The sequence below is a fragment of the Mycobacterium hackensackense genome, from assembly GCF_025822555.1.
GTDB classification, from domain to species: Bacteria; Actinomycetota; Actinomycetes; order Mycobacteriales; family Mycobacteriaceae; genus Mycobacterium; species Mycobacterium fluoranthenivorans.
Genome location: NZ_JACKUC010000031.1, coordinates 801181 through 850857 on the forward strand (window position 1 = coordinate 801181; position 49677 = coordinate 850857).

General features: G+C 66.3%; 38 protein-coding genes, 1 tRNA gene, 3 rRNA genes and 2 pseudogenes (1 of these 44 only partly in view). 14 read left to right on the forward strand and 30 right to left on the reverse strand.

Annotation, left to right across the window (positions count from 1 at the left end; all coding sequences use genetic code 11):
* The 5 genes and pseudogenes from H7J86_RS23905 to H7J86_RS23925 form a co-directional block, all read right to left on the reverse strand.
* Positions 1-727: the 5' portion of an ammonium transporter gene (locus tag H7J86_RS23905; protein ID WP_267293841.1), read on the reverse strand. 533 nt of this gene lie to the left of the window's left edge; the window shows 727 of its 1260 coding nt (coding positions 1-727); its start codon is at positions 725-727; its stop codon lies beyond the left edge, outside the window.
* A 52-nt stretch (positions 728-779) separates the two neighbouring features.
* Complete coding sequence (locus H7J86_RS23910) at positions 780-2000, reverse strand: sensor histidine kinase (RefSeq protein ID WP_267293843.1); 1221 nt, start codon at positions 1998-2000, stop codon at positions 780-782.
* A 377-nt stretch (positions 2001-2377) separates the two neighbouring features.
* Positions 2378-3619: pseudogene (locus H7J86_RS23915) on the reverse strand (hypothetical protein); the annotation flags it as partial.
* Between the two features lie 1486 nt (positions 3620-5105).
* Positions 5106-5909, reverse strand: a complete 804-nt coding sequence (locus H7J86_RS23920) for a GAF and ANTAR domain-containing protein (protein WP_267293847.1) — start codon at positions 5907-5909, stop codon at positions 5106-5108.
* 140 nt (positions 5910-6049) lie between these two features.
* Positions 6050-6136, reverse strand: a tRNA-Leu gene (locus H7J86_RS23925).
* A 174-nt stretch (positions 6137-6310) separates the two neighbouring features.
* Between H7J86_RS23925 and H7J86_RS23930 the strand changes: the two genes are divergently transcribed.
* Entirely contained in the window at positions 6311-6673 is a 363-nt protein-coding gene (locus H7J86_RS23930; protein ID WP_090352896.1) for a hypothetical protein, read from the forward strand.
* Positions 6670-7014 (forward strand): DUF3817 domain-containing protein, encoded by a 345-nt coding sequence (locus tag H7J86_RS23935; protein WP_187096483.1) that lies wholly within the window; start codon positions 6670-6672, stop codon positions 7012-7014. Before H7J86_RS23930 ends, H7J86_RS23935 begins: the two co-directional genes overlap by 4 nt.
* Here the strand turns inward: H7J86_RS23935 and H7J86_RS23940 are convergent.
* The 11 genes from H7J86_RS23940 to clpS all read right to left on the reverse strand — a co-directional run bounded on the left by H7J86_RS23940 (position 6962) and on the right by clpS (position 15106).
* Positions 6962-8413, reverse strand: coding sequence for an MFS transporter (locus tag H7J86_RS23940; RefSeq protein ID WP_372517321.1), 1452 nt, complete (start codon positions 8411-8413; stop codon positions 6962-6964). The two genes, H7J86_RS23935 and H7J86_RS23940, sit on opposite strands and share 53 nt — an antisense overlap.
* A gap of 27 nt (positions 8414-8440) precedes the next feature.
* A complete protein-coding gene (gene rdgB, locus H7J86_RS23945) occupies positions 8441-9055 on the reverse strand; it encodes an RdgB/HAM1 family non-canonical purine NTP pyrophosphatase (RefSeq protein ID WP_090353893.1) in 615 nt (204 codons plus the stop codon).
* On the reverse strand, positions 9052-9834 hold the full coding sequence (rph, locus tag H7J86_RS23950; protein WP_090352891.1) for a ribonuclease PH: 783 nt from the start codon (positions 9832-9834) through the stop codon (positions 9052-9054). The genes rdgB and rph overlap by 4 nt, the downstream gene beginning before the upstream one ends.
* 22 nt (positions 9835-9856) lie before the next feature.
* Positions 9857-10624: a cyclic nucleotide-degrading phosphodiesterase gene (locus H7J86_RS23955; RefSeq protein ID WP_090352888.1), complete on the reverse strand. Its 768-nt coding sequence runs from the start codon at positions 10622-10624 to the stop codon at positions 9857-9859.
* 124 nt (positions 10625-10748) lie between these two features.
* Positions 10749-11408 (reverse strand): rhomboid family intramembrane serine protease, encoded by a 660-nt coding sequence (locus H7J86_RS23960; RefSeq protein WP_187096485.1) that lies wholly within the window; start codon positions 11406-11408, stop codon positions 10749-10751.
* A gap of 70 nt (positions 11409-11478) precedes the next feature.
* Positions 11479-12447, reverse strand: coding sequence for a cysteine synthase (locus H7J86_RS23965; RefSeq protein WP_187096486.1), 969 nt, complete (start codon positions 12445-12447; stop codon positions 11479-11481).
* Between the two features lie 3 nt (positions 12448-12450).
* Positions 12451-12723: a MoaD/ThiS family protein gene (locus H7J86_RS23970; protein WP_090352884.1), complete on the reverse strand. Its 273-nt coding sequence runs from the start codon at positions 12721-12723 to the stop codon at positions 12451-12453.
* 9 nt (positions 12724-12732) lie between these two features.
* Entirely contained in the window at positions 12733-13149 is a 417-nt protein-coding gene (locus H7J86_RS23975) for a M67 family metallopeptidase (protein WP_090352882.1), read from the reverse strand.
* Between the two features lies 1 nt (position 13150).
* On the reverse strand, positions 13151-14212 hold the full coding sequence (locus H7J86_RS23980) for a P1 family peptidase (RefSeq protein WP_267293851.1): 1062 nt from the start codon (positions 14210-14212) through the stop codon (positions 13151-13153).
* Complete coding sequence (gene aosR / locus H7J86_RS23985; RefSeq protein ID WP_267293853.1) at positions 14209-14787, reverse strand: oxidative stress transcriptional regulator AosR; 579 nt, start codon at positions 14785-14787, stop codon at positions 14209-14211. Before aosR ends, H7J86_RS23980 begins: the two co-directional genes overlap by 4 nt.
* A gap of 4 nt (positions 14788-14791) precedes the next feature.
* Positions 14792-15106, reverse strand: a complete 315-nt coding sequence (gene clpS, locus H7J86_RS23990; RefSeq protein WP_090353891.1) for an ATP-dependent Clp protease adapter ClpS — start codon at positions 15104-15106, stop codon at positions 14792-14794.
* Positions 15107-15163: 57 nt separating this feature from the next.
* Here clpS and H7J86_RS23995 point away from each other — a divergent pair.
* From H7J86_RS23995 to H7J86_RS24005, 3 genes and pseudogenes are all read left to right on the forward strand, one after another.
* Positions 15164-16495: pseudogene (locus H7J86_RS23995) on the forward strand (nicotinate phosphoribosyltransferase); the annotation flags it as partial.
* The gene (locus tag H7J86_RS24000; protein ID WP_187096490.1) at positions 16492-18474 is read left to right on the forward strand and encodes an ATP-dependent DNA helicase; all 1983 of its coding nucleotides are present in this window, start codon (positions 16492-16494) and stop codon (positions 18472-18474) included. The pseudogene H7J86_RS23995 and the gene H7J86_RS24000, both read left to right, overlap by 4 nt.
* Before the next feature lie 43 nt (positions 18475-18517).
* Positions 18518-19954, forward strand: coding sequence for a neutral zinc metallopeptidase (locus H7J86_RS24005; protein WP_090352874.1), 1437 nt, complete (start codon positions 18518-18520; stop codon positions 19952-19954).
* Here the strand turns inward: H7J86_RS24005 and H7J86_RS24010 are convergent.
* From H7J86_RS24010 to glgP, 3 genes are read right to left on the reverse strand one after another with little or no spacing between them, the layout of a single operon-like run.
* Positions 19951-20682 carry an MspA family porin gene (locus tag H7J86_RS24010; protein WP_090352871.1) on the reverse strand — a complete coding sequence of 244 codons (732 nt, stop codon included), beginning with the start codon at positions 20680-20682 and terminating at the stop codon, positions 19951-19953. The genes H7J86_RS24005 and H7J86_RS24010 overlap by 4 nt on opposite strands.
* Positions 20683-20740: 58 nt before the next feature.
* Positions 20741-21592: a virginiamycin B lyase family protein gene (locus H7J86_RS24015; protein ID WP_267293855.1), complete on the reverse strand. Its 852-nt coding sequence runs from the start codon at positions 21590-21592 to the stop codon at positions 20741-20743.
* A complete protein-coding gene (glgP, locus tag H7J86_RS24020; protein ID WP_267293857.1) occupies positions 21589-24207 on the reverse strand; it encodes an alpha-glucan family phosphorylase in 2619 nt (872 codons plus the stop codon). The genes H7J86_RS24015 and glgP overlap by 4 nt, the downstream gene beginning before the upstream one ends.
* A 151-nt stretch (positions 24208-24358) precedes the next feature.
* Here glgP and H7J86_RS24025 point away from each other — a divergent pair, with 151 nt between their 5' ends.
* Positions 24359-26428, forward strand: coding sequence for an alpha-1,4-glucan--maltose-1-phosphate maltosyltransferase (locus H7J86_RS24025; protein WP_267293859.1), 2070 nt, complete (start codon positions 24359-24361; stop codon positions 26426-26428).
* Positions 26429-26432: 4 nt separating this feature from the next.
* Positions 26433-28628, forward strand: a complete 2196-nt coding sequence (gene glgB, locus H7J86_RS24030; protein ID WP_267293861.1) for a 1,4-alpha-glucan branching protein GlgB — start codon at positions 26433-26435, stop codon at positions 28626-28628.
* A gap of 10 nt (positions 28629-28638) precedes the next feature.
* Here the strand turns inward: glgB and H7J86_RS24035 are convergent, their stop codons facing one another.
* From H7J86_RS24035 to H7J86_RS24045, 3 genes are read right to left on the reverse strand one after another with little or no spacing between them, the layout of a single operon-like run.
* Positions 28639-29520, reverse strand: a complete 882-nt coding sequence (locus H7J86_RS24035) for a tetratricopeptide repeat protein (protein WP_267293863.1) — start codon at positions 29518-29520, stop codon at positions 28639-28641.
* A gap of 13 nt (positions 29521-29533) precedes the next feature.
* The gene (locus H7J86_RS24040) at positions 29534-29920 is read right to left on the reverse strand and encodes a DUF3817 domain-containing protein (protein ID WP_372517322.1); all 387 of its coding nucleotides are present in this window, start codon (positions 29918-29920) and stop codon (positions 29534-29536) included.
* Between the two features lie 56 nt (positions 29921-29976).
* On the reverse strand, positions 29977-31170 hold the full coding sequence (locus tag H7J86_RS24045) for an acetyl-CoA C-acetyltransferase (RefSeq protein ID WP_090352858.1): 1194 nt from the start codon (positions 31168-31170) through the stop codon (positions 29977-29979).
* A 96-nt stretch (positions 31171-31266) separates the two neighbouring features.
* Between H7J86_RS24045 and mce the strand changes: the two genes are divergently transcribed.
* The gene (gene mce, locus H7J86_RS24050; RefSeq protein WP_090352857.1) at positions 31267-31743 is read left to right on the forward strand and encodes a methylmalonyl-CoA epimerase; all 477 of its coding nucleotides are present in this window, start codon (positions 31267-31269) and stop codon (positions 31741-31743) included.
* A gap of 7 nt (positions 31744-31750) precedes the next feature.
* Here the strand turns inward: mce and H7J86_RS24055 are convergent, their stop codons facing one another.
* Positions 31751-32047, reverse strand: coding sequence for an Rv1322 family protein (locus H7J86_RS24055; protein WP_090352855.1), 297 nt, complete (start codon positions 32045-32047; stop codon positions 31751-31753).
* A complete protein-coding gene (gene nucS, locus H7J86_RS24060) occupies positions 32047-32733 on the reverse strand; it encodes an endonuclease NucS (protein ID WP_267293867.1) in 687 nt (228 codons plus the stop codon). The genes H7J86_RS24055 and nucS overlap by 1 nt, the downstream gene beginning before the upstream one ends.
* Before the next feature lie 47 nt (positions 32734-32780).
* Here nucS and H7J86_RS24065 point away from each other — a divergent pair, with 47 nt between their 5' ends.
* Positions 32781-34385, forward strand: coding sequence for an adenylate/guanylate cyclase domain-containing protein (locus H7J86_RS24065; RefSeq protein WP_090352851.1), 1605 nt, complete (start codon positions 32781-32783; stop codon positions 34383-34385).
* Here the strand turns inward: H7J86_RS24065 and glsA are convergent.
* Together glsA and H7J86_RS24075 are read right to left on the reverse strand one after the other, a co-directional pair.
* Positions 34374-35666: a glutaminase A gene (gene glsA, locus H7J86_RS24070; RefSeq protein ID WP_267293869.1), complete on the reverse strand. Its 1293-nt coding sequence runs from the start codon at positions 35664-35666 to the stop codon at positions 34374-34376. The two genes, H7J86_RS24065 and glsA, sit on opposite strands and share 12 nt — an antisense overlap.
* Before the next feature lie 11 nt (positions 35667-35677).
* On the reverse strand, positions 35678-37606 hold the full coding sequence (locus H7J86_RS24075; protein ID WP_267293871.1) for a DUF1214 domain-containing protein: 1929 nt from the start codon (positions 37604-37606) through the stop codon (positions 35678-35680).
* Between the two features lie 376 nt (positions 37607-37982).
* On the opposite strand from H7J86_RS24075, the gene H7J86_RS24080 reads away from it, so the two are divergent.
* On the forward strand, positions 37983-38657 hold the full coding sequence (locus H7J86_RS24080; RefSeq protein WP_267293873.1) for a TetR/AcrR family transcriptional regulator: 675 nt from the start codon (positions 37983-37985) through the stop codon (positions 38655-38657).
* Positions 38654-39274 carry a TetR/AcrR family transcriptional regulator gene (locus tag H7J86_RS24085; RefSeq protein WP_267293875.1) on the forward strand — a complete coding sequence of 207 codons (621 nt, stop codon included), beginning with the start codon at positions 38654-38656 and terminating at the stop codon, positions 39272-39274. The genes H7J86_RS24080 and H7J86_RS24085 overlap by 4 nt, the downstream gene beginning before the upstream one ends.
* Here the strand turns inward: H7J86_RS24085 and H7J86_RS24090 are convergent.
* Complete coding sequence (locus tag H7J86_RS24090) at positions 39257-40525, reverse strand: ABC1 kinase family protein (RefSeq protein WP_267293877.1); 1269 nt, start codon at positions 40523-40525, stop codon at positions 39257-39259. The genes H7J86_RS24085 and H7J86_RS24090 overlap by 18 nt on opposite strands.
* A gap of 526 nt (positions 40526-41051) precedes the next feature.
* Between H7J86_RS24090 and H7J86_RS24095 the strand changes: the two genes are divergently transcribed.
* The 3 genes from H7J86_RS24095 to H7J86_RS24105 all read left to right on the forward strand — a co-directional run bounded on the left by H7J86_RS24095 (position 41052) and on the right by H7J86_RS24105 (position 43942).
* The gene (locus H7J86_RS24095; protein WP_267293879.1) at positions 41052-41876 is read left to right on the forward strand and encodes an alpha/beta hydrolase; all 825 of its coding nucleotides are present in this window, start codon (positions 41052-41054) and stop codon (positions 41874-41876) included.
* Positions 41877-41954: 78 nt separating this feature from the next.
* On the forward strand, positions 41955-43457 hold the full coding sequence (locus H7J86_RS24100) for a DNA-3-methyladenine glycosylase 2 family protein (RefSeq protein WP_267293881.1): 1503 nt from the start codon (positions 41955-41957) through the stop codon (positions 43455-43457).
* The gene (locus H7J86_RS24105; protein WP_090352841.1) at positions 43454-43942 is read left to right on the forward strand and encodes a methylated-DNA--[protein]-cysteine S-methyltransferase; all 489 of its coding nucleotides are present in this window, start codon (positions 43454-43456) and stop codon (positions 43940-43942) included. Before H7J86_RS24100 ends, H7J86_RS24105 begins: the two co-directional genes overlap by 4 nt.
* A 220-nt stretch (positions 43943-44162) precedes the next feature.
* Here H7J86_RS24105 and rrf read toward each other — a convergent pair.
* The 3 genes from rrf to H7J86_RS24120 all read right to left on the reverse strand — a co-directional run bounded on the left by rrf (position 44163) and on the right by H7J86_RS24120 (position 49483).
* Positions 44163-44275 (reverse strand): 5S ribosomal RNA (rrf, locus tag H7J86_RS24110).
* A 174-nt stretch (positions 44276-44449) separates the two neighbouring features.
* Positions 44450-47572 (reverse strand): 23S ribosomal RNA (locus tag H7J86_RS24115).
* A gap of 393 nt (positions 47573-47965) precedes the next feature.
* Positions 47966-49483: ribosomal RNA gene (locus tag H7J86_RS24120) — 16S ribosomal RNA — on the reverse strand.
* Together the 16S, 23S and 5S rRNA genes form the textbook arrangement of a ribosomal RNA operon.
* Positions 49484-49677: the final 194 nt, after the last annotated feature.

The following is a 49677-nucleotide window of genomic DNA, read 5'->3' on the forward strand; positions in this document are numbered from 1 at the left end:
GCATGCCCAGACAGCCGGCGACCAACGTGTTGAGGAAGATCACGGCGGCCTTGCCGTCCACGGCGAAGGCCGAACCGGCGTTGAAGCCGAACCAGCCGAACCACAGCAGGCCGACCCCGAGCAGCACGAACGGCAGGTTGTGCGGGCGCATGGGTTCGGACTTGAACCCGATACGAGGCCCGAGCACCAACGCCAGCGCCAACGCCGATGCCCCCGAGACGATTTCGACGACGAGTCCACCCGCGTAGTCCAGGGCACCGAAGGTCGTCAGCCACCCGTCCGGACCCCACACCCAGTGCGCCACCGGCGCGTACACCAGCAAGGTCCACAGCGGCAGGAACACGATCCACGCGGAGAACCTGGCCCGGTCGGCGATCGCACCGCTGACCAGTGCCGCGGTGAGGATCGCGAACGCCAACTGGAAGGTGACGAACAACAGCTCGGGAACGTTGGACCGGACGGCGGTGAGATCGATGTTCGCCAGGCCCAGATGATCCAGGTTGCCGATCAGGCCACCGCCGGCGTCGGCGCCGAAGGCCAGGCTGTACCCGGCCAGCAGCCACGTCACGGTGACCACCGGGATGGCGATGAAGCTCATCATGATCATGTTGAGCACGCCGGTCGAACGGACCATACCGCCGTAGAAGATGGCCAGGCCGGGGGTCATCAACAAGACCAACGCGGTACTGGCGAGCAGCCAGGCGGTCGCGGCCGGATCGATCTGCACACGGACTCCTTCGTCTGGGCAAACGCTCGGACGAGAGTACGACACGTGCCTATCAGTCCGTGCCGGGCACCGGCAGCGTGATCGAGATCGTGGTGCCCGGTGCGCCGGTGACATCGAAGTCGCCGCCGGCGGCGAGCACCTTGGCCCGGACCGAGGCGAACCCGATGTGGCCGTTCTCGACTGCCCTCACCAGCCGGTCCGGCGGGATGCCCACCCCGTCGTCGGCGATACGCAACAGCGCCCGGCCGTCGGCACGGCTGAGGGTGAACCGGAGGCTGTCGGCCTTGGCGTGTTTGATCACATTCGTGGAGAACTCCCGCGCCGCGCCGTAGAGCAGATGGTCGGCGTCGGTGCGCAGATCGTCCGGCCAGCCGCCGGCGTCCACGTCGACATCGAGTGCGGTCCGAGCGGCGATACCGTCGGCCAGGCTGGTCAGCGCGGACTTGAGCCCGGACCGGGCCAGCACCTCGGGATGCAGTTCGCGCACCACGTCGCGTAACAGCCGCGACGACTCCCCCAACGCCAGCTCGACGCGGTCCATCCCGTCGGTCGATCCCTCGCGGACTTCCTCCATATCGCGTTTGGCCGCGAGCACGTACTGCAGTGCGCCGTCGTGCAGGCGTTCCGAGAGCGACTGGCGTTCGCGCTTCTCGAGGCTGATCACCTCTTCGAGCAACCCGGCCCGTTCCCGGGCCAGGCCGGCGATGGTCCGGGTGTTGGACTGCTGAATCCAGGACAGCGCCACCGAGCCGGCTGCCAGCCCGGTCAGCACCCCCGTCGTCACCACGATCGATCCCCACGGCTCGTCACCGTTGACCGACCTGTTGACACAGTTGATGGCGAAGAAGGTGACGATCGCGGGAACGGCGACGATGGCGCTGATGACGGGATCGAGTTGGGCGGCGGCGATCAGCGGGATCAGGAACAGTCCGTACTGCAGCACATCCGAGGTCCAGGCTTGTGGTGAGCTGATCCCGGCCTCGACCGAAAGCACCGCCACCACAGTCAGATCCGCGCCCAGCATGAACAGCGGCACCGAGCGCGCGGGCTCAGTGGACGATCGGCCCGCGGACCGCAGACCCCGCACCGCCCACGCGGCGACCACCACGGCATAGGTGAGGGCCACACCCCAATGCAGCCACAGATGGGTGTCAGGCGGCTGCCACAACAGCGTGGCGGCGATGAAGGCGGCCAGCAGTATCCGCAACCCGAGCTGAAGCTGCAGGCCGCGGAATATTGCGCTCTCCGAACTCGGCACCCACCCCGTCGTCATGCTGTCCCCGTCCTGCGCCAAGTTGGCAGAAGTATAGGGCCGGAAAGGCCGAGAACGATGCGGGTGCGGCGATCACGAATCCGCAGATGCACCACCTCCCGACAGGTGAAAGATGGTGCGCTGAACGAAGGTTCCACCGGATTGTTCGGTCGAGCCGCAGCCGGCCCACGACATCAGGGGCGCCGGCACAGCCGACGCCCCTGATGTCCTCACAGCGCTCGTTTACCGCAGCGTTGCGCTATCGACTACGACGACGCGCCATTCGCTCCGGGAGAGCCGGCGTTGCCACCGGCGCCGCTGCTGCCGGCATTGCCGGTCGCACCGGATGAACCGGTGCTACCCGTCGCCCCGGTGGCGCCGGTCGACCCGGTGTTACCGGTCGCACCGTTGGCGCCCGTGGTGCCGGTATGGCCGTTGCTGCCGAAAACGCCACTGTGACCGGCAGTACCGGCTGCTGCACCGTTACCGCCGGTGCCACCGCTGCCGCCTGCTGCACCGGTACCACCCGTGCCGCCGGCGCCGCCGGTTCCGCTGGTCCCTCCGGACCCGCCCGCACCACCTGTGGCGCCGCTACCACCGGCTCCACCGGTTCCACCGACCCCGGTCCCACCGGCGCCGGTGCCTGCGCCGCCCGCGCCACCGGAGCCGCCGTTACCGCCGGCATCGCCATTGCCACCGGTGCCACCCGCGCCACCGGTACCACCCGTGCCGCCGCTACCACCGGCTTGACCGGTGCCACCCGCGCCACCGGTGCCACCCGTGCCGCCGTTACCCGCCGCGCCGCCGCTGCCGAAGAGGCCGCCACTGCCGCCGTTGCCGCCGGTGCCCGCCGGGCCGCCGGCGGTGCCGGTGCCTCCGACGTTGGTGCCATTGGCACCCGTGGTGCCGGTACCGCCGGTGCCGCCGGCTCCACCGGACTGTCCGGCAGCGCCGATGCCACCGTCACCGCCGATGCCACCGTCACCGCCCACTCCCACTCCGCTGACGCTGACTCCCGCGCCACCGGCACCTCCGGCGCCGCCGTCGGTGGCCCCGGTTCCGCCGTTGCCACCGTTGGCGCCATCACCACCGATAGCCGTGCCACCGGCACCCGTTGTCGAGGAGGCGCCGCCGGCGCCTCCGGCTCCACCGTTGCCACCATCGGTACCGCTGGCACCGGCGGCGCCGGTACCGCCCGTTGCCACCAGTGCCGTGCCTGCCACCGCGCCACCCGCGCCACCGGCTCCACCGGGGTTGCCCGAACTACCGGGGAGGCCGTCGCCACCGGTCACCGTGCCGGCGGCGCCTTCAGCACCTGCAACTCCCGCCGGACCGCCCGCGGCAGGATTGACGCCGTCGGCTCCGGTCCCGCCCGCCGCGCCAGTTGTACCGGTCGTACCGCTGGCAGCGGTGCCCGCGCCCGTCGCACCAACTGTGCCTGCCGAACCGCTACCCCCGACGCCGCCGTTACCGCCGTGACCGAGCAGCGCCAAGGTGCCGGCGTTACCGCCGTTGCCGCCCGACGCGCCGATCCCGCCGGCTCCGCCGCCACCGCCGTTGCCCACGAAGAACCCGCCCTTGCCGCCGCTGCCGCCGGCTTGCCCCACGGCACCGGATCCACCGGCACCACCGAAGCCCATCAACAGGCCGCCGTTACCGCCGTTGGCGCCCGTGCCTGCCGCACCGTTGGTCCCATTGCTGACGAAGATGTTCACAATCGGGATGAAGTTGCCGATACCGATGAGGTTGTAGAGCGGCGAATGCATTGTGGGACCGACGAAGGCAGCGGCCAGAGCGTTCGGAGTGGGCGTGAGTGCCAAGTAGCTGACCGCGCCACTCGTCGTCGTCACCACACCTGACGGGCATCCGGTGGCCACCATGAGGCACTGCACGCCCGCCGACGGTGATTGAAGGGACGTCAGAGGGGCAGGTGCGGGAGCGAGCAGCGGTGACGCTTGTGCGGCGCCCGCTCCGAGAGCCAATGCGGCGCCCGCTCCGACCATGGCAATACCGGTCGCGCACGGATAGATGTAGTTTCTCATTTTCGGTCTCCTATAGAAATTTTTCTGGTGGTTTCGGGCAGCGGGGCACGATAAGTTCATGGATCTATTTCCGTGAATTCCTTGTGCACGCGGCTGGGCGGCACTTCCCTGAAGTACGCCGCTTGATCCGGCTTTTGGCACGCTTCGCATTCACCGAAGCGTGAGCCTGAACATGCCGACGGTCGGTCGACAAGAATTAATGAAATCAGGTCGCAGACGAAGCTGTTGATTTAACTTCGTGTCGATGCGTGTCGATATCGATTTCCGTCATCAGCCGCAGCGTGAGACGACGACTGGAGTAAATCGATCTATGTGCGGATGCGCACAGGCATGACCGGGGACGTTGATGGTCCGAACCGGTTGGCGGCAGTGAAACCGCCGGTGATGCCCCCTTGCAGGCTGGAGACCATTGTCGTGGGCCCAGCGATCGAGTCGTTCCTCGATGGATCTTGAGTACTTCGAACAATAGCTTTGCTGTGCGTATGTGTCAACCGTCACACATCGATGCTGAAGCTAATCTCTCAGCCGTCGCACGGCTCACCATGCTGGGTAATACCCATCGCCCTGAAACCAGGAAACACTGCTCAATCGCTCAACGACGCCACAAGCGTGCAGCAAGACGCACCTTCCCAGGCAATCCAGCCGATCAATTTTTAGATTGGACGTCAATATTTGCTACGCAATTTGCCTGACCCTGGTTCCACCCACACAAACATCACGAGCCGTCAGCACGGCGAACTCACGTGCGCCCTCGGCGGCAAGACCCCACTGCGTTGACATGTGCCGCGTTCGAGTCCCCATCGCAGGCGACTGCCGAACGTTCACCTGCGATATCAGGGAGATAGTCGAATCTCGGCTATGCGATAGGACGTGGCCGGATCAATGAGAAAACGGGGCCGTGCGCTCATTTCCTCCGCGACAGCTAATCCACCGAAGATACGGTCGACGACGACAGATATCAGATATTCAGAGGGCGCCCGACAGACGGATTTCAAAAGATACTGCGCGGGAATACATGTATTGAATGCAACGACCCGTGGCCGATCAATATCCCCACGACAGAGGGGACGCCACGGGTATGTTTTCAGGTTCGGCTTCGCCGGGCACGAGCGCGGCGGACGGCCTCATCCAGAATGCTCTGGGCAATATCCACCATCTTGCGGTGTTCGCTCTGACTCATCGCCCGGAGTTGGGCCAGGGCATCCTCTGCGCTCAACCCGCCACGACCCCGAAGCAGGCCGATTGCCTGGTCGATTACCGGCCGGACCGACAAGGCGGCCCGCAGCTGAACCGTGAGCGCAAGCGCCTGACTGAGAATCTGGGCGTTGTGTACCGCCACCGCGGCCGGTTTGGCGAAAAGCTCTCCGAGGCCCGCCGCATGCTCATCGAAGACACCCTTGCCGTGGGCATAGACGTTGATCGCACCGATCACCTTCCCAGGCATCAGTAGCGGCAGGGACAACGCACTGTGGATACCCATATCGCTGACGTGCGGACCGAAGAGCGGCCACATATCCTCTCCGCCCAAGAAGCCGGACCGCACCGTGCGCCCTTCATGCACGGCGGTGATACAGGGCCCCTCGTTGAGGGTGACGTACTGCACGTGATCGATCTCGGCGACGAATGGTGCACTCGCAGCCAATGCTTCGATGGTGTCGCCTGGCTGGTCAGCCTGCAGCAATGTCACGCCCGCGCCATCTGCACCGGGTATTGCGCGAACCGCGAATCCCGCTACCTCAGTGAGCAATTCCGGCAGTCCGAGGCTGCCGGCCACCAGGCTCGCCAGGGCACCGACGCCGGCAAGGAGGTCCGCGGTGTCGGCGCTGGACTGCTGGGCGGTCAGCGTCCCGCCCTTGGTGTCGTTTCCGCCCGAATGGAACTCTGCCATGGTCGACACCTGCGCTAACAGCCCGAAGTAACCCGGCGGGGTCGCTGCGGGATCACTCCATGCTAGACGCCGCCGAGAACCGACCACCTGCGCAAGACACTCACGTCGGCGACATCGGTGCCGATCCTGAAGCACTCACATGGTGCGGGCGGTGGGACTCGAACCCACACGTTCTCTCGAACACCGGCACCTAAAGCCGGCGCGTCAGCCAATTGCGCCACGCCCGCGAACGCGTCCAGACTACCGCTTGGGTCGTCGCCGACCACCGCAAGGCGGCACCACCGAGACCTGACCACTTCTCTTCTGAACTGTGTCATCGATTGTTGACACAGTTCAGAAGAGAACTACCTCAGAGCCCGCCGACCAGCCAACGCCCGAAACCCGCACGGTACCGTTGACGCATGTCCACTACACGGCGTAGGAGGCCGGCGCTCATCGCGCTGGTGATCCTCGGCGCCGTGGGCTGCCTGCTTCTGGCGTGGTGGCAGTGGACCCGCTTCGAATCGTCCTCGGGCACCTTCCAGAATCTCGGCTACGCGCTGCAGTGGCCGATGTTCGCCGGCTTCTGCGTATACGCGTACTACAAGTTCGTGCGCCTGGAGGAGGCGCCGCCGGCCGAGCCCAAGCCCGACTCCGAGATCCCCGCCGGCCTGCTGCCCGAACGCCCCAGACAGGCCACCGCAGCCGAGGACGACCCGACCCTGCGCGAGTACAACGCCTACCTCGCAGAGCTTGCGAAAACAGATAAGGAAGACACCGAATGAGCACCCCCGAAACGTCAGCCTCGGCCGCCCCCGTCGAGTCGATCCGCAAAGCTCTGCTGAGCTACCGCGTGATGGCGTGGGCGACGGGTCTGTGGCTGATCGCGCTGTGCTACGAGATGGTGATGAAGTACATCTTCAAGGATGCCTCCCTCAGCTGGATCGGCATCGTGCACGGCTGGGTGTACTTCGTCTACCTGCTCTGCACCGCGAACCTTGCGGTCAAGGCCCGCTGGCCCATCGGCCGGGCGATCGGCACGCTGATCTCCGGCACGGTGCCACTGCTGGGCATCATCGTCGAGCACTTCCAGACGCAAGACGTGAAGAAGCGCTTCGGTCTCTAGCCTCTGCTGGGCGCGCGAGCGGGATCAACAACGCCAGCATCCCGGCCAGGGCGGCGACGCCCGCCGCGATCAACAGCGCGACCCGGAAGGCCTCCAGGGTGGGCACCGCGTGCCCACCCGCGGACATGGTCAATCCGGCCAGCACCGCACCGATCACGGCACTGGAGATCGACGTTCCCAGCGATCGTGCGAGCGCATTTATGCCGTTGGCTGCCGCGGTCTCCGAGATCGGCACCGCCGCGTTGATCAACGTGGGCATGGACGCATAGGCGAAACCCACCCCGACACTCACCAGCACGTTGAGCACCATCACCTGTGGCCCGCCGCCGAGCAGCCAGAGCCCGGCGAGATAGCCACCGGCAATGACCGCGCAGCCGACGAACAAGGTGAACCGCGGTCCGCGCGCGGCCATGACACGCGCCGCGATGGGTGCGGTCACCATCATCGCCAGCCCGCCCGGCGCCATCCAGAGCCCAGCTTCGAGCATGCTCATCCCAAGTCCGTAGCCGGTGCCGGCCGGTAGCTCCAGGATCTGCGGCGCGATCAGCGACAGCGCGAACATGGCGAACCCGACGCCGATCGAGGCGATGTTGGTGGTCAGCACGGGCCGACGCACCGTCGTACGCAGGTCGACGATCGGCGAGTCGAAACGCAGCTGCCACACCGCGAACAGGGCGAACACCACCAGCGAGGAAGCGAACATCCCCGTCGTGGTCGCCGAGGTCCAGCCCCACGCACGGCCCTTGGTGATACCCAGCAACAACGTGACCAGCCCCGCCGCGAGCAGCAGCGCACCCAGCGGGTCGAGACGGTCGGTGGAGGTGGCCGGCACCGACGGCACCAGGAACACGAACATGGCGAGCGCACCGACGCCCAGCCCCGCGGCCACCCAGAACAACGCATGCCAGGTGAAGTGCTGGGCGATGGCCGCCGACAACGGCAGCCCGAGCGCCCCACCCACCCCGAGCGATGAGCTCATCAAACCCATTGCGGCACCGACCTTCTTGGCCGGCACCGAGGCGCGCAACACGCTGATGCCCAACGGGATGATCGGAATCGCGAGCCCCTGCAGGCCGCGACCGGCGATGAAGGGCACCAGCGACGATGTCACCGCGCACACCAGCGACCCCGCGGTCAGCAGCAGCGCGCACGCGATCAACACCCGCTTGGGTCCGTAGATATCGCCGAGGCGGCCGAACACCGGGGTCGCCACCGCCGCGGTGAGCAGCGTCGCGGTGATGGCCCATGAGGCGTTGGCGGGATCGGTGTCCAGCAGCTTCGGCAGTTCCGGCACCAGCGGGATGATCAGGGTCTGCATCAGGGACACACCGATGCCCGCGGCCGACAGCACGGCGATGAGCACGCGTGGATGCGTCGAACCCCAGCCGCGTGAACTCACGGCCGCGAGCATTACACGTTAGTTTGTCTATGTAAAATTCAGCGCGCGCAGCGCCGGCACCAGCAGACCCAGGGCGCGGCCGCGGTGCGACGCCGCATCCTTTTCGGCCGGGCTGAGTTCGGCCGCCGAACGCTGCGATCCGGCCGGCACGAAAATCGGGTCATAGCCGAACCCGCCGTCACCGCGCGGTGCGCGGGCGATCGCGCCGGGCCACTCCCCGCGGACCACCACCTCGTCCTGGTCGCCGGGACCGAAAACCAGCGCACATGCCGACACGAACGCCGCACCGCGACGTTCGTCGGGCACATCGCGCAGCTGTCCCAGCAGCAGTTCGAGATTGGCCACATCGTCGCCGTGCCGCCCGGCCCAGCGCGCCGACAGCACCCCCGGCATACCGTTCAGCGCATCGACGGTCAGCCCGGAATCGTCGGCCACCGCCGGCAGGCCGGTCGCGGCGAACGCATCCCGCGCCTTGGCCAACGCGTTCTCCTCGAACGTCGCCCCCGTCTCGGGTGCCTCGTCGAAGGCGGGCACATCGTCGAGCGACAGCAGCTCCAGTCCGGACACCCCGGCCGCGTCGAGCACCCGCCGCAGTTCGGCCAGCTTCTTGGCGTTGCGACTGGCGACGAGCAGCCGGCTCAGCTTCCGAACGCTTTCTTCGCCGGCCCGGTCGGCTCGGGCAGCACACCCGGATACGGCAGCTCGAGCGCCGCGCGCTGCAGGGCGAACAACTGATCGCATGCGGCGAGCGCCGCGTCGAGCAGCTTGTCCAGCGTGGAGCGCGGGAACGTCGCCCCTTCACCGGTGCCCTGGACCTCGACCAGAGTGCCGGTATCGGTCGCGACGACGTTCATGTCGACCTCGGCGCGCGAGTCCTCGGTATAGGGCAGATCGGTCCGGACCCGCCCGTCGACGACACCGACCGACACCGCGGCGATGGCGCAGGACAGCGGCCGCGGATCGGAGAGCTTGCCCGCCGCGGCAAGATAGGTGATCGCGTCGGAAAGCGCGACATAGGCGCCGGTGATCGCCGCGGTGCGGGTGCCACCGTCGGCCTGCAGCACATCGCAGTCGATCGCGATGGTGTTCTCCCCCAGCGCCCGCAGATCGATGCAGGCACGCAGCGACCGGCCGATCAGCCGGCTGATCTCCTGAGTGCGTCCACCGACGCGGCCCTTGACCGACTCGCGGTCGGAGCGGCTGTGGGTGGCCGCGGGCAGCATCGCGTATTCGGCGGTGAGCCACCCGAGTCCGGAACCCTTGCGCCAGCGCGGGACGCCCTCGGTCACCGAAGCCGTGCACATGACCCGGGTTTGACCGAATTCGACCAGCACCGATCCCGCGGGATGGGTGGTGAAGCCGCGGGTGATGACCACCGGCCTCAGCTCGTCGTCAAGCCTGCCGTCTTCTCGTCTGGACACGGGCCAACCCTAGCCGGTGGGCTCAGTGGCGCGTGATGTCGATCGTCTCGTTGCACACCACGGCGTGCACCGGGCCGTCGAATTCGGCTTTCGCCTCGCTGATGACGTCCTCGCGCGAGGTCCACGGCGGGATGTGGGTGAGCAGCAGTTCGCCCACGCCGGCGCGGGCCGCGATCTGGCCGGCTTCGGTCCCGGACAGATGCAATTTCGGCGGGCGGTCCGGGGCGTGGGTCCAGGACGCCTCGCACAGGAAGACGTCCACCCCACGGGCCAATTCGACGACGGCGTCGCAGATGCCGGTGTCACCGCTGTAGGCGAACGTCACGCCGTCACGGTCGGTGAAACGCATGCCGTAGGACTCCGTCGGATGACAGACCAGGCGGGGTTCCACCGTGAGCGCACCCAGGACGACGGGCTGCCCGTCGACCCACGGCTGCACGTCGAAGATGTCGGAGATGTCGTCGATCTCCCCGCCCTCGGGAGAGGAGGCCGCACCGAGGCGTTCCCAGGTGTGCGTCGGCCCGTACAGCAGGGCTCGGCCCGTGGGCGGATTGGGGTGATACCGGCGCCAGACGAACAGGCCCGGCATATCGAGACAGTGGTCGGCGTGCAGGTGCGACAGCAGGACGTTCACCGCGCCGGGGTCAGCGTGTCGCTGCAACGCGCCCAGCACTCCGCCGCCGAAGTCGATGACCATCGGCGTGGTGTCGGGTTCGGTCAGCAGGTAACCGGACGCCGGCGAATCGGGCCCGACAACACTGCCGGAACAACCCAGTACGGTGATTCGCACGCCGTCTAGCTTGCCACGTCTGCTATCCGGGCGACGAAAGCATCACCGCAATACGCGACAAGATTCATTTTCACCTGCGCGCAGTGACGCGTACCGCACCGCGGACGGCCCAGCAAACATGCCGTCAACTGCCCAGCGGGGCCACGTTCTTCTCCCGCCCCCTGGCCTTGCGTTCGCGACCGGAGAGCACATAGGCGGCGAAGATTCCCGCCAGCGCCCCACAGAGATGCCCCTGCCACGACACTCCCGGAGTACCGGGCAGCACGCCGAACAGCACACCGCCGTAGATGAACGCCACAACCACCCCGACCACGATCTGCCACACGGTCCGGGTGAAGAAACCGAGCACGATGACGTACGTCAGCCAGCCCATGATCAGTCCGGAGGCGCCGATGTGTGTGGTGGTGCAGTGCACCCCCACGTACGGGCAGTGCGCGCCGAGGTTCCCGATGAGCCACGTGCCCAGGCCACCGAGAATCCAGATGATGGCGGTGGCGCCGAGGAAGCGTCCGTATCCCGACAGGCTGGCGAGGAAGCCGAAGAGAAGCGCCGGCACGGTGTTCGCGACCAGGTGTGGCCAACCGCCGTGCAGCAGCGGCGCCCACAGGATTCCCCACAGCCCATCGGTCCGCAGCGGCTGGATGCCGTCCTGGTCGAGCCCGCCGCGGAACACCGTGGCGTCGACCGCTTCGATGACATACAGCAACGCGACGAACGCAAGGACCGTCGCACCGCCGAGCTTCCAGGCGGCCGGCTTCTTCTCCTGCGGAACCGGGAGGGTCACGCGAACTCCTCAGGCACGATCGTCGAACTCCTCAGCGCAGCTCGTCCCTCCCTGCTTGATCGTCGTTCGACTAGGCCCATAGCTGCCCTTCCAACGCGTCCTCGGCGTCATCCAGGCTACCGGCGTAGGCGCCGGTGGACAGGTACTTCCAGCCGGCATCGCACACGGTGAACGCGATGTCGGCACGTTCACCCGCCTTGATCGCCTTGGCGGCCATGCCGAGCGCGGCGTGCAGGATCGCGCCGGTCGAGATGCCCGCGAAGATGCCCTCCACCTCGACGAGCTCGCGGGTCCGTTTGACGGCATCGAACGCTCCCACCGAGAAGCGCGTCGTCAGCACGTCGGGGTCGTAGAGTTCGGGCACGAAGCCCTCGTCGATATTGCGCAGCGCGTACACACCCTCGCCGTAGCGCGGCTCGGCCGCCACGATCTGAATCCCCGGCACGTGCTCGCGCAGGAACCGGCCGGTGCCCATCAGCGTGCCGGTGGTACCGAGGCCGCCGACGAAATGGGTGATCTCCGGCAGATCGGCCAGCAGTTCGGGCCCGGTGCCCTCGTAGTGCGCGGCGGCATTCGCCGGGTTGCCGTACTGGTACAGCATCACCCACGAAGGGTTCTGCGCGGCAAGCTCTTTCGCGTAGGCGACGGCGGTGTTCGAGCCGCCCTCGGCGGCGCTGTAGATGATCTTCGCCCCGTACAGCTCGAGCAGCTGGCGCCGCTCGACCGACGTGTTCTCCGGCATCACGCAGATCATCCGATAGCCCTTGAGCAGCGCCGCCATCGCCAGTGAGATACCGGTGTTGCCACTGGTGGGCTCGAGCAGGGTGTCGCCCGGCTTGATCAACCCGTCACGTTCGGCCTGTTCGATCATCCGCAGCGCGGGCCGGTCCTTGATGGAGCCGGTCGGATTGCGGTCCTCGAGCTTGGCCCACAACCGGACATGGGGTCCGTGCTCGTCATCCTCCCAGCGCGGAGACAGCCGCTGCAGCCCGACCAGCGGGGTGTTGCCCAGCGCCTCCAGCAGCGAGTCGTACCGCACGGATCAGCCGCCTGCGACGGCAGGAAGGATCGTCACCGAGTCGCCGTCACTGATCGGGGTGTCCAGACCGCCGGAGAACCGCACGTCCTCGTCGTTGACATAGATGTTGACGAAGCGGTGCAGCTTGCCGTTGTCCACCAAGCGCTCGGAGATGCCGGCGTGGTTGGCCTCCAGGTCACTGATGACGGCGGCCAGCGTGTCGCCGTCGGCGCTGACCCGCTTCTCGCCGCCGGTGTGCGGACGCAGGATGGTGGGGATCGAGACGGTTACTGCCACGGTCGTTCCTTACTGGTAGTTCTCAACGATGGATACGGGTTCTTCGGTGACGACCCCGTCGACGATGCGGTAGCTGCGCAACTCGTGTTCGTCGGGATCACGGGTCGAGACCAGGACGTAGTGCGCATCAGGTTCGGAGGCGAACGAGATGTCGGTGCGGCTCGGGTAGGCCTCGGTGGCGGTATGCGAGTGATAGATGACGACGGGAACCTCGTCGTTATCGTCCATCTCGCGCCACACCTTGAGCTGCTCGGCCGAGTCGAACCGGTAGAACGTCGGCGAGCGCTCGGCATTGATCATCTGGATGAAACGCTCAGGCTGATCCGAACCCTCCGGCCCGGCGATCACACCACAGGCCTCGTCGGGGTGGTCGGCGCGCGCGTGGGCGACCATGGCGTCCGCCAGGTCGGCGCGGATCACCAACACGTCAGGTCTCCGTTCGTCGTGGGAATGCTCCCGGCAACAGGCCGCGGTACGTCGGTATTCCGGCGACCGACTCGGCTGCCAGCACTCCTACCAGGACCGCCCGCGCCAGGCAATCCGCCGCCGCGGCCCCGACTGCGGTGACGACCGCCGTTTCCGGCGACATCGCCACCGGCGTCTTCGGGTTCGGCGGCACCTGCACCGCGCCGGTTGCCAGCGCGAACACCGTATCGCCGTCCAGCGGGGTGTGTGCGGGACGGATCGCGTGGGCAAGGCCGTCCTGGGCGGCGACGGCGACCCGCCGGCAGCCCGCGGGGCTCAGCGCGGCGTCGGTGGCCACCACCGCGATGGTGGTGTTGAGCGGACCGCTCTTCTTGTCCAGCGCCGCGTACGCCGCGATCTGTTCGGCAGGGGGCGGGGTCAGCCCGAACTCGGCGATCAGGCCGGCCATCCACGGCAGGCCGGTTTTCGGGTCCACGACGTTGCCGCCGGGGTTGACCGCGACCACCGCACCGACGGTGACACCGATATCGGGCAACGTGATCGATGCGGTACCCAGTCCGCCCTTGAGCACACCGGCGCGGGCCCCCGCCCCGGCGCCCACGTTGCCGATCGCCACCTCGGTGGTGGCGGCCCGTGCGGCCGCATAACCGAACTCCGCGGTGGGCCGGCAACCCCAGCCCCCGACGGGCAGGTCGAAGATCACCGCCGCGGGCACGATGGGCACGACGCCGCCGTCCATCGCGACACCGCGCCCGCGCTCCTCCAGCCAGGTCATCACGCCGTCTGCGGCGGCCAACCCGTAGGCGCTGCCGCCGGTGAGCACCACGGCGTCCACGTGCCGGACGCTGTTGGCCGGGTCGAGCAGATCGGTCTCGCGGCTACCCGGTGCACCGCCGCGGCAGTCCACCGCGGCCGTGGTGCCCGGTGGGGCCACCACGACCGTGGTACCGCAGGCCCATCCGCTGCCCAGGGTGGCGTCCTCGTCGATGCGGTGATGGTGGCCGACGAGGATGCCCGCCACATCGGTGATCGATCCGAATTCGAGCCCACCAGCCGCGTTCATCGACCCATCATTCCGAGCACCAGATACTCCTGCAGCACCGTCAGCCACTGGTAGACGTCGAGGTGGCCGGCCATCGGATGCTCGGGCGGCAGTCGGTCCAGACCGTCGGGCCCGATATCGAGCATCGTGCCCAGCGCCAGCCGCACGTCGTTGACCGCCGATGCCCATGCCTGCGCGTCGGCTTCGACCAGTTCGAGCTTGCCGCCACCCTCCGGCAGGGTCGCCAAAAGTCGTTGCGCCGCTTCACGTTTCGCGTCGATAATGGTGGGCTCATGCAGGCTGCGCAGCGCGCGGTTGAGGCTCTCGGCGGCGGTGGCGCCGGCCGGATGCTCGCTGCGGGACCGATAGAAGTCGGGCAACAGCCGTTTCATGGTCTCGTCCTCGGGCGGCTGCGAATGCCCGGTCCGGATGCCGGTGATATCGGCGAGCTCGTCGGACGGGGCCGAGGATTCGCGGTCGGCGAGCATCTCCACCATCGAGGTCACCAGATTGCGCAGCAGCGCCGCCTCATGGGCGGCCAGCGACGAACGGAACCGCGGACCTGCCGGGCCGTCGACCCGCTTCCACTTACGCACGTGCTCAGCGGTCCTGCTGCATCGTGGCCCACAGCCCGGCCGCGTGAAGTTTCGTCACGTCGACCTCCATGGATTCACGGCTGCCCGCGGACACGACCGCCTTGCCGTCGTTGTGCACCTCAAGCATCAGCTTGGTCGCGTGCGGCTCGCTGTAGCCGAACAGCTTCTGGAAGACATACGTCACGTAGGACATCAGGTTGACCGGGTCGTCCCAGACGATCGTCACCCACGGGCTGTCGGTCGCGGCGTCTTCCTCCTGGCCGGTGTCGGCCTTGTGCTCCTCACGGGTACCCGGACGAGTCCGCGCTGGGGTAACCATGCCGCTGAGGATACCGGGGCGCGTTCACGCGCAGAGAATCGGAACGGTGCAGTTACGGTTGCCTCCGTGTCTACCGCACTGTTGACCGACAAGTACGAGCTGACCATGCTCGCGGCGGCCTTGCGGGACGGCTCCGCGCACCGCCACTGCACGTTCGAGGTGTTCGCCCGCCGCCTGCCCGAGGGCCGCCGCTACGGCGTGGTGGCCGGCACCGGCCGCTTCCTGGAGGCGCTGGAGGACTTCACCTTCGACGACGATGCCCTGGCGTCGGTGTCCGGCTTCCTCGACCCGGCCACCCTGGAGTTTCTGGCGAGCTACCGCTTCGCCGGCGATGTGGACGGCTACGCCGAGGGTGAGCTGTACTTCCCGGAGTCCCCGGTGTTGTCGGTGCACGGCAGTTTCGCCGAGTGCGTCATCCTGGAAACCCTTGTCCTGTCGATCCTCAACCATGACAGCGCCGTCGCCTCGGCCGCCGCGCGGATGGTGAGCGCCGCCGAAGGCCGGCCGCTGATCGAGATGGGCTCGCGGCGCACCCACGAGCAGGCCGCCATCGCCGCCGCACGCGCCGCCTGGATCGCCGGCTTTGCGGGCACGTCCAATCTGGCCGCCCAGCGCGCGTACGGGGTGCCCGCGCTCGGGACCAGCGCGCACGCCTTCACGCTGCTGCACACCGCCGACACCGGACCGGACGATCGCGCGGCGCGCGACCGATCTGAACGCTCCGCGTTCGCGGCCCAGGTCGACGCCCTCGGTGTCGGCACCACCCTGCTGGTCGACACCTACGACATCACCTCCGGGGTGGCGAACGCCATCGCGGTGGCCGGCCCGGAGCTCGGTGCGGTGCGCATCGACTCCGGGGACCTGGGTGTGCTGGTGCGCCAGGTGCGCGACCAACTCGATGCGCTCGGCGCCACCGGCACCAAGATCGTGGTGTCCAGCGATCTCGACGAGTTCGCCATCGCGGCGCTACGCGCCGAGCCGGTCGACAGCTACGGGGTCGGCACCTCCTTGGTGACGGGTTCCGGCGCCCCCACCGCGGGCATGGTCTACAAGCTGGTCGAGGTCGACGGCCGGCCCGTGCAGAAGCGCAGTGCGCACAAGGAATCCCACGGCGGGCGCAAGGCGGCGCTGCGGCTGGCCAAACCGTCCGGGACGGTGGTCGAGGAGGTCGTCTACCGGCAGGGCCACCGCCCCGAGATCGGCGGGAAGCTCACCGCCCGGCCGCTGACGGTCGAGCTGGTGCGGGCCGGGACGCGGGTCGGCGGTGACACCGATCTGGCGGCGGCGCGCGACCGGGTCACGGCGGGACTGCGCAGCCTGCCGTGGGACGGGCTGGGCCTGTCCAAGGGCGATCCCGCCATACCCACCCGGCTCCCCGCACCCGCGTGACCGCCACCCCGGTTCGCGATCTGCTCGCCGCTGCGGTCACCGCGCTCGGCGGCGCCCAGCGCCAGGGCCAGATCGAGATGGCCGAGGCCGTGGCGCGCTCCTTCGACACCGGCGAGCACCTCGCCGTGCAGGCGGGCACCGGCACCGGCAAGTCACTGGCCTATCTGGTGCCGTCCATCGCGCGTGCCGCCTCGGGACACGCCCCGGTGGTGGTATCCACCGCCACCATCGCCCTGCAACGCCAGCTGGTCGACCGCGACCTGCCCAGACTGGCCGACGCCCTGGCCCCGTCACTCCCGCGCAAGCCCACCTTCGCGCTACTCAAAGGCCGGGGAAACTACCTGTGCCTCAACAAGATCCACAATGGCGCCAACACCGACCCGGCCGAGGACCAACCCCAGGAAGAACTGTTCGATGCGGTCGCCGCGACCGCGCTGGGCCGCGATGTGCAACGCCTGACCAAGTGGTCGTCGGACACCGAGACCGGCGACCGCGACGAGCTGGTGCCCGGCGTCCCGGACCGGTCGTGGAGTCAGGTCAGTGTGTCGGCGCGCGAATGCATCGGGGTGGCGCGCTGCCCGTTCGGCACGGACTGCTTCTCCGAACGGGCCAGAGCCAAGGCGGGCACCGCCGATATCGTCGTCACCAACCACGCGCTGCTGGCCATCGACGCCATCGCCGACGCCTCGGTGCTGCCCGAGCACGAACTCCTCGTCGTCGATGAGGCCCACGAACTCGTCGACCGGGTCACCGGGGTGGCCACCGGTGAGCTGTCGGCCACCCTGCTGGGCGCGGCTCAACGCCGTATCGGCCGCCTTGTCGATGCCGAACTCGCCGACCGGCTGGACGCCGCGGGCTCCATCCTCGCCTCGGCCATCCACGACGGCGAGCCCGGCCGCATCGACTACCTCGACGAGGAACTGGCCACCTACCTCACCGCGCTGCGCGACGCCGCGCACGCGGTCCGCACGGCCATCGACACCGCACCCACCGATCCGCAGGCCGCCGCGGCGCGGACCGAGGCGGTCACCGCGGTGACCGAGATCGGCGATATCGCCTCCCGCATGCTGGATTCGTTCGTGCCCGCCATTCCCGACCGGCTCGACGTGGTGTGGCTGGAACACGAGGAGACGAAGAGCTCGGGTAAGCGGGCCATGCTGCGGGTGGCCCCACTGACGGTGTCAGGCCTGTTGCGTACCAGGATCTTTCAGCGATCCACCGTGGTGCTGACCTCGGCCACGCTCACCCTCGGCGGCAACTTCACGGCGATGGCCGCCGGCTGGGGACTCGCCGGTGAGGAGACCGGAACCGCGTGGCGCGGAATCGATGTCGGTTCGCCGTTCGAACACGCCAAGTCCGGCATCCTCTACGTGGCCAAACATCTGCCCGCACCGGGCCGCGACGGCACCGGGTCGGCCGCCCAGCTCGATGAGATCGCCGAGCTCATCACCGCAGCGGGCGGGCGCACCCTCGGGTTGTTCTCCTCGATGCGGGCGGCCAAGGCCACCGCCGAGGCGATGGCCGCGCGGTTGGACACCCCGGTGCTGTGCCAGGGCGAGGACTCCACGGCCACCCTCGTCCAGCGGTTCAGCGACGACGAGGCCACCTCACTGTTCGGCACGCTCTCGCTGTGGCAGGGCGTGGATGTGCCCGGTCCGTCGCTGTCGCTGGTGATCATCGACCGCATTCCCTTCCCGCGTCCCGATGACCCGTTGCTCACCGCGCGCCAACGGGCCATCGCCGCGCGCGGCGGCAACGGATTCATGGCGGTGGCCGCCGGTCATGCGGCCCTGCTGCTCGCGCAGGGGGCCGGTCGGCTGCTGCGCCGGGTCGATGACCGGGGCGTCGTCGCGATCCTCGACTCGCGGATGGCGACCGCGCGTTACGGCGGCTACCTGCGCGCATCGCTGCCCCCGTTCTGGACGACCACCGACACCGACCGGGTGATCGCGGCACTGAAGCGCTTGCGTAGCGAGTGATTGACGCGCCCTCCCGGGCCGGCGGTCACATATCCTTTCGGTCATGAATCGCCGACGGTGGGCGGGAACCGTGTTCAGCGCGTGCGTGCTGCTGCTGGTGGCCTCCTGCGCGCATACGCTGCAGGGCAACGCGGTATCTGTGTTCGCCGATCCGTTCCGGGTGGCCGGGATGCCCGCCACCGATGGGCCCACCGGCCTGCGCGACGACGCTGCCGCGCCGACCCGCACGGCGCGTGACACCGACGGCGGGCAGATCGACCACCTGGCCGAGAGCTCCGTCAGCGATATCGAGGAATTCTGGCAGCAGGCCTACCCGCAGGCATTCGACGGTGAATTCACCCCTGTCAAAGAGCTGATCTCCTGGGATGCCGACGGTTTCGACGGCGAGTTCTGCGACTCGAACACCTACAACCTGGTCAATGCGGCGTTCTGCCGCGACGACAACACCATCGGCTGGGATCGCGGCGTGTTGATGCCCTCGCTGCGCAAGGCCAACGGCGATATGGCCGTCACCATGGTGCTCGCGCACGAATACGGACATTCGGTGCAGAAGCAGGCCAAGCTCACCCGCAAGGCCACCCCCACCCTGGTCTCCGAGCAGCAGGCCGACTGCCTGGCCGGCGTCTACATGCGCTGGGTCGCCGAGGGACATTCCACCCGGTTCACGCTGTCCACCGCAGACGGCCTGAACAACCTGCTGGCGGCGATGATCTCGTTCCGCGATCCGCTGCTCAACGAGGGTGATTCCGCCGCAGGCGAGGACGAACACGGCTCGGCCTTCGAGCGGATATCGGCCTTCCAGTTCGGCTTCACCGACGGCGCCTCGTCCTGCGCCTCGATCGACCCCGCGGAGATCAAACAGCGCCGCGGTGACCTGCCGGTGCTCCTGCCGGAAGACCAGTCGGGCGAACTGCAGATCACCGAGGCGTCGGTGCGCTCCATCGTCGACGCCATGGGCATCCTGTTCGCACCGCAGAACCCGCCCCAGCTGACCTTCGACCGGCCCGCGTGTGCCGATGCCCATTCCGACGCGGCCGTGACCTTCTGCCCGGCGAGCAACACCATCTCGGTGGATCTGCCCGCGCTGGAGGCCATGGGCGCCCAGTCCGAAGCCGAGCCCGGCACGGGCCTGACGACCGGCGACAACACCGCCTATTCGGTGCTGGTGTCCAGGTACATGCAGGCGATCCAACACGAGCGCGGCGGCCTGGCCCTCGACAGCGCCAAGGCCGCGTTGCGAACCGCCTGCCTGACCGGCGTCGCGACGGTCAAGATGACCCACGCGGTGAACACCCCGGACGGCAACACGATTCAGCTCACGGCCGGCGATGTCGACGAGGCCATCTCCGGGATCCTCAGCAACGGTCTGGTGGCCAGCGATGTCAACGGGGAGTCCGTTCCGTCGGGCTTCTCGCGCATCGACGCCTTCCGGGTCGGTGTGCTGGGCGATGAGGACCGCTGCTTCAAGCGGTTCCCCTAGACCTGTTTGGTCACCCCGTAATACCCGAGCACCACATCGGACTGATCCGTCGAGCGGGTCAGCACCGCGTAGGACCGCAGGAACGACTGGCCCACACAGCCGTCGATCTTGATGTGGAAGTTGGACACCATCACCCACGGATCCGGGCCTTTGAACTCCTTCTTCACCACCGGGACGATGTTGACGATGCCGGGCTTCAACGCGACCCCGATACCGCCGCTCACCGGAATGGAGAAGATCGGCGCCACGCCGGTGGGCAGCGCGCCCAGCGGCCCGCTCAAGCCCACACCACTGTTCAGACCGACCGAGCCGGTCAGGGTGACTCCGTTGGACGTGCTCATGTCGATCCCGCAGCCGATCTGGTAACCGACCTCCAGCACACCCCGGGGCGCCGACGCGCCATCCGGGGGCACCAACGATCCGTTGAACACGCCGCCTGCGCTGTACTCCCGGGACGAGACGGCCGTCGTCAGCGGCGCGATCGGCATCTGGACCTCGTCTTTGGACGAGACCGTCAGCGTCCAGCCGTCGGGCGTCTTCACGGTCTGCGGCGGCGCCGACGGGACCCTGCCGTCATCGACCGGCGGCGGTGGCACCTCGTCGGACGGCGGCGCGTCGGCCGCGGCCGGTTCGATCGCCGGCGGGTCCGCCGGGTCGGCTACCGCGACGGGTGCCCACAGCACCAGCGCGACGGCACAGGTGCCGAATGTGGCGGACCGGATCGACATGCTCGGAATTTACCCGGCGCCCACCGCTGCCCGTGGCGAGTGCGAAAAGTGCATCCGCTCAACCGACGGGCAGTCGCAACACGTATCCCGATTCCAGTGCCACCCACAGCGCACCGTCGGGTGCCACCGCCACACCGTGCGGTTCGCTTCCCGGCGGCAGGTCGATGGTCGCGACCTCGCCGTCGGCACCGACCCGGGCCAACTGGTCGGCACCCCACAGGCTGACCCAGACCCCGTCGGCCTGGTCGGCCACCACCGCGTGCGGTTTGCCGGGCAGGTCGAGTTCCTGGATCGCCTCGTTCATCGGGATCCGCCCGAGCTTGTCGGCCCGGATGGCGGTGAACCAGACCGCGTCGTCATGGGTCGCGGTGATGCCCACCGGCCCGGCTGACGGCGTCGGAGTCTGCCGGGTGCTCAGCTTTCCCGCCAGGTCCACCCGCCCGATCGCACTGGCACCGTTGAGCGTGAACCACAGGGCGCCATCGGGTCCCGCGGTGATCATCGACGGTCCCCCACCGGGCACGGCCACCATGTCCACCGCACCGCCCGCGTCGACCCGCCCCACCGCCCCGGAGGCCGCCGCGGTGAACCACAGCGCACCGTCGGGACCCACACACAGGCCGAAAGGTGCACTGCCATGCGGCAATTCGATCTCGCTTCGGGTGCCGTCCACCTCGATGCGACCGATCCGGTCGTCACCGTTGCGGGTGAACCACAGCGCACCGTCGGGGCCCGCGGCGATGATCGACGGCTTGCTGTCGGGATGCACCGGATAGACGCGGAGGTCACCGTCGGGCGCGATGCGCGCGATCTCGCCGCTGTGCACCAGCGTCACCCAGACGGCGCCGTCGGGTCCGGGGGCCAGCGCATACGGACCGCCGGGCACGGCGATGTCGAGAACCCCCCTCACGCGAGCGTGACGAGTCCGAGTTCGCCGGTGCCGGCCAGCAACCGGTGATACGGCAGCACGCGCACGGTGTAGCCGACGGGACCGGCCGCGGGCAGCGGCGCCGTGGTCGAGAAGATCTGGTTGCCGCCCTCACCGGGACCGGTGTGCGTCATCTCGACGGTGACCGGGTTCTGCAGCACGTCGGCGGCGTCCACACCGCCGAGCACGGCCTGCACCACGACCTCCTCGGGCGCCAGCCCGGCCAGGTGCACCGACGCGGTCAGGGTCAGCTCGCTGCCCAGTACCGGTGTGTCGGGCAGCCCGTAGCTGTCCACATCGGTGATCTGGATCCGCGGCCACGCCTCGAACGCGCGCCGCCGGTAGTCGGCCAGGTCTCGGGCCGCACCGAACGGGACCTCGGTCGCGTCACCGGCGGGCTCGATCGTGGCGCGCAGGGATTGCGCCGCGGGTGCGTAGTACTTCTCGGTGTAGTCGCGCACCATCCGCGAGGCGAGCACCTTCGGTCCGAGCACCTGCAGGGTGTGGCGCACCATCTCCACCCAGCGACCGGGCACGCCGTGTTCGTTGCGCTCGTAGAACTTCGGTGTCACCGATGATTCCAGCAGGTCGTACAGGGCCCCTGCCTCGATGTCATCGCGGCGGCTCTCGTCGGCCAGGCCGTCCGCCGTCGGGATCTCCCAGCCGTTCTCGCCGTCGTACCACTCGTCCCACCACCCGTCGCGGATGGACAAGTTCAGCCCGCCGTTGAGCGCGCTCTTCATACCCGAGGTCCCGCACGCCTCCAACGGGCGCAGCGGATTGTTCAACCAGACGTCGCAGCCCCAGTAGAGCAGCCGCGCCATCGACATGTCGTAGTCCGGCAGGAACGCGATGCGGTGCCGCACCTCGGGTCGGTCGGCGAAGCGCACGATCTGCTGGATGAGCGCCTTGCCGCCGTCATCGGCCGGATGCGATTTACCGGCCACGATCAACTGCACCGGCCGCGACTCGTCGAGCAGCAGCTTCTCCAGCCGGACCGGGTCACGCAGCATCAGGGTGAGCCGTTTGTAGGTCGGCACCCGGCGCGCGAACCCGATGGTCAGCACCTCGGGATCGAACGCGGTGGCGATCCAGCCGAGTTCCGCCTCGGAGGCGCCCCGCTCCAGCCAGGACCGGCGCAGCCGGGCTCGGACGTCCTCGACCAGGACCGCACGCAGCTGTGACCGGATCCACCACAGATGCCCAGGATCGACCTGCTGCAGCCGCTGCCAGGTCTCCGCCTCGCTCAGCGAGTCCAGGTTGTCGCTGCCAATCAGGTCGCGGGCGAGTTCCACCCACTGCGGGGCCGCCCACGTCGGCGCGTGCACGCCGTTGGTGATGGAACCGATGGGCACCTCTGCGGTGTCGAAGCCCGGCCACAGTTCGTTGAACATCCCCCGGCTGACCCGCCCGTGCAGGAGCGACACCCCGTTGGCGCGCTGGGCCAGCCGCAGACCCATATGCGCCATGTTGAACTTCGACGGGTCGTCCTCGGCGCCGAAGGCGATGATCCGGTCGAGGGGAACTCCGGGCAGCAGACGCGAATTCGCGCCGGAAGCGCTGCCGGGGTCAGCGCCGAAGTAGCGCTTCACCATGTCCACCGGGAACCGGTCGATACCGGCGGGCACCGGGGTGTGGGTGGTGAACACCGTCGACGAGCGCACCACGGTCAGCGCGGTGTCGAAGTCCAGTCCCGCGTCGATGAGCTCACGGATACGTTCGGCACCCAGGAACCCCGCGTGTCCCTCGTTCATGTGGAACACTTCCGGGGCCGGGCGGCCTTCGATCTCGGTGTAGGCGCGGATGGCGCGGACACCGCCGATACCGGCGAGGATCTCCTGCCGGATGCGGTGTTCCTGGTCGCCGCCGTAGAGCCGGTCGGTGACCGTACGCAGGTCGTGTTCGTTCTCACCGATATCGGAATCGAGCAGCAGCAACGGAATTCGGCCCACCTGGGCCACCCAGACGTGGGCGGACAGGTGCGCACCCTCGGGCAGCGCCAGGGTGATCAACACCGGTTCGCCGTCGGCGCTGGTCAGCAGCCGAAGTGGCAGACCCTGTGGATCCAGCGAGGGATAGGTCTCATGTTGCCAGCCGTCGGCGGTCAGCGACTGACGGAAGTACCCGGACCGGTAGTACAAACCGACACCGATCAGGGGCAGACCCAGATCCGACGCGGATTTCAGGTGATCACCGGCGAGGATGCCCAGGCCACCCGAGTAATTCGGCAATACCTCGGCGACGCCGAACTCCATGGAGAAATAAGCGATCCCGCTGGGCAGACCGTCGCCGGCGGCCTGTCTCTCCTGATACCACAGCGGCCGGGTCAGATAGGTGTCCAGGTCCTCCGCCAACTGATCGACGCGCCCCAGGAAACCGCCGTCGAGCGCCAGCTCGTCCAGGCGTTTCGGATCGACCCCGCCCAGCAGGGCGATGGGATCCTGCCCGACGCGCTGCCACAACTCGGCGTCGATCGCGGCGAACAGATCCTGGGTCGGCTTGTGCCAGGACCATCTCAGGTTGTTGGACAGCGGCTCAAGCGCACCGAGGCGGTCGGGTAGGTGGGCTCGGACGGTGAACCGGCGAAGAGCTTTCACGTGACTTGACCTTACTGAAAATTCAGGCCGCGGTCGGATTCCCGAGGTTGGATTACAGACTGGTTCCATCGGGCACCCTGTGCCAGTCCGCCCACTACGGTGGACATCGACGCGCGGCGACAGAGCCGCGCCCGCATGAGGGAGTGAATGGGTGCCCGGTCGTATCGAGATCGATGACGCAGCGCCCGTGCTGTCCGGTGGGCGTTTCCCCGCCAAGGCTGTGGTCGGCGAGGTGGTACCCGTCAGCGCGGCGGTGTGGCGCGAAGGCCACGATGCGGTGGCCGCAACGCTGGTGGTGCGCTATCACGGCTCGGCATATCCGCAGCTGGTCAGCGATCCACCGGGAATGAAACCGAGTCCGCCCGCCCCTGCCACCCCGCCGCGGATCAAACCGCAGGCGCTGCCGATGGCGCTGGGCCGCACGCCTGATGTGTTCCACGGCCAGTTCACGCCGGACAGGGTTGGGCTGTGGACTTTCCGGGTAGACGGCTGGGGTGACCCGATCAGCACCTGGCGAAAGGCGGTCACCGCCAAACTCGACGCCGGTCAGGGCGAGACCGAACTGTCCAATGACCTCCTCGTCGGCGCCCACCTGCTGGAGCGCGCCTCGACCGGGGTGCCGCGCGAGCACCGACAGCCACTTCTGGACGCGGCGGCGGCGCTGCGCAGTCCGGGGGATCCGCTGACCCGCGCCGGCCTTGCCCTCTCTCCCGCGGTCGGAGGCCTGCTGCGGAAATACCCGCTGCGCGAATTACTCACCCGTGGTGAACAATTCGGCGTGTGGGTGGATCGGCCGCTGGCCCGGTTCTCGTCCTGGTACGAAATGTTCCCGCGTTCCACCGGTGGATGGGACAGCGAGGGAAAGCCGGTACACGGCACCTTCGCCAGTGCCGCCAAGGAGTTGCCGCGCATCGCTCGGATGGGTTTCGACGTGGTGTATCTGCCCCCCATCCACCCGATCGGCAAGGTCCATCGCAAGGGCCCGAACAACTCGGTGACCGCCGCGCCCGGCGATGTCGGGTCACCGTGGGCGATCGGCAGTGACGAGGGCGGCCACGACGCGGTCCATCCCGATCTCGGCGGGATCGAGGGATTCGACGATTTCGTCGCTGCGGCAACCGATCACGGCCTGGAGGTGGCTCTGGATCTGGCGTTGCAGTGCGCACCGGATCATCCCTGGGCCAAGACACATCCGGAGTGGTTCACGGTGCTGCCCGACGGCACCATCGCCTACGCCGAGAACCCGCCGAAGAAGTACCAGGACATCTACCCACTGAACTTCGACAACGACCCGGCCGGGCTCTACGAAGAGGTCCTGCGGGTGGTGCGCTACTGGATCTCGCACGGCGTCAAGATCTTCCGAGTCGACAACCCGCACACCAAACCGCCGAACTTCTGGGCGTGGCTGATCGGTAAAGTCAAGGACGAGAGCCCCGACGTCCTGTTCCTCTCCGAGGCGTTCACCCGGCCGGTGCGGTTGTACGGGTTGGCCAAACTGGGCTTCACCCAGTCCTATTCGTACTTCACCTGGCGCACCGCCAAGTGGGAGCTCACCGAGTTCGGCGAGGAGATCGCCAAGTACGCCGACTGCGCCCGGCCCAATCTGTTCGTCAACACCCCCGACATCCTGCACGAATCACTGCAGCACGGCGGCCCCGGGATGTTCGCCATCCGGGCCGCGCTGGCTGCCACGCTCAGCCCGGCGTGGGGGGTGTACTCCGGCTACGAACTCTTCGAACACGAAGCGGTACGCGCCGGCAGCGAGGAGTACCTGAACTCCGAGAAGTACGAGCTGAGGCCACGAGATTTCGAGGGGGCGCTCGCCTCGGGGCGGTCTCTTGAACCATTCCTGACCCGGCTCAACGAGATTCGGCGCCTGCACCCGGCGCTGGCCCAGATGCGCACGATCAAGTTCCACCATATCGACAACGACGCGCTGCTGGCCTACAGCAAGTTCGACCCGATCAGCGGCGACTGCGTCCTGGTGGTGGTGACCCTCAACGCCTTCGGCCCGGAGGAGAGCACGTTGTGGCTGGACATGGAAGCACTCGGCATGGAGGCCTACGAACGGTTCTGGGTTCGCGACGAGATCACCGGCGAGGAGTACCAGTGGGGCCAGTCCAACTATGTGCGCCTCGATCCCGTCCGGACCGTCGCCCATGTCATCAACATGCCGCTGATCCCGCACGACGTCCGAATGACCCTACTGCGAAGGGAGTGAGCCGATGACCCGGATCAACCCGGCCACCAGCACTCACCTGCGTCCCGACGATGCCGATCTGCACCGCCTGCTGACCGGCGAGCACCACGACCCGCACTCCATCCTGGGTGCCCACGAATACGGCGACCACACCGTCATCCGCGCCTTGCGCCCGCACGCCGAGACGGTGGCCGCCGTGATCGGCGGGGTGCGCTACGAGGCCACCCATATCGACGGCGGATTGTTCGCGGTGGCGGTGCCGATCACCGGACTGATCGACTACCGGCTGGAGCTCGGCTATCCGGGCGCGCCCGTGCTCACCGTGGCCGACCCGTACCGATTCCTGCCCACGGTGGGCGAGATGGACATGCACCTGTTCGCCGAGGGCAGGCACGAACGACTGTGGGAGATGCTGGGCGCACATCCGCGCACCTTCACCACCGCCGACGGCCCGGTACCCGGGGTGTCGTTCGCGGTGTGGGCGCCGAATGCCAAGGGCGTCAGCCTGATCGGCGAGTTCAATCATTGGGATGGCATCGAGGCGCCCATGCGCAGCCTTGGTTCGTCCGGCGTGTGGGAGGTGTTCTGGCCCGGCTTCCCCACCGACGGCATGTACAAGTTCCGGGTACACGGCGCCGACGGCGTGGTGTCCGACCGGGCCGATCCGATGGCCTTCGCCACGGAGGTGCCACCGCACACCGCATCGCGGGTGAACACCAGCTCGTATGAGTGGAGCGACGCCGACTGGATGGCCGGCCGCACCCTGCGCAACCCGGTGTTCGAGCCGATGAGCACCTACGAGGTGCACCTGATGTCGTGGCGGCCGGGCCTGAGCTACCGCCAGCTGGCCGTCGAACTCACCGAATACGTGGTGGCACAGGGCTTCACCCATGTGGAGTTGCTCCCGGTCGCCGAGCATCCGTTCGGTGGGTCGTGGGGATACCAGGTCACGTCGTACTACGCACCGACCTCACGGCTCGGTACACCCGACGAGTTCCGGCACCTGGTCGACACACTGCACCAGGCCGGGATCGGCGTCATCGTCGACTGGGTGCCCGCGCACTTCCCGAAGGACGCCTGGGCACTCGGACGGTTCGACGGCACCGCCCTCTACGAGCACGCCGACCCCCGACGTGGCGAGCAACTCGACTGGGGCACTTACGTATTCGACTTCGGCCGGCCCGAGGTGCGCAACTTCCTGGTGGCCAACGCACTGTATTGGCTGCAGGAGTTCCACATCGACGGGCTGCGGGTCGATGCCGTGGCCTCCATGCTGTACCTGGACTACTCGCGGCCCGCGGACGGCTGGACGCCCAACGAATACGGTGGCCGGGAGAATCTGGAGGCAGTGCAGTTCCTGCAGGAGATGAACGCCACGGTGCACAAGATCCACCCGGGCATCGTCACCGTCGCCGAGGAGTCCACCTCGTGGCCCGGCGTCACCCGCCCGACCAACCTTGGCGGCCTTGGCTTTTCGATGAAGTGGAACATGGGCTGGATGAACGACACGCTGGCCTACATCGCCCGCGATCCCATCCACCGCAGCTTCCACCATCACGAGATGACGTTCTCGATGCTGTACGCGTTCAGCGAGAATTATGTGCTGCCGATCAGCCATGACGAGGTGGTGCACGGCAAGGGCACCCTGTGGGGCCGGATGCCGGGCAACGACCACAACAAGGCCGCCGGCGTGCGGAGCCTGCTGGCCTACCAGTGGGCACACCCCGGTAAACAGCTGCTGTTCATGGGACAAGAGTTCGGGCAGCGCGCCGAATGGTCCGAGGAACGTGGACTGGACTGGTATCAGCTGGGCGAGCAGAGCTTCTCCACCGGCATCCAGCAGCTGGTCGCCGATATCAACGGGCTGTACCGCAGCCGTCGTGCCCTGTGGTCCAGGGATACCGTTCCCGACGGTTACTCCTGGATCGACGCCAACGACTCGGCCAACAATGTGCTGAGCTTCCTGCGCTTCGGCGATGACGGATCGGTGCTGGCCTGCGTGTTCAACTTCTCCGGAAGCGAGCATGCCCAGTACCGCCTCGGGTTGCCCCATGCCGGGACGTGGCGCGAGGTGCTCAATACCGACGCGACGATCTACAACGGTGCCGGGCTGGGCAATCTGGGCTCTGTCGAGGCCACCGCACAGCCCTGGCACGGCCGTCCCGCGTCGGCGGTGATGTCGCTGCCGCCGCTGGCCGCGCTCTGGTTCGAACCGGCCTGATCCCGGCCGGTCAGTACAGGGCGTTGGCCAGGTTGCGCCGGCCCGCGATGACATCCGGGTCGGCGGCGTCGAACAGTTCGAAAAGTTCGATCAGCCGGGTCCGCACCTTGGTGCGGTCATCGCCCGCGGTCCGCTTGACCAGCGCGATCAACCTGTTGAAGGCCGGTGCGACGCTCTGTTGCAGGATCTCGACATCGGCGGCGGCGAATGCGGCCTCGATATCGTCGGGGGCGGCGTCGGCCGCCGCCACGGCGTCGGGGCTGTGCGTGGTGGCCCGCTGCAGGAACGAGATCTGCCGGATGGCCCCGGTGGCCTCGGCGTCGTTGGGCTTGGCCGCCAGAATCGCCTGATAAGCGGCCAGGGCGGCGTCGAAGTCACCGTTGTCCAGGTGCGCGCGGGCGGCCTCCACTTCGGGGTCGACCTGCTCTGCGTCGTCTCCCCCGCCGCCAGGGTTGCCCGCGGCCTGCAGCAGTGAGTCGATCCACCGCCGCAGCTGCTCGGGCGGCTGCGGCCCCTGGAAGCTGGCGACCGGCTGCCCGCCGACCACTGCCACCACGGTGGGTACCGCCTGCACGCCGAACATCTGCGCCACCCGCGGGGTGGTGTCGACGTTGACCATGGCCAGCACCCAGCTGCCGCCGTCGGCCGCGGCCAGCTCGGCGAAGGCGTCGCCGAGCGCGGCGCTGGCCTCGCTGCGTGGGGTCCACAGCAGCACCACCACGGGTTTCTCGCCGGAACGGACCAGGACCTCGGCTTCGAGGTTGGCTTCGGTCACCTGAACGGCACCCGACGGGCCCGCGGCGGCGGCTTGTGAGGGCGGAGGTTGCTTGAGGGCCGACAGATCGACCGCGCCAGCCAGCGCGGGGCCCAGAGAAGACCGGGGTCGTGTCACATCGACAAGTCTGTCACGTCGCCGGCGCGCTCGACCCGGCTGGTTCGCCTCGCGTTGCCTTCCCGTCGCGTCGCTCGCCCAGCCGGCCGGTGCGATCCGCCCAGATGACGAAGATCACACTCGCCAACGGCACGATGCTGGCCAGCAATGCCGCCGCCCAGGTGGACAACGACCACGTGTGGGCCAGCCCGACCAGCAGCGCCAGCACCACGAAGGCGATGAAGATGCCACCGTGGATCGGGCCGAACACCTTCACGCCGATCTCGGTACGGGGTGTACCCAGGTACTTGAAGTACATCCCCACCAGCAGACCTACCCAGCTGACGGCTTCGGCGCCGGCCACCAGCCGGAACCAACTCGCGGCGCGTTCACCGCTGACCATGCGTGCCATAGGGCCCATTGTGCCCGAGCAACCACTGAGCTACTACGCCCTGTCGTTGAAGGTTGAGAACGCGCTCAGGGGCGGCGCAGGATCAGCGCGTCGCCCTGGCCGCCGGCTCCGCACAGCGCGGCGACGGCGTAACCCGAGCCCTTACGTGCCAGCTCCAGCGCCGCATGCAGGGTGATCCGGGCACCGGACATCCCAATCGGGTGGCCGATGGCAATGGCGCCGCCGTTGACGTTCACCTTGGCAGCGACAGCCGCCTCGTCCAACCCCAATTCGCGGGCCGACGCCAGCGACACCGCGGCGAACGCCTCGTTGATCTCGACGACATCGAGTTGATCGACCGTGATGCCCTCGCGCGCCATGGCCTTCTTGATCGCGTTGGCCGGCTGGCTCTGCAGCGTCGAGTCCGGACCGGCGACCACACCGTGCGCACCGATCTCGGCCAGCCAGCTCAGCCCGAGCTCCTGCGCCTTGGCCTTGCTCATCACGACGACCGCCGCGGCCCCGTCGGAGATCTGCGAGGCCGAACCGGCGGTGATGGTGCCGTCCTTACGAAACGCCGGCTTGAGCCCGCTCAGCGATTCCGCGGTGGTGTTGGCGCGAATGCCCTCATCCTCGTTGAACTCGAGCGGGTCACCCTTGCGCTGCGGGATCTGCACCGGCACGACCTCATCGGCGAAGACGCCGTCCTTCCAGGCCGCCGCCGCCTTCTGGTGCGATTGGGCGGCCAGCTCGTCCTGCTGGGCGCGGGTGAACTGGTCGACATCGTTGCGCTGCTCGGTGAGCGCGCCCATCGGCTGGTCGGTGAACACGTCGTACAGACCGTCGTAAGCCAGGTGATCCACCAGCGTGGTGTCGCCGTACTTGAAGCCCTCGCGACTCTTGGGCAGCAGGTGCGGGGCCTGGCTCATCGATTCCTGGCCACCGGCGACCACGACCTCGAACTCACCGGCGCGGATCAGCTGATCGGCCAGCGCGATGGCGTCGATACCCGACAGGCACATCTTGTTGATGGTCAGGGCGGGCACATCCCAGCCGATCCCGGCGGCGACGGCGGACTGGCGTGCCGGCATCTGGCCGGCGCCCGCGGTGAGCACCTGACCCATGATGACGTAGTCCACGGCGGAGGCGTCCACACCCGCCTTCTCCAGGGCGCCCTTGATGGCGATGGCCCCGAGGTCGCTGCCCGAGAAGCCCTTGAGCGAGCCCATCAGCTTGCCCACCGGGGTGCGGGCACCCGCAACGATCACCGAGGTCGTCATTTCCATCCTCCAAAGGTTCTGTAAAGCCCGCCGAACGAGCTTAGTGTGGCCTATCACACAGGCATAAAATCGACTATGTCAGGTTACTTTTAGTCTATGACCACCGAGCACGTCGACGCCCGTCCGGCCCTTGCCAGCGCACTGGTGACCGCCATCGACCACGTCGGTATCGCCGTGCCGGATCTGGACGTCGCGATCAAGTGGTATCACGACCACCTCGGCATGATCGTGCTGCACGAGGAGGTCAACGAGGAGCAGGGCGTCCGCGAGGCCATGCTCTCGGTGCGCGGCGCGGCCAAGGGCAGCGCGCAGATCCAGTTGCTCTCCCCGTTGGACGAGAAGTCCACCATCGCCAAGTTCATCGACACCCGCGGCCCCGGCCTGCAGCAGCTGGCCTACCGCACCAGCGATATCGACGCCCTCTCCGAGCGCCTGCGCGCCGACGGCGTGCGGCTGCTCTACGACGCACCGCGCCGCGGCACCGCGGACTCGCGGATCAACTTCATCCACCCCAAGGATGCCGGCGGTGTGCTGATCGAGCTGGTCGAACCCGCCGCCGACGGCGACCACTGACGAGTCACTAGCTCCACTTGCGGGTCGGGCCTCGGTTGGCCCTGTTGGCCCAGCACGGCGTATGCCAGTGCCTGCGGTCGTCGATATCGGCCTCGACACCACCCGGACTCGCCGGCCACACCAGCACATGCGCGGTCCCCGGCTTGATCTCGTGATCGCAACCGGGGCAGCGGTAGGTCTTCTCGGCACGCGCCGCCGGCACCGGCCGGACGTGGTAGTCGTAGCCGTCCGGCCCCGCTTCGACCCGCGGCGGCGACGGCAGGGGCCGCACCGGTTGCGCGCGCCGGTTCGGACGGCGGCCCATCAGAACAGCCGGAACTCGTCGTTGTCCATCCCACGCATCTTGTCGTAATCCAGTACGACACAACGAATTCCGCGATCCTCGGCCAGCGTGCGGGCCTGCGGCTTGATCTGCTGGGCGGCGAACACACCACTCACCGGCGCCAGCACGGTATCGCGGTTGAGCAGCTCCAGATAGCGGGTCAACTGTTCGACGCCGTCGATCTCACCGCGCCGCTTGATCTCCACGGCCACCGACCGACCGGTCTCATCCCGGCACATCAGGTCCACCGGGCCGATCGCCGTCATGTACTCGCGGCGCACCAGGGTGAAACCCGCCCCGAGCAGTTCGACGTGTTCGGCGAGCAGCACCTGCAGGTGTGCCTCGACACCGTCCTTGACCAATCCCGGGTCCACCCCGAGTTCATGGCTGGAGTCGTGCTCGATGTCCTGCACGGTGATGCGAAGCTGTTCCCCCGCCTTGTTCTCCACCACCCACACCATCTCGGCACCGTCGGCCGAGGCGTCCGGGACGCCCTCGGTGACCCAGCACGGCGGGCTCATCCAGTTCAGCGGCTTGTAGGCACGGTCGTCGGCGTGCACGCTCACCGAGCCGTCGGCCTTGAACAACAGCAGCCGACGGGCCGACGGGAGATGGGCGGTGAGGCGTCCGACGTAATCGACGGTGCATTGGGCGATGACGAGGCGCACCGAACCACCATAGATTGCCCGGGCGTTGTCACTAGGCTGACGCCACGATGACGGCCAAGAAGAGCACCGCGCAAAGACTCGGTCTGGTGTTGGAGAAGGTGACCAGCCAGAGCAGCCGGGTGCCGAGCACCCCGGCCTACGGATCATGGATTCTCGGTCGCGTTTCGGAGACCCAGCAACGCCGCCGCGTCCGCATCCAGACCATCCTCACCACGTTCGCACTCGGGGCCAATCTCATCGGTGTCGGCGTGGCCGTCCTGGTCGTCACGGTCACCTTCCCGGTCCCCGGCGTGTTCGACGCACGGGTCCGATGGATCACCTTCGCGGTGGCACCGGCCTACATCGTGCTGGCCTTCATCGTCGGGGTCGTCTGGGCGACAAACCGGGTCATCAACAACGTCCGGTGGGCGATCGAGGAACGCGAACCCACGCCGCAGGACCAGCGCAACACCTTCTTCGCGCCGTGGCGGCTCACCCGCGTCCTGCTGGCACTGTGGGGCGGCGGCACCGTCGTGCTGACCCTGCTATACGGACTACAGGACACCAACTACATCCCGAAGGTGCTGCTCGGCATCAGCTTTCCCGGCATCGTGGTCTCGGCAAGCTGCTACCTGTTCACCGAATTCGCCCTGCGGCCGGTGGCCGCACAGGCCCTCGAGGTCGGTCCCCCGCCGCGGCGGTTCGCCCCCGGCATCATGGGCCGGACACTGACGGTCTGGGCGCTCGGCTCCGGTGTGCCCGTGCTGGGCATCCTGCTGGCCGCGATCATCACGCTCTCGCTGCACATCGTGTCACCGACGCAGTTCACCGTCGCGGTGATGATCCTCGCGACCTTCGCGCTGGTGTTCGGCTTCATCCTGATGTGGATCCTGTCCTGGCTCACCGCCACCCCGGTGCGCGTCGTACGCGCCGCGCTCAACCGGGTGGAACGGGGCGACCTGGACACCGAGTTGGTGGTCTTCGACGGCACCGAACTCGGCCAGCTCCAGCGCGGCTTCAACTCGATGGTCGTCGGCCTGCGCGAGCGCGAACGCGTACGCGACCTGTTCGGGCAGCACGTCGGACGCGAGGTCGCGGCGCTGGCGGAGAAGGAACGGCCTCAACTCGGCGGTGAAGAACGCCATGCCGCAGTGATTTTCGTCGACGTGATCGGCTCGACCGCACTGGTGACCAGCCGCCCGGCGGTCGAGGTGGTCGCGCTGCTGAACCGGTTCTTCGCGGTCATCGTCGACGAGGTGGACCGCCACCACGGCCTGGTCAACAAGTTCGAGGGCGATGCGGTGCTGGCGGTATTCGGTGCGCCCGTCTCACTGCCGAACCCCGAGGACGAGGCGCTGGGGGCCGCCCGGGCGATCGCCACCAGGCTCCGCGCCGAGGTCCCCGAGCTGAAAGCCGGTATCGGTGTGACGGCGGGCCAGGTGGTGGCGGGCAACGTCGGCGCCAAGGACCGATTCGAGTACACCGTCATCGGCGAGCCGGTCAACGAGGCCGCCCGGTTGTGCGAATTCGCCAAGTCGGTGCCCGGCCATCTGGTGGCGTCTTCGGACACGCTGCGCGGCGCCACCGAAACCGAAAGCGCCCATTGGACTCTGGGTGACACCGTCACCCTGCGCGGGCTGGACGCGCCGACCAGGCTGGCACTACCGGTCTGAGAACTGCCCACGGATGAATGCCTGGGCGGCGTCCACGGCTTGCTCGATGGTCGCGTACCGGATGTTCTCGAACTCGGACCCCTCGGGGATCACCGCGCGGTCCGGGTCCACGATCAGCCCGGCCTTGCCGCGGTCGCGCAGCGCCGCACTCATCCCGGACAGCAGACCCCTGGCCGCGTCGTCGATATCGTCGACCCGCGAGACATCCAGGATCCCCACCGTGAAATCGTCGCAGCCGCGGTCGACGGTGCGCACCACTTGCTCCGCCCCGCAGAACAGCAGGTCACCGTGCGTCTCGTAGACCCGGATGTTGTCGTGTGGCTGGTAGACGGCCCGCAGGGTGGCGCGGGAATCCCGCGACACGGTGAGGAAGTGCAGCCCCAGCTGCTCGGACAGACTGCGGCACAACCGAACTCCCCGCACACTGTTGCCCTTGGCGTCCAGTAGCGGCGAGTAGACGCCGATGCCCACCTGTCCGGGCAGCACCGCCACGATCCCGCCGCCCACCCCACTCTTGGCCGGCATGCCGACCGCACTCACCCAGTCACCGGCCGCGTCGTACATCCCGCACGTCACCATCACCGACAAGGTGCGCCTGACCACCGCGGCGTCGGTGACCCGGCGGCCGGTCATCGGATTGATACCGCCGCGGGCCAGCGTGGCGGCCATCCGGGCCAGGTCGGTGGTCGTGACGTTGAACGAGCACTGCCTGAAGTACACGTCGAGCACGTCGTCGGGATCGCCGTCGAGCACACCGAAACTGGCCAGCATGTAGGCGATCGCGCGGTTGCGACTGCCGGTGCGCTTCTCCGATGCGTACACCTGCGGATCGATCTCCAGCTGTCTGCCCGCGAACGCCGAGTAGAACTCCTGGATCAGTGCGAACTTCTCATCGGGCGTGGCACCCGGAACCAGCGACACGGCCGCGATCGCACCGGCGTTGATCATCGGGTTCTTCGGTGTCTTGGTCGCGGGGTCGACGCTGATCTCGTTGAACGCCTCACCGGAGGGTTCGACGCCGATCTTCGCATCGACCGCCTGCTGCCCGATCTGATCCAGCGCGAGCGCATAGGTGAACGGCTTGGAGATCGACTGGATGGTGAATTCCAGTGCCGCATCCCCGGATTCGTAAACGAATCCATCGGAGGAAGAAAGCGAGACCCCGAATCCGTCCGGGTCGACAGTGGTCAGCTCCGGGATGTAGCTGGCCAGCGCGCCCTCGGCCACCCCGGCGTGCTCGGATCGGATCAGGTCCAGATACTGCTGTACCAGTGCGGCCACAACCGCAGAGTCTACGGCTGCGGGTAGGGCGCGAACCGGTTGTCGAATCCGTTCTTGCGGGTGGCGAGCTGCGCGGCCCGGTCGGCGGCGCCGACGTAAGTCGTCTCCGGGGGCAGCACGTCGCCGAGCTCGTCGAGGGTCACCAGCTGAGAGCCGACGGTCGGGGATGTCCCGTCCTGCAGCACCTGGAAGCGAATGGAGAGAGTGCCCTGATGCAGTCCACCGGTGGAAACCCAGTTCGCCACACCGGGATCGGTCGGCGACACCACGATCGTGTAGGTCCCGTCGTCGTTGGGTGCCGCCTGGGAGATGTTGAGGCTGGTCTGTTCGTTCCAGTAGTCCTTCGTGACGGTCCAGTCGTCGGTCACCGGGACGACGAAATATCCGGCGCCGTCCGGGTTGATCGTGAGCACCAGGGCCTGATCGTCGGCGAGCTGGAAGTAGCCCGCACTCTGCAGCTGGGTGGCCAGGAACTCGGCGTTGCGGGTCGGGTTGCGCAGCACGTTGGGTTCCTGACGTTGCCCCGTGGCCGGATCTGTGGTGGCGACGGCCATATAGGTGGCCTCGCGCTGAATGCCGAGCGCCATGATCACCGCGGTGACCGCGCCGCGCAGGACCGGAGGTACGGATGGAAGCGGCGGGATCAGCGAAACCAGTTTCGTCAGAACGGGATTGCGCACCACGGCCGGTCCGATCCGTGGAATGGCGAAGCCGCCGAGCTGGCTGAACAAGCTGTTCGGCGGACCTCCGACGCGGGTGATCTCCAGGCTCATCGGCACCTCGGTGCCCCAGTCCGACAACGTGTTGCGTGTCGCGATCAGGGTGGCGTCGGCGGGTAGTTGGAGGTGGTTGACGCGCCCGTTGGCCGGCGTCGAGTCCGCGGTGATGGTGAACGTACCGTCGGGGTTGACCGTGAAGTTGTCCTTGGTGAGCACCGCCGCGGTGTTCCCGGTCAGACCGGTCAGCACGCTGAACGTGGTGTCGGCCGGCACGTGGGCAGGGTCGGCGAACCGCCCGGTGATCACGTATTTCGACGCGCCGTTGACTCCCATGAAGCGGTAGATGGTGTCCGGGTTGTCGTACAGGATGCGGGAGGCGGGAACGGTCTGGCCCGGCTGATCGGACCAGGTGTGCGGCGGGGCCACCTGCATGACCACGGTGGGTTCGGCCGAGTTGAGCAGCTGCTGCTGGAAGGCGGATGCCATGGCGTACGCATTCACCGCGGCGTCCAGGCGATCGAGGTTCTCCTGGTCCGGTCCGCCGACCTTGTCGAACTGCTGCTTGGCAGCGGACAGGAACCCGGCACGCAGGGCGAGCTTCACCAACGCGACCGGCAGCGTGTTGACGACGCGCTTGGCCAGCTTCTCCGCGGCGAGCTGGTCCGGGGTGCCCAGCGGACTCGTCGCCCCAGCCGGCTGCGCGGTGACCGCGGCAACCTTTGCCGTGGCAGTGGTCGCCGCCGTGGCGGTGCGGGCGCGGGAAGCGGTGTCGTTGTCGTGGCCGATTTCGCGGCGTGCCACACCGGCAAGGGCCACGGCGGCCGGAGCGTCCTCGGGCGCTGGTGGGCGATCCGGCGCCTCGTCGTCGGGCTTGGTGGCACGCGGCTCTCCTTTCGCCGTGACCAGACGCGACAGCGTGCGCTGGGCTCGGACGAGCGGCCGCCGCGACGTCGCGGTCCGAGGGCTTCGACGGGCGGTCGACGATGCAGCGGTGCCGCCGTTGGAGGGTGCCGCTTCGGTGTCGGCCTTGGGCGTGGTTGCGGAGGCTGTGGTTGCGGAGGCAGGGGTGTGGTCCGCGCCCGTCTGGCTCACGCCGGCCGCGGGAGCGTCGGAAGGGGTCTCCGCGGCTGCGATACCCGGGGAGTTGGCGATCGCGGCTCCGATCCCCAAGGCCACGGCCAGCCCGCCGATCCGTCCGATGAATGCTGCGCTGCTGGACAATCTGCACCTCTTCTGTGACGGCGATCACAAACCTGTATAGCAGTGCCGAAACCGCGGCATATCCAAACGTTCGATGCCGGTTGCGCCCGCGACCACCCGTTCGGACGGCCTCCCTCGGCATTCGCGTGTCACCGACTCATCCTCAGCGGGCGGAGCAAACTTGCACAACCATGATTGATATGTCAATCTTTGCCTCCCTGAGGTGGCCGCCGATGGTGGCGTGACAATCGGCTGCGGGTCCACCCCAGGTATCGAGGGGGCGCGACGGTGGTCAGGCGCGACGCGACTGACCACCCTCGTGAATTCCCGATGTGCCCGACTTCGCGTCCGCGGGTTACCCGAGAAGTTCAGCAGAGGATCGCTGTACACTCGCCGGGTGCAAGGGTCGGATGCCGCGGTCGAGGGCACCACACCGCGACGTGGCCGGCCGAAGACCGCAGGGCTGCAAGAGGCCCGGCGCAAGGCCATCGTCACAGCGGCGTTCGCGGTGTTCACCCAGAAGGGGTATGACGAGACCTCCATCGCCGATATCGCGGCTCATGCCGGAATCGGCCACGGCACCATTTACCGGTACTTCACCAGCAAACGCGAGATCCTGGATCACGTCTTCGATTTCGCGGTGGAGAAAACTGTGCGCGCCCTCTCCTTCGAAGAACTCACACTGGCCCTGGCCGACCGCGAAGAGGCACGTGAATTGGTGCAGACAGTCGGCACGCGCCTTTTCGAACTGGTCGACCGCGAGCCCGGACTACTCAAACTGATCACTGTGCAATGCAGTGCGATCGACCCGGAGCTGCGCGAACGGGTCACCGGGCTGTACTCCATGCTGGACGCCGAATTATCGCGTGGCCTGCACCATCTGGCCCCGTCGACCGATGACGACGGCGAGTGGGCGCGGATGGGCCGTCTCGCGATCGGCATGATCGGCCCCGGCCTGGTGATGACGCTTCTCGGCGATTCCGACGCCGCCAAGCGCACGCACTTCCTGCAATCGGCGCAGGCGTTGGTCGATCGTGGCGTGCTGACCGTCCCGGAGGGGGCGGCCGAATGACCGCAACGCCGGCCTCCGATCGCGCATCGCAGCTGTACGCGGCGGCCGTCGAGTTGTTCATGGCGAACGGCTACCGCGAGGTCGACGTCGCCGAGATCGCGGCAGCTGCCGGCGCCAGCCACGGCACGTTCTACAACTACTTCCGCAACAAGCGCGACGTCCTCACCGCCATCCAAGCGACCACCGAAACCGAGATCCTCTCCACGGTCAGCCCGGCCGAAGGTGCACCGCCACCCACCACCCGCGAGGACTTCATTGCCCAGTTCCAGGTTCGGATCTCCGGCGCCATAGCCTATTTCGTCGAGCGGGCAGAGTTCATGGCATTCATCGCGCTGACCGCTGCCGGGGTCGATGACGCCGCACTCGCCGCCACCCTCACCACCTATCAGCGCGCGGCCCAGCAGTTCACCCGGCTCTTCGAGCATGGCCGCGAACAAGGCTGGGTGCATCGCGATCTCGATCTGGATGTCGCGGGACAAGCTGCGGTGTCCGCGATCATCACGACGGTGCTGCCGGCCCTGGTCGGCGGCGCCGACGAGGTGGACATCGAGGAAGCCACGGTGCTGTGCACCAACTATCTCCTGTACGGGATGCGCGACCTACCGCATCCTCGTTGACTCCCATTGTGCGATGCGCCGGCCCATCGCGGTGGCCGGCTCCCCGCCCAGAATCCACTCCTCCGAGATCGCCCGCCAGGGTCCACTGGACTGCAGATCGCCCAGTAGCGCACACACACTCATCTCGGTTCGTCGCGAGAACAGGTGCTCACGCGGAACTCGTTGGCGGTACATGCCTTTGCGGAACTCCGAGCGAGGCAGGATCGCCTGGGACAGCGACCGGTAGGCGACCTTGGGGGTCAAGGTGACCACGCCGGGCGCAAGATGCCAAGCAGCCACAGTGGTCAGGTAATCCATCACCATCTCTTCGGGCATCGCCGTCTCGTCGACGATGAACCCACCGGCGCGGGCGAACTCATAGGCCGTCCGAGAATCCCCGGCGAGCACCGCACCGAGAACCTTCCGTTCCAGCTCGAGCTGCGCCGAGTCCATGGCCAGGTACAGTCCGAAATCCACGAATCCCACCGCACCGTCGGCAAGCACCACGATATTGCCCGGATGGGGATCGGCACAGAACCGCCCGGTGGTGTGCACACCACCGCAGTAGAAGCGATAGACGGCCTCACCAAGGTGGTCCGCCACTTCCGGTTGCACCGGACCGAGTTGGTCGAGCGTGGTGCCGTCCAGATACTCACTGGTCAGTATCTTTGCGGTACAGAGACTTTCAATGGGTTCAGGGATGCGGAACACCGGATGGCCGAGGTGGTCCTGGTACACCTGGCGGTGATTGGCGAACTCCCGCCGATAATCCAGCTCGAGAAGAATCTGGTGACTCAGCTCGTCGACCAACTCCTCGAGGCCCACATTCGGTAAATCGCGGGACCGCAGACGGACCAGCAGCGCAAGGTTTTTCAGATCGGCGCGCACCGATGACTGGGCCGACGGGTACTGCACCTTGATGGCCACCGCCCTGCCGTCGTCGAGCTCACCGCGGTAGACCTGTCCCAGCGATGCCGACGCCAGCGGTTCGGGTTCGATGGACACCAACCGCCTTCGCCGGTCCCCCAGTTCGCGATCGATGACGCGGAACATGGCCGCATTGGCGACCGCGGGTGCACGCCGGTACAGCGGGGCCAGTCGCCGGGAGAACTCATCGCGCGCCTCCGCCGAACTGAGCCCGAGGTTCAGCAGCGACATCGCCTGCCCGAGTTTCATCGCGGCGCCCTTCATCGCGCCGAGTGCCGACACCAGATCGTCGGCAAGCCGCAGCACCTCGGCATCCCGGGCGGCGGCTTTCTCGTCGTCGGACATGAACGGTTCTCGCGCCCGCCGGAGGGCCCCGCGTGATACGTGCGTGACCGCCACTTTGCTCAGACGTGCGCCGCGGGCCACTCGGCCTTGCGGCTGCCGATCGTCAGGCACCTTCACGCCCACATGTCAGTACAGCAATCATGTTTCAGTTGCCGTTGCGGCGAGATCGTCATCAGAGGATGACCAACAGCAGCTGTGACCACGTCTGTACGCCCCCCATTGGCCGTAACTTGGCGAATTCGCACGTCGGCGATCCGTCGACGGTGGCACAGAATTTTCCTGAGTGCAACTTTGCGCGCGGAGTCGTCAGCGCGCCGCAGCAACCTTCTGGAAATTAGCCGACTGGCATGTCAGTATTGGTCGGATTCGCGGCTCGCGGTACGGGAGGACCGGCAGGGCTGCACAGGTGACACCACAGGGGGAGACAGATGACGACGGATATCACGCGCATGGCGTGGCGATCAGCCTGGACCGGTACTTATGCACGACGCCGCGACGACGCATGAATCCGAATGAGACTCGACCGTTGCTGCAGAAGATCGACAAGGGCTCGGCGTCGTCAGCCCGCCCGGCGCTGGTGTTCATCCACGGCGCCGGCCATTCGGCTCAGTGCTGGGACGAGCACTTCCTGGACTACTTCGCCGACCGCGGTTACCGCGCCATCGCCCCGGACATGCACGGGCGAGGGTGCGGCGCTTCCATCGCCGACCGCGTCAGTCGCGTCCACGCCCTCGCCGCCGATCTGCCGTCCGCACCGATCCTGATCGGCCATGCCAGCGGCGGGTACCTCGTCCAGGAGTACCTGCGCACACACCGCACTCCGGCGGCGGTGTTGCTCTGCTCCGCCCCATCGCCCACTCACCTGTCGGCGATGATGCGCGGAACCCGCCTGCGGGATCTGCTCTTCGGGGCGGGCACTGCGGATGCACTCGTCGAAGCCTGCTATGCCGACAGGGACGACGACGCCCTGCGCTCACTGTCCCCCGCTCTGGACCCGACGCAGGAACCCAGACCGAAGCTGCGACTGCTCAGGCCCTATGACACGCTGACCCCACTGCTGGTCATCGACGGCAGCCGGGATTCCTGGGACCCCTCGGTGGCCCGGTCTCTGGCCCGCGACCACCACACCAAAGCCGAACTGATGCCCGGCCTGCGGCACGACGCGATGCACGGACCCGGATGGATGGCCGTGGCCGAACGCATCCGGCGCTGGGTCGAGGCCGTACACCTTCGGGTCTCCGCTGCGCGGACCATCGGCCCACCGGATCGGGTACACCGATTCGGCGTGGTGGGTACGTCGGCCCGCACCACCGTCACGCCGAGCAGTCCCCCGCGGGGAGGGCGGCGATGACCGCGGTGCAGTACGCGCCGCCACATTGATGTCGTTTTCCCGCTAGTAGTGTCGGTGGGTGCGTGTCAGGCTGAATGCATGCACGACGATTTCGACCGCTGTTACCGGGCCGTCCAGTCCAAGGACGCGCGCTTCGACGGCTGGTTCGTCACCGCCGTACTCACCACTGGAATCTATTGCCGCCCAAGCTGCCCCGTCCGTCCGCCACTGGCCCGCAACGTCCAGTTCCATCCGACGGCGGCGGCCGCGCAGCGCTTGGGCTTCCGAGCCTGTAAGCGGTGCCGCCCCGATGCGTCGCCGGGGTCTCCGGAATGGAATGTCCGCGGCGATGTGGTCGCCCGCGCCATGCGGCTGATCGCCGACGGCACCGTCGATCGGTCCGGCGTCACCGGACTGGCGGCCCACCTCGGCTACACCACCCGACAGTTGGAACGGCTCCTCCAGGCCGAAGTCGGCGCCAATCCGCTGGCGCTGGCCCGGGCGCAGCGCACCCAGACCGCGCGCATCCTCATCGAGACGACCGATCTTCCCTTCGGGGACGTCGCCTTCGCCGCCGGGTTCGCGAGCATCCGCCAGTTCAACGACACCGTGCGTGAGGTCTGCGCCCTCACCCCCACCGACTTGCGCCGACGGGCGCGGACCAGGTTCGGCCGCGAGGACCATGCCACCTCCGATGTGCTGTCGTTACGGCTGCCGGTCCGGACGCCGTTCGCCTTTGAAGGACTGTTCGGGCATCTGGCCGCGAGCGCGGTACCCGGCGTCGAGGAGGTCCGCGACGGTGCCTATCGCCGGACGCTTGGCCTTGCCTTCGGGTCAGCAGTGGTGAGCCTGACACCGCAACCAGACCATGTCCGCTGCCGCCTGGTGGTCGACGACTTCCGTGACTTGTCGGCGGCGATCGCCCGCTGCCGGCGGCTGCTCGATCTCGATGCCGATCCGACGGCAGTGGTGGAGGCGCTGAGCACCGACTCGCACCTCGCTGCGTTGGTGGCCAAGGCACCTGGGCAGCGCATACCGCGCACAGTGGACGAAGACGAACTCGCGGTCCGGGTGGTTCTGGGGCAACAGGTGTCCCTCAAGGCTGCGCGCACGCATGCCCACCGGCTTGCGGTCAGGTACGGCACCCCCGTCGCAGATGCGGGCGGCGCCCTGACACATACGTTCCCCTCGGTGGAACAACTGAGCGAGATGGACCCGGACCGGTTGGCCATGCCCGGGGCGCGACGCCGAACCCTCATCGCCCTGGTGGCCGCCCTTGCCGCCGGCGAGGTCGAGCTCGATGCCGGCGTCGACTGGAACCGGGCCCGGGCTCAGCTGCTGGCCTTGCCGGGAATCGGTCCGTGGACGGCCGAAGTGGTGGCGATGCGTGGGCTCGGGGACCCGGATGCCTTCCCCGTCACCGATCTCGGCGTCAGGGCGGCAGCCGCGTCTGTCGGGCTGCCTACCGCAGCGGCCGCCCTCACCGCGCACAGCACGCGGTGGCGCCCCTGGCGTGCCTACGCCACCCAACATCTGTGGACCGCATTGGACCATGCCGTCAACGACTGGCCGCCCACCGAGAATCAGCAGGAGAAACGATGATGAGGTTCCGCTCGATCGACAGTCCCGTGGGGCTGCTCACGTTGGCGGGGCGAGACGGACGATTGATGCACCTTCGTATGGTGGATCAGACGTACGAGCCGGACCGCGCCGACTGGCAGCTCGACGAACACGCCTTTCCCGAGGCGGTGGAGCAGTTGAATGCCTATTTCGCCGGCACCCGCACGCACTTCGACCTGGATCTCGAATTGATGGGGACCGCATTCCAACGCAAGGTGTGGCAGGCTCTGCTGACCATTCCTTTCGGCGAAACACGGTCATACGGCGAAATCGCCGAGCAGATCGGCTCGCCCACCGCATACCGCGCCGTGGGATTGGCCAACGGCCATAATCCGGTGGGCATCATCGTGCCGTGCCACCGAGTGATCGGCGCCAATGGCAATCTCACCGGCTATGGCGGCGGATTGGACAAGAAGAGGGCGCTCCTGGAAATGGAGAAGAGCAGGAATTCGCCGGCACTGTTCTGAAAATGTGCGAAGGTTTTTGTCAGGGACGAAAATGCCCAAATGCACAAATGCCTCGGCCCTCCAATCTGGGATTGGAGGGCCGAGGGCTTTAAATTGTGTTCGGCGGTGTCCTACTTTTCCACCCGAAAGGGTAGTATCATCGGCGCTGGTAGGCTTAGCTGAATGCACAAATGCCTCGGCCCTCCAATCTGGGATTGGAGGGCCGAGGGCTTTAAATTGTGTTCGGCGGTGTCCTACTTTTCCACCCGAAAGGGTAGTATCATCGGCGCTGGTAGGCTTAGCTTCCGGGTTCGGGATGGGTCCGGGCGTTTCCCTACCGCTATGGCCGCCGTAACTCTATTCACTTTTCAGTGACCCCCTCGTGGGGGGAAATCTGTGGGTGTGTTTTGGTGGTGGGGTGCAGTCAAAATTGTTTGATCTGCTGTGGATATGTGTGGTTGCGGGCAATGTGTTGTGCGTCTTTTTTCTTACACATGGTTTTGTTTGTTACCCCACTTTTGTTGGGGTGTGTGTAAGTTTTCGGCCGGTTAGTACCAGTTCCCTGAACCTATTACTAGGTGTACAGGTCTGGCCTATCAATCCCGTGGTCTGCGGGGGGCCTTATCCCTCTAAAAGGGTGAGAAGCCTGGTCTTGGAAGAGGTTTCCCGCTTAGATGCTTTCAGCGGTTATCCTGTCCGAACGTAGCTATCCAGCCGTGCCCCTGGTGGGACAACTGGTAAACCAGAGGTTCGTCCGTCCCGGTCCTCTCGTACTAGGGACAGGTTTCCTCAAGCTTCTGACGCGCGCGGCGGATAGAGACCGAACTGTCTCACGACGTTCTAAACCCAGCTCGCGTGCCGCTTTAATGGGCGAACAGCCCAACCCTTGGGACCTGCTCCAGCCCCAGGATGCGACGAGCCGACATCGAGGTGCCAAACCATCCCGTCGATATGGACTCTTGGGGAAGATCAGCCTGTTATCCCCGGGGTACCTTTTATCCGTTGAGCGACACCCCTTCCATTCAGAGGTGCCGGATCACTAGTCCCGACTTTCGTCCCTGCTCGACATGTCCGTCTCGCAGTCAAGCTCCCTTGTGCACTTACACTCAACACCTGATTGCCATCCAGGTTGAGGGAACCTTTGGGCGCCTCCGTTACATTTTAGGAGGCAACCGCCCCAGTTAAACTACCCACCAGGCACTGTTCCTGAACCGGATATACGGTTCGAGGTTAGAGGCCCAATACGGTCAGAGTGGTATTTCAACAATGACTCCACACACACTGGCGTGCATGCTTCACAGTCTCCCACCTATCCTACACAAACCGAACCGAGCACCAATACCAAGTTGTAGTGAAGGTCCCGGGGTCTTTTCGTCCTGCCGCGCGTAACGAGCATCTTTACTCGTAGTGCAATTTCGCCGAGTCTATGGTTGAGACAGTTGAGAAGTCGTTACGCCATTCGTGCAGGTCGGAACTTACCCGACAAGGAATTTCGCTACCTTAGGATGGTTATAGTTACCACCGCCGTTTACTGGGGCTTAAATTCTCCGCTTCACCCTTACGAGTTAACGGGTCCTCTTAACCTTCCAGCACCGGGCAGGCGTCAGTCCGTATACATCGTCTTGCGACTTCGCACGGACCTGTGTTTTTAGTAAACAGTCGCTTCTCACTGGTTTGTGCCACCCCCCACCGCTGCCGGCCGCAAAGGCCATGACAGTAGGAGGTCCCCCTTCTCCCGAAGTTACGGGGGCATTTTGCCGAGTTCCTTAACCATAGTTCACTCGTACGCCTTAGTATTCTCTACCTGACCACCTGTGTTGGTTTGGGGTACGGGCCGTGTGTGAGCTCGCTAGAGGCTTTTCTTGGCAGCATAGGATCACCGAATTCGCCTCAATCGGCTATGCATCACCTCTCAGGATTCACGAGACCCGGATTTACCTAGGCCTCTCCCTACCGGCTTGCCCCAGTATTACCACTGACTGGTACGGCTACCTTCCTGCGTCACCCCATCGCTTGACTACTACCAGAGAAGGTCCCGCGCAGCGCATGCAATCCTCACACCCGAAGGTGATCGGTAACGCATGTTTTGGGCGGTTAGTACCTCTGATTCATCATGGGCGCGCACACACGGGTACGGGAATATCAACCCGTTGTCCATCGACTACGCCTGTCGGCCTCGCCTTAGGTCCCGACTCACCCTGGGCGGACTGGCCTGCCCCAGGAACCCTTGGTCTTTCGGCGGGCAAGGTTCTCACTTGCCTTATCGCTACTCATGCCTGCATTCTCACTCCCACACCCTCCACAGCTCCATTACCAGGCTGCTTCACTGGGTGCAGGACGCTCCCCTACCCATCCAACAAAGTTGAATGCCGCGACTTCGGCGGTGTGCTTGAGCCCCGCTACATTATCGGCGCACAATCACTTGACCAGTGAGCTATTACGCACTCTTTCAAGGGTGGCTGCTTCTAAGCCAACCTCCTGGTTGTCTTCGCGACTGCACATCCTTTTCCACTTAGCACACGCTTAGGGGCCTTAGTCGGCGATCTGGGCTGTTTCCCTCTCGACGCACGGAGCTTATCCCCCGCCGTCTCACTGCCACGCTTACACTTACCGGCATTCGGAGTTTGGCTGACGTCAGTAACCTTGTGAGGCCCATCGGCCATCCAGTAGCTCTACCTCCGGCAAGAAACACGCAACGCTGCACCTAAATGCATTTCGGGGAGAACCAGCTATCACGGAGTTTGATTGGCCTTTCACCCCTACCCACAACTCATCCCCTCAGTCTTCAACCTAAGTGGGTTCGGGCCTCCACGCGGTCTTACCCGCGCTTCACCCTGGCCATGGGTAGATCACTCCGCTTCGGGTCCAGAACACACCACTACACCAACCCCTACGGATTGGATACGCCCTATTCAGACTCGCTTTCGCTGCGGCTACCCCACACGGGTTAACCTCGCGACATGTCCCTGACTCGCAGGCTCATTCTTCAAAAGGCACGCCATCACCCCACGACAAGTCGAGGGCTCTGACGGATTGTAGGCACACGGTTTCAGGTACTATTTCACTCCCCTCCCGGGGTACTTTTCACCATTCCCTCACGGTACTAATCCGCTATCGGTCATTGGGAAGTATTCAGGCTTACCGGATGGTCCCGGCAGATTCACAGCAGATTTCACGGGCCCGCTGCTACTCGGGGACAGTTCCACAACAGGGTGCACATTTTCGCGTACCGGGCTCTCACCGTCTACGGCAGGCCATCCCAAGACCACTTCCGCTAACACACACCTTTATCACTGTTGCCCTCATCGGCGGATGAGAGAAGAAACGCCCCACAACCCCGCACACACAACCCCCGCCGGGTATCACATGCATACGGTTTAGCCATCCTCCGCTTTCGCTCGCCACTACTCACGGAATCACTTTTGTTTTCTCTTCCTACGGGTACTGAGATGTTTCACTTCCCCGCGTTCCCCCCCACACCCTATATATTCAGGTGTGGGTAACACGACATCACTCGTGCTGGGTTTCCCCATTCGGACATCCTCGGATCCACGCTCGGTTGGCAGCTCCCCGAGGCATAACGCAGCCTCCCACGTCCTTCATCGGCTCCCAATGCCAAGGCATCCACCATGCGCCCTTAAACACTTACAACACAAAAAAACCAGAATAAAGAAAAAAGAAATTGCACATCACAACACACAAAACAATCAGACCACCAACCCGAAGGCCAGCAGCCAAACAATTCTGCGTGCAAGATGCTCGCAACCACTATCCACAAATCAAACACCACACCCCACCACCAAAGCAGGGCAACAACAAACACCACCAACCCCAACGGGTCGAAGGCCGACAACCCCTACCACGTAGGCACGGGTGTCGCAGGGCCTGTTGTCTCAAAGCCCAATAGTGTGTCTGGCAGTTTTACAAGTTTGTTGTTGCACCAGACCCCCACCCACTACAGGCGAAAGGCCATCCAACGAATCGCCTGACAATCGGCTGATCCCGCAATCTACGGGGCCGGCCAGGTCTCGTGGTGCTCCTTAGAAAGGAGGTGATCCAGCCGCACCTTCCGGTACGGCTACCTTGTTACGACTTCGTCCCAATCGCCGATCCCACCTTCGACGGCTCCCTCCACAAGGGTTAGGCCACCGGCTTCGGGTGTTACCGACTTTCATGACGTGACGGGCGGTGTGTACAAGGCCCGGGAACGTATTCACCGCAGCGTTGCTGATCTGCGATTACTAGCGACTCCGACTTCACGGGGTCGAGTTGCAGACCCCGATCCGAACTGAGACCGGCTTTACAAGGATTCGCTCCACCTCACGGCATCGCAGCCCTTTGTACCGGCCATTGTAGCATGTGTGAAGCCCTGGACATAAGGGGCATGATGACTTGACGTCATCCCCACCTTCCTCCGAGTTGACCCCGGCAGTCTCCTACGAGTCCCCGGCATAACCCGCTGGCAACATAGGACAAGGGTTGCGCTCGTTGCGGGACTTAACCCAACATCTCACGACACGAGCTGACGACAGCCATGCACCACCTGCACACAGGCCACAAGGGAACCAATATCTCTACTGGCGTCCTGTGCATGTCAAACCCAGGTAAGGTTCTTCGCGTTGCATCGAATTAATCCACATGCTCCGCCGCTTGTGCGGGCCCCCGTCAATTTCTTTGAGTTTTAGCCTTGCGGCCGTACTCCCCAGGCGGGGTACTTAATGCGTTAGCTACGGCACGGATCCCAAGGAAGGAAACCCACACCTAGTACCCACCGTTTACGGCGTGGACTACCAGGGTATCTAATCCTGTTCGCTCCCCACGCTTTCGCTCCTCAGCGTCAGTTACTGCCCAGAGACCCGCCTTCGCCACCGGTGTTCCTCCTGATATCTGCGCATTCCACCGCTACACCAGGAATTCCAGTCTCCCCTGCAGTACTCAAGTCTGCCCGTATCGCCCGCACGCCCACAGTTAAGCTGTGAGTTTTCACGAACAACGCGACAAACCACCTACGAGCTCTTTACGCCCAGTAATTCCGGACAACGCTCGGACCCTACGTATTACCGCGGCTGCTGGCACGTAGTTGGCCGGTCCTTCTTCTGCACATACCGTCACTTGCGCTTCGTCTGTGCTGAAAGAGGTTTACAACCCGAAGGCCGTCATCCCTCACGCGGCGTCGCTGCATCAGGCTTGCGCCCATTGTGCAATATTCCCCACTGCTGCCTCCCGTAGGAGTCTGGGCCGTATCTCAGTCCCAGTGTGGCCGGTCACCCTCTCAGGCCGGCTACCCGTCGTCGCCTTGGTAGGCCATTACCCCACCAACAAGCTGATAGGCCGCGGGCCCATCCCACACCGCAAAAGCTTTCCACCACACCCCATGAAGAATGCGGTCATATTCGGTATTAGACCCAGTTTCCCAGGCTTATCCCAAAGTGCAGGGCAGATCACCCACGTGTTACTCACCCGTTCGCCACTCGAGCACCCCGAAGGGCCTTTCCGTTCGACTTGCATGTGTTAAGCACGCCGCCAGCGTTCGTCCTGAGCCAGAATCAAACTCTCCAAACAAAAACCCCCACACCCCAAAGGCGCAGGCAGAATTCGAATCAGAAAAATCCGATCACTAACAAAAGACACCAAAACTGGCATCCAAAAAAACAGCCACCCACCAAACTCAGGAAGACGGGAATCCCCCCAAAAACGAGTGGCCAAAAAACAACAAACAAAAACCACCAAACACACTATTGAGTTCTCAAACAACA

Excerpts from the sequence above, each read along its gene's own strand:
- H7J86_RS23910 (WP_267293843.1), bottom strand. The coding sequence starts at position 2,000 with ATGACGACGGGGTGGGTGCCGAGTTCGGAGAGCGCAATATTCCGCGGC.
- H7J86_RS23920 (WP_267293847.1), bottom strand. The coding sequence starts at position 5,909 with ATGGCAGAGTTCCATTCGGGCGGAAACGACACCAAGGGCGGGACGCTG.
- H7J86_RS23930 (WP_090352896.1), top strand. The coding sequence starts at position 6,311 with ATGTCCACTACACGGCGTAGGAGGCCGGCGCTCATCGCGCTGGTGATC.
- H7J86_RS23935 (WP_187096483.1), top strand. The coding sequence starts at position 6,670 with ATGAGCACCCCCGAAACGTCAGCCTCGGCCGCCCCCGTCGAGTCGATC.
- H7J86_RS23980 (WP_267293851.1), bottom strand. The coding sequence starts at position 14,212 with ATGAACGCGGCTGGTGGGCTCGAATTCGGATCGATCACCGATGTGGCG.
- clpS (WP_090353891.1), bottom strand. The coding sequence starts at position 15,106 with ATGGTTACCCCAGCGCGGACTCGTCCGGGTACCCGTGAGGAGCACAAG.
- H7J86_RS24005 (WP_090352874.1), top strand. The coding sequence starts at position 18,518 with ATGAATCGCCGACGGTGGGCGGGAACCGTGTTCAGCGCGTGCGTGCTG.
- H7J86_RS24010 (WP_090352871.1), bottom strand. The coding sequence starts at position 20,682 with ATGTCGATCCGGTCCGCCACATTCGGCACCTGTGCCGTCGCGCTGGTG.
- glgB (WP_267293861.1), top strand. The coding sequence starts at position 26,433 with ATGACCCGGATCAACCCGGCCACCAGCACTCACCTGCGTCCCGACGAT.
- H7J86_RS24040 (WP_372517322.1), bottom strand. The coding sequence starts at position 29,920 with ATGGGCCCTATGGCACGCATGGTCAGCGGTGAACGCGCCGCGAGTTGG.
- H7J86_RS24045 (WP_090352858.1), bottom strand. The coding sequence starts at position 31,170 with ATGACGACCTCGGTGATCGTTGCGGGTGCCCGCACCCCGGTGGGCAAG.
- mce (WP_090352857.1), top strand. The coding sequence starts at position 31,267 with ATGACCACCGAGCACGTCGACGCCCGTCCGGCCCTTGCCAGCGCACTG.
- H7J86_RS24055 (WP_090352855.1), bottom strand. The coding sequence starts at position 32,047 with ATGGGCCGCCGTCCGAACCGGCGCGCGCAACCGGTGCGGCCCCTGCCG.
- H7J86_RS24065 (WP_090352851.1), top strand. The coding sequence starts at position 32,781 with ATGACGGCCAAGAAGAGCACCGCGCAAAGACTCGGTCTGGTGTTGGAG.
- H7J86_RS24085 (WP_267293875.1), top strand. The coding sequence starts at position 38,654 with ATGACCGCAACGCCGGCCTCCGATCGCGCATCGCAGCTGTACGCGGCG.
- H7J86_RS24090 (WP_267293877.1), bottom strand. The coding sequence starts at position 40,525 with ATGTCCGACGACGAGAAAGCCGCCGCCCGGGATGCCGAGGTGCTGCGG.
- H7J86_RS24100 (WP_267293881.1), top strand. The coding sequence starts at position 41,955 with ATGCACGACGATTTCGACCGCTGTTACCGGGCCGTCCAGTCCAAGGAC.
- H7J86_RS24105 (WP_090352841.1), top strand. The coding sequence starts at position 43,454 with ATGATGAGGTTCCGCTCGATCGACAGTCCCGTGGGGCTGCTCACGTTG.